46 protein-coding genes and 2 tRNA genes (2 of these 48 cut by a window edge) are annotated in these 57671 nt (G+C 67.4%); 21 read left to right on the plus strand and 27 right to left on the minus strand.

All coding sequences use genetic code 11. The annotated features are described in order from the left end of the window. Nucleotides 1-695, minus strand: partial view of a beta-ketoacyl-ACP synthase II gene (gene fabF / locus KF745_05095; protein MBX3357787.1) — the 5' portion only. It extends 586 nt beyond the left edge of the window; 695 of the gene's 1281 nt are visible here — the first part of the coding sequence; it begins with the start codon at nt 693-695; its stop codon lies off the left edge, out of view. 33 nt (nt 696-728) lie between these two features. Then, on the minus strand, nt 729-1214 hold the full coding sequence (gene acpP, locus KF745_05100; GenBank protein ID MBX3357788.1) for an acyl carrier protein: 486 nt from the start codon (nt 1212-1214) through the stop codon (nt 729-731). Between the two features lie 430 nt (nt 1215-1644). Between acpP and KF745_05105 the strand changes: the two genes are divergently transcribed. From KF745_05105 to KF745_05115, 3 genes are read left to right on the plus strand one after another with little or no spacing between them, the layout of a single operon-like run. Further along, nucleotides 1645-2436 (plus strand): DUF1444 family protein, encoded by a 792-nt coding sequence (locus KF745_05105; GenBank protein ID MBX3357789.1) that lies wholly within the window; start codon nt 1645-1647, stop codon nt 2434-2436. Between the two features lie 28 nt (nt 2437-2464). Continuing rightward, nucleotides 2465-3118 (plus strand): aminodeoxychorismate/anthranilate synthase component II, encoded by a 654-nt coding sequence (locus KF745_05110; GenBank protein ID MBX3357790.1) that lies wholly within the window; start codon nt 2465-2467, stop codon nt 3116-3118. Beyond that, a complete protein-coding gene (locus tag KF745_05115; GenBank protein MBX3357791.1) occupies nt 3115-3555 on the plus strand; it encodes a hypothetical protein in 441 nt (146 codons plus the stop codon). The genes KF745_05110 and KF745_05115 overlap by 4 nt, the downstream gene beginning before the upstream one ends. A 17-nt stretch (nt 3556-3572) precedes the next feature. On the opposite strand, the gene KF745_05120 is transcribed toward KF745_05115, so the two are convergent. From KF745_05120 to KF745_05160, 9 genes are all read right to left on the minus strand, one after another. Continuing rightward, a complete protein-coding gene (locus KF745_05120; protein ID MBX3357792.1) occupies nt 3573-3863 on the minus strand; it encodes a hypothetical protein in 291 nt (96 codons plus the stop codon). Beyond that, on the minus strand, nt 3836-4114 hold the full coding sequence (locus tag KF745_05125; GenBank protein MBX3357793.1) for a hypothetical protein: 279 nt from the start codon (nt 4112-4114) through the stop codon (nt 3836-3838). The genes KF745_05120 and KF745_05125 overlap by 28 nt, the downstream gene beginning before the upstream one ends. 3 nt (nt 4115-4117) lie before the next feature. Further along, nucleotides 4118-4411, minus strand: a complete 294-nt coding sequence (locus KF745_05130; GenBank protein ID MBX3357794.1) for a DUF883 family protein — start codon at nt 4409-4411, stop codon at nt 4118-4120. A gap of 67 nt (nt 4412-4478) precedes the next feature. Further along, nucleotides 4479-5441: an ABC transporter permease gene (locus KF745_05135; protein MBX3357795.1), complete on the minus strand. Its 963-nt coding sequence runs from the start codon at nt 5439-5441 to the stop codon at nt 4479-4481. Next, the gene (locus KF745_05140) at nt 5438-7300 is read right to left on the minus strand and encodes a peptide ABC transporter substrate-binding protein (GenBank protein ID MBX3357796.1); all 1863 of its coding nucleotides are present in this window, start codon (nt 7298-7300) and stop codon (nt 5438-5440) included. The genes KF745_05135 and KF745_05140 overlap by 4 nt, the downstream gene beginning before the upstream one ends. 29 nt (nt 7301-7329) lie before the next feature. After that, nucleotides 7330-8448 carry a hypothetical protein gene (locus tag KF745_05145; GenBank protein MBX3357797.1) on the minus strand — a complete coding sequence of 373 codons (1119 nt, stop codon included), beginning with the start codon at nt 8446-8448 and terminating at the stop codon, nt 7330-7332. Between the two features lie 187 nt (nt 8449-8635). Beyond that, on the minus strand, nt 8636-10630 hold the full coding sequence (locus KF745_05150; protein ID MBX3357798.1) for a hypothetical protein: 1995 nt from the start codon (nt 10628-10630) through the stop codon (nt 8636-8638). 135 nt (nt 10631-10765) lie between these two features. Then, on the minus strand, nt 10766-12130 hold the full coding sequence (locus tag KF745_05155) for a hypothetical protein (protein ID MBX3357799.1): 1365 nt from the start codon (nt 12128-12130) through the stop codon (nt 10766-10768). Nucleotides 12131-12296: 166 nt separating this feature from the next. Further along, a tRNA-Leu gene (locus KF745_05160) sits at nt 12297-12380 on the minus strand. A gap of 135 nt (nt 12381-12515) precedes the next feature. Between KF745_05160 and KF745_05165 the strand changes: the two genes are divergently transcribed. Further along, complete coding sequence (locus KF745_05165) at nt 12516-13016, plus strand: hypothetical protein (protein MBX3357800.1); 501 nt, start codon at nt 12516-12518, stop codon at nt 13014-13016. 17 nt (nt 13017-13033) lie between these two features. Then, nucleotides 13034-14611 carry a glycosyltransferase gene (locus KF745_05170; GenBank protein ID MBX3357801.1) on the plus strand — a complete coding sequence of 526 codons (1578 nt, stop codon included), beginning with the start codon at nt 13034-13036 and terminating at the stop codon, nt 14609-14611. Nucleotides 14612-14617: 6 nt separating this feature from the next. Here the strand turns inward: KF745_05170 and KF745_05175 are convergent, their stop codons facing one another. Both KF745_05175 and KF745_05180 read right to left on the minus strand, forming a co-directional pair. Further along, the gene (locus KF745_05175) at nt 14618-14935 is read right to left on the minus strand and encodes a hypothetical protein (protein ID MBX3357802.1); all 318 of its coding nucleotides are present in this window, start codon (nt 14933-14935) and stop codon (nt 14618-14620) included. Between the two features lie 30 nt (nt 14936-14965). After that, nucleotides 14966-16357 carry an ABC transporter permease subunit gene (locus KF745_05180; protein ID MBX3357803.1) on the minus strand — a complete coding sequence of 464 codons (1392 nt, stop codon included), beginning with the start codon at nt 16355-16357 and terminating at the stop codon, nt 14966-14968. Nucleotides 16358-16731: 374 nt separating this feature from the next. Here KF745_05180 and KF745_05185 point away from each other — a divergent pair, with 374 nt between their 5' ends. The 6 genes from KF745_05185 to KF745_05210 all read left to right on the plus strand — a co-directional run bounded on the left by KF745_05185 (nt 16732) and on the right by KF745_05210 (nt 26656). Further along, nucleotides 16732-18759 (plus strand): hypothetical protein, encoded by a 2028-nt coding sequence (locus KF745_05185; GenBank protein ID MBX3357804.1) that lies wholly within the window; start codon nt 16732-16734, stop codon nt 18757-18759. A 96-nt stretch (nt 18760-18855) separates the two neighbouring features. After that, on the plus strand, nt 18856-19875 hold the full coding sequence (locus tag KF745_05190) for a hypothetical protein (protein MBX3357805.1): 1020 nt from the start codon (nt 18856-18858) through the stop codon (nt 19873-19875). A 3-nt stretch (nt 19876-19878) separates the two neighbouring features. Next, the gene (locus KF745_05195; protein MBX3357806.1) at nt 19879-21282 is read left to right on the plus strand and encodes a hypothetical protein; all 1404 of its coding nucleotides are present in this window, start codon (nt 19879-19881) and stop codon (nt 21280-21282) included. A 21-nt stretch (nt 21283-21303) separates the two neighbouring features. Next, on the plus strand, nt 21304-22554 hold the full coding sequence (locus tag KF745_05200; GenBank protein MBX3357807.1) for an ABC transporter ATP-binding protein: 1251 nt from the start codon (nt 21304-21306) through the stop codon (nt 22552-22554). After that, a complete protein-coding gene (locus KF745_05205; protein MBX3357808.1) occupies nt 22551-24596 on the plus strand; it encodes a hypothetical protein in 2046 nt (681 codons plus the stop codon). Before KF745_05200 ends, KF745_05205 begins: the two co-directional genes overlap by 4 nt. A 17-nt stretch (nt 24597-24613) precedes the next feature. Further along, nucleotides 24614-26656, plus strand: a complete 2043-nt coding sequence (locus tag KF745_05210) for a hypothetical protein (protein MBX3357809.1) — start codon at nt 24614-24616, stop codon at nt 26654-26656. Between the two features lie 10 nt (nt 26657-26666). Here the strand turns inward: KF745_05210 and KF745_05215 are convergent, their stop codons facing one another. Then, on the minus strand, nt 26667-27668 hold the full coding sequence (locus KF745_05215; protein MBX3357810.1) for a phosphoribosylaminoimidazolesuccinocarboxamide synthase: 1002 nt from the start codon (nt 27666-27668) through the stop codon (nt 26667-26669). A 132-nt stretch (nt 27669-27800) separates the two neighbouring features. Between KF745_05215 and KF745_05220 the strand changes: the two genes are divergently transcribed. From KF745_05220 to mfd, 3 genes are all read left to right on the plus strand, one after another. Then, nucleotides 27801-29486 carry an endo-1,4-beta-xylanase gene (locus tag KF745_05220; protein ID MBX3357811.1) on the plus strand — a complete coding sequence of 562 codons (1686 nt, stop codon included), beginning with the start codon at nt 27801-27803 and terminating at the stop codon, nt 29484-29486. A 21-nt stretch (nt 29487-29507) separates the two neighbouring features. Further along, nucleotides 29508-29951, plus strand: a complete 444-nt coding sequence (locus KF745_05225; protein MBX3357812.1) for a ComEA family DNA-binding protein — start codon at nt 29508-29510, stop codon at nt 29949-29951. Nucleotides 29952-30055: 104 nt separating this feature from the next. Beyond that, nucleotides 30056-33496, plus strand: coding sequence for a transcription-repair coupling factor (gene mfd, locus KF745_05230; protein MBX3357813.1), 3441 nt, complete (start codon nt 30056-30058; stop codon nt 33494-33496). Nucleotides 33497-33499: 3 nt separating this feature from the next. On the opposite strand, the gene KF745_05235 is transcribed toward mfd, so the two are convergent. After that, the gene (locus KF745_05235) at nt 33500-34504 is read right to left on the minus strand and encodes an HD domain-containing protein (protein MBX3357814.1); all 1005 of its coding nucleotides are present in this window, start codon (nt 34502-34504) and stop codon (nt 33500-33502) included. Between the two features lie 107 nt (nt 34505-34611). Here KF745_05235 and KF745_05240 point away from each other — a divergent pair, with 107 nt between their 5' ends. The 3 genes from KF745_05240 to KF745_05250 are packed head-to-tail and all read left to right on the plus strand — an operon-like array spanning nt 34612 to nt 38880. After that, entirely contained in the window at nt 34612-35268 is a 657-nt protein-coding gene (locus tag KF745_05240) for an RlmE family RNA methyltransferase (protein MBX3357815.1), read from the plus strand. After that, entirely contained in the window at nt 35265-37397 is a 2133-nt protein-coding gene (locus KF745_05245; GenBank protein ID MBX3357816.1) for a BatA and WFA domain-containing protein, read from the plus strand. The genes KF745_05240 and KF745_05245 overlap by 4 nt, the downstream gene beginning before the upstream one ends. Nucleotides 37398-37446: 49 nt before the next feature. Continuing rightward, a complete protein-coding gene (locus KF745_05250; GenBank protein MBX3357817.1) occupies nt 37447-38880 on the plus strand; it encodes an alkaline phosphatase in 1434 nt (477 codons plus the stop codon). A gap of 27 nt (nt 38881-38907) precedes the next feature. Here KF745_05250 and KF745_05255 read toward each other — a convergent pair whose 3' ends face one another. Next, nucleotides 38908-40953 carry a hypothetical protein gene (locus KF745_05255; protein MBX3357818.1) on the minus strand — a complete coding sequence of 682 codons (2046 nt, stop codon included), beginning with the start codon at nt 40951-40953 and terminating at the stop codon, nt 38908-38910. A 184-nt stretch (nt 40954-41137) separates the two neighbouring features. On the opposite strand from KF745_05255, the gene KF745_05260 reads away from it, so the two are divergent. Further along, nucleotides 41138-41440, plus strand: coding sequence for a hypothetical protein (locus KF745_05260; GenBank protein ID MBX3357819.1), 303 nt, complete (start codon nt 41138-41140; stop codon nt 41438-41440). Between the two features lie 3 nt (nt 41441-41443). Here KF745_05260 and KF745_05265 read toward each other — a convergent pair whose 3' ends face one another. Continuing rightward, nucleotides 41444-42532, minus strand: coding sequence for a MoxR family ATPase (locus tag KF745_05265; GenBank protein MBX3357820.1), 1089 nt, complete (start codon nt 42530-42532; stop codon nt 41444-41446). A gap of 59 nt (nt 42533-42591) precedes the next feature. Continuing rightward, nucleotides 42592-42674, minus strand: a tRNA-Cys gene (locus KF745_05270). Between the two features lie 136 nt (nt 42675-42810). Between KF745_05270 and KF745_05275 the strand changes: the two genes are divergently transcribed. Further along, nucleotides 42811-43833 carry a hypothetical protein gene (locus KF745_05275; protein MBX3357821.1) on the plus strand — a complete coding sequence of 341 codons (1023 nt, stop codon included), beginning with the start codon at nt 42811-42813 and terminating at the stop codon, nt 43831-43833. 1 nt (nt 43834) lies between these two features. Here the strand turns inward: KF745_05275 and KF745_05280 are convergent, their stop codons facing one another. The 9 genes from KF745_05280 to KF745_05320 form a co-directional block, all read right to left on the minus strand. Continuing rightward, nucleotides 43835-45175, minus strand: coding sequence for an NADH-quinone oxidoreductase subunit H (locus KF745_05280; protein ID MBX3357822.1), 1341 nt, complete (start codon nt 45173-45175; stop codon nt 43835-43837). Between the two features lie 77 nt (nt 45176-45252). Further along, on the minus strand, nt 45253-46290 hold the full coding sequence (locus KF745_05285) for an FkbM family methyltransferase (protein ID MBX3357823.1): 1038 nt from the start codon (nt 46288-46290) through the stop codon (nt 45253-45255). 102 nt (nt 46291-46392) lie between these two features. Further along, complete coding sequence (locus tag KF745_05290; protein MBX3357824.1) at nt 46393-47739, minus strand: ABC transporter ATP-binding protein; 1347 nt, start codon at nt 47737-47739, stop codon at nt 46393-46395. Then, nucleotides 47729-48613: an ABC transporter permease gene (locus KF745_05295; protein ID MBX3357825.1), complete on the minus strand. Its 885-nt coding sequence runs from the start codon at nt 48611-48613 to the stop codon at nt 47729-47731. The genes KF745_05290 and KF745_05295 overlap by 11 nt, the downstream gene beginning before the upstream one ends. A 119-nt stretch (nt 48614-48732) precedes the next feature. Then, a complete protein-coding gene (locus tag KF745_05300) occupies nt 48733-51081 on the minus strand; it encodes a DUF2339 domain-containing protein (GenBank protein MBX3357826.1) in 2349 nt (782 codons plus the stop codon). A 99-nt stretch (nt 51082-51180) separates the two neighbouring features. Next, nucleotides 51181-52857, minus strand: a complete 1677-nt coding sequence (locus tag KF745_05305) for a GH3 auxin-responsive promoter family protein (protein MBX3357827.1) — start codon at nt 52855-52857, stop codon at nt 51181-51183. A 31-nt stretch (nt 52858-52888) separates the two neighbouring features. Next, complete coding sequence (locus KF745_05310; GenBank protein MBX3357828.1) at nt 52889-53743, minus strand: alpha/beta hydrolase; 855 nt, start codon at nt 53741-53743, stop codon at nt 52889-52891. A 45-nt stretch (nt 53744-53788) separates the two neighbouring features. Continuing rightward, complete coding sequence (locus tag KF745_05315; protein MBX3357829.1) at nt 53789-54511, minus strand: ABC transporter ATP-binding protein; 723 nt, start codon at nt 54509-54511, stop codon at nt 53789-53791. A 38-nt stretch (nt 54512-54549) separates the two neighbouring features. Beyond that, nucleotides 54550-56130 carry an ABC transporter permease gene (locus KF745_05320; protein MBX3357830.1) on the minus strand — a complete coding sequence of 527 codons (1581 nt, stop codon included), beginning with the start codon at nt 56128-56130 and terminating at the stop codon, nt 54550-54552. Between the two features lie 124 nt (nt 56131-56254). On the opposite strand from KF745_05320, the gene dusB reads away from it, so the two are divergent. After that, nucleotides 56255-57310, plus strand: a complete 1056-nt coding sequence (dusB, locus tag KF745_05325; GenBank protein MBX3357831.1) for a tRNA dihydrouridine synthase DusB — start codon at nt 56255-56257, stop codon at nt 57308-57310. Nucleotides 57311-57480: 170 nt separating this feature from the next. Beyond that, nucleotides 57481-57671, plus strand: partial view of a DUF1573 domain-containing protein gene (locus KF745_05330; protein ID MBX3357832.1) — the beginning only. It continues 1030 nt past the right edge of the window; 191 of the gene's 1221 nt are visible here — the first part of the coding sequence; it begins with the start codon at nt 57481-57483; the stop codon falls past the right edge of the window.

The raw sequence follows: 57671 nt of genomic DNA on the forward strand, positions 1-57671 counted from the left end.
TCGAAGGGGCGGGAGGCCCGTTCCGGCTCATCGTTCCTCGTGCTCAGGGCCTTCATGGTCATGAAGGCGCCGATGCACAGGGGAGAGACCGCGGCTTCGGCGCCCCCCACCACCATCACGTCCGCGCGGCCGCGGCGCATGATCTCGATCGCCTCGCCGATCGCGTGGCCCGAGGAGGCGCACGCCGTGGCATGGGCCGAACCGGGCCCGCGCAGGCCGTACTGAATCGATATCCCGCCGGTGCACGCGTTCACCATCAGGCGGGGCACCGTGAACGGGTTGATGCGGTCCGGCCCCCGGTCTCTCATCACGAGGACGCCGTCTTCAATCGTTTGAATGCCGCCCACGCCCGAACCAACGACCACCCCGCAGCGTTCCGGGTCCTCCCGGCTGAAATCGATCCCCGAGTGCGCCACGGCCTCTCCGGCAGCGCAGAGACCGAGCTGAGCGAATCGGTCGAGGCGGCGCGCCTCTCGGCCCTCGATCCACTTGGTCGGATCGAAGTCCCTGACTTGCCCGGCAATCTTGACCGTCCACTTGTCGTACTTCGTGAACGTCTCAGCGGTGATCGGCGAGATTCCACTGCGCCCCTCCCGCATTCCGGCCCACGTCGACGGCGCATCGCAACCGAGATCGGTCACAGCACCGATCCCGGTAATGACCACTCGCGTTCCGGGTGCGTTGGCGTGCGCCATTGCGGGGTTAGGGGCTCCGGCCGGGCGCGGAGGCTATTCCTTGCCCTGTGCCTGTTTGATGAAGTCGATGGCTTGGCCGACCGTCTTGATCTTCTCGGCCTGCTCGTCGGGGATCGAGGTCTCGAACTCATCCTCGAGTTCCATGACCAGTTCCACGGTATCCAGGCTGTCGGCGTTCAAATCCTCCACGAAGGAGGTATCCCGCGTGATTTTGCCCTTGTCCGCCCCCATCTGGTTGGCGACGATTTCGATCACTTTCGCTTCGATTTCTTGTTCGGTCACGATCCGGTCTCCATGCGCTTCCGGAGCGGCCGTGACGGCCCGGCCCCATCGAAGCAGACGCCAAATATATCCGCCACGCCCCTCTGAGGCCAAGCGCGCCCCGGACGGGTCCCCGACATTGCGGCCCGGCGCTCCCGCAAGTGCCCCTCCCGGGCGTTGGGACCGGGGCCAATGGCCCGGCCGCAAAATTATTGCCCGGGACGATCCCGGGCATTGGCGCCGGCGTAGATGGGGCATGATGCATCGCACCGCCTTGGAGAGAGCGGGCACCAGGTGAGAGAATCAGTCCGGCCGCGAAGAGCAGTGACGATCGCGGCAGTCCGCAAGACCCGGTGCGACGAACGAATCAGTGAACAGGACCGATAATGTCTCGCCCCGTGCAGCGCCCGGTGATGGACGCCGCTCGCGCGGGGAGAGTCACCAAGTCGAGATTCTGAGCGCGGCGTTCGCGTTCAGAGGAACGAGATCGTGAGTGGCGAAGTGGGCTCGCCATTCACGGCTCGTTTCCTTTTTGCGCTCCGGCCCAAGCGCGTCAAATGCGCTGTGCGGCGGGAAGGAACATCGCAGTGGAGGCGTCGTACCGAATGGTCGATGAGGGAGGGTCGAATAGCGGACCGGGCCGTTGTTGTCCTCCCGGCAGTGCTGTACACGTCCAGGATCAAGACTGATGTCCGGGATGCCGCGAGAGCCAGAAGCGTTCGCCGAGCAAGTGGCGTTCATGCTGCGCCGGTTGCAGCCCGAGCACGCCGTCGAGATCGTCGGTCCCCGCGAACTGATCGTGGACGGCCGCCGGCTTGATCTGGACAACCTGTATCGCTTGGTGAACCACGACCCTGATCGTGGCCGCGAGATCGTCGAGCACTACCTCGACCAGCTCTTCTCCGGCGAAGGGGTCGGCCTCACCAGTGTGGCGTTCGACTTTGCGCGGCCACGCATCATGCCCCGGATCCAGCCCGAATCGATCTTTAACCACCTGAATCGCGAGCAGGTTGCGCACGTGCCCTTCGTCAACGGCACGGTCGTCGTGTTCGTGATCGACCTGCCGCACATGACCGTCAGCGTCACGACCGAGCAGCTGATCAAGTGGCGCACGACTCCGGAGGACCTCGAGGAGATCGCCAAGTCCAACCTCGACACCTACTCCCCCGAGCTCGAGCTGCAACTGGTCGAGAGCCGCGAGGGCGGCCGAGCGGCGATCGTCGCCGAACAGGACGGCTACGACGCCGCCCGGCTCCTGATGACCGACCTCTACAAGCGGCTGGCGCCGCGACTGGGCGGCGATTTCCTGGTCGCAACACCGGCCCGCGATATGTTTGTCGCGCTCTCCCCCGGGCCCGGCCCCTTCGTCGAGCGGCTCCGCGGCCGCGTCCGACAGGACTACCGCCGGCTTCCATACCCGATCACCGAGACGTTCTTTTACGTCACTCGGGACGGCGTCGCCGGCACGATCGCGGCGTAGCCCTTCGGGCAATGCCCTACGGTTCGCCGTGATCCTGGTCATCGACAACTACGACAGCTTCACGTTCAACCTCGTCCACGGGCTCGCTGCCGCCTCGCCGGACGAGGATGTCCGAGTCGTGCGCTGCGACCGCATTGATGCCCGCACCGCCGCGAAGATGGAGCCGACCCACATCGTTATTTCTCCGGGCCCGTGCACCCCCGCCGAGGCCGGATTGAGCGTCGATGTCATCCATTCGCTCGCCGGGCGGGTACCGATCCTCGGGGTCTGCCTCGGCCACCAGTGCATCGCCGCGGCGTTTGGCATGGCAGTGGTTCGGGCGGACGAGCCCGTCCATGGACATACCGGCGTCGTGCGGCACGACGGACGCGGCTTGTTTGATGGGATCCACGACCGATGTGTCGCGGCCAGGTACCACTCTCTGATTGTCGATGAGAGCACGGTCGGCCACGGCTGGGAGGTCTCGGCGTGGATGGATGGGCGGGACCCGGGACGGCGGCTGATCATGGGCTTGCGGCGGAGATGGGACCGGCCGGGTCTGGCGCCGCTCGACGGCATTCAGTTTCATCCCGAGAGTTTCCTCACCGAGGATGGCCCGCGGATCCTGCGGAACTTCATGCGGTCAGAGCCAACGTCCGAGGCCGGAGCCCGTGGGATCAGCCCCACTACACTTGGTCCATGATCGAACCCGCTCCAACGACCAAGATTGACCCGACGATCGCCCGTGGTGTCTTTGAGGGCCTGACGCAGGCCACCGGCACCAAGCCGGCGTACGCCATCGTTTCGTTCCCGAACACCGACTACCGCACGTACCTCGTGCCCACCGGCGCCGTCACAGCCCAGCCCGGGAAGCGGGTCTCCGGCACGGTCCAGGCGAGAGCCCGGCGGATTGATTCCGTGCTCACCGGCGGCCGTTATGTGGAGCCCGTCTACGGCCACCCGCGCCGCGTCCAGGGGAGCGTCATCGCGGTGACCCCCGGCGCGGTGGTTGTCAATGCGGGGTTCCCGATTCACTGCACGCCGACCGATCCACGCCAGAAGGCCTCGGACTTTCAGGTCGGCGACTTCGTAAGCTTTGACGTGATGGAGGGGGCGTCGCTCTCCCCGTCACCGCAGTAGATCGCATCGCCCCAACCTCACCGCGGCTCGTTGACCGCATCGCGGATTGACGAGACGACGGAACGGACGATCGGCACCGCCACCGCCAGCACGGCCGGGCTGGTCACCATCCGCCGCACCAGCCCATACGTCCCGCGCCGCCCGGCGATCCTGCCCAGGATGATCCCGCCGATCGCCGCTGCGCCGACCGCCACCATGGCCGAACTGCCCCGAAGCGCCGGGAACGGCGTCCCGCGCTGATCACCCGTCGCCAGAAGCCGTTCCTTGGCCTCGGCAAGAGTTAGTGGAGCCTGGTCCGGAACGCCCACAACACTCCTCCTGAAAGAGCGACACACGCGGCGCCGACGATCACCGAAGCCCACGGTGCGCCGACGGCCGCCTGGAGCCCCATGTAGGCCCCCGCCAGCATCAGCCCTACGCCAGCGAGCACGAGCACGGCGATGCCAAGAAGAAGGACAGACAGAACGCACAACTCGGTGACCGCCCGGCGCAGCGTTCGCCCCTCGGCTTCGGCAAGCTCCGCGACCCTCACCACAAACTGTGACAGCGTCTTGAGCACCGCTTATCGCCGCAACATGAAGCCAATCAGGGCGCCAACGCCCAAGGCGATCCCGACCGCCATGAGCGGACGTTCCTCGATCCGCTTCTCGAGGGTGTGAACGTTCTCCTTGCCAGCCGCGACGGCGGTGTCGACCGCGGAGTGCACGCGGCTCTTCACCACTCCCGAGGCGTCCCGCAGCAGTTCGTTGAAATCGACCCGGAGTTGCACAAGATCGCCCTTGATCGAGTCAAGGTCGTTCCGCAGGTCCGCCTCGTCAGAACGCGACGCTTTGGCTGGGTGGCTCGAAGTCGTCATGGCGTGCTCCTTGCAGGCTGGTTGTGTTTTCGTACCAACCACCCCGGCGCACGCGGTATTCCCCCGATTACACGATGCGAGGATCTACCCAGCGGTACAGCACGTCGACGATCAGGTTGAAGAGAATCAGCATCACCGCGTATACGAGCACGACGCCGATGATGAGAAACAGGTCCTTGTTCAGCACCGCGTTGACAAAGTGCTGCCCCATGCCTGGGACGCTGAACACCTTCTCGACGACAAACGACCCGGTCATGGCGCCCGCCGCGGCGGGACCAAGAAAACTCAGCACGGGCAGGAGCGCGTTCTTGAGGGCGTGGCGCAGGACAACCCGCGACTCCGGAAGTCCCTTCGCGCGAGCCGTGCGGATGAAGTCCGACGACAGAGCCTCGATCATGCCGAGGCGGGTCAATCGGGCGATGTACGCGGCGAACGGCAGGCTGAGAGTCAGCGCCGGCAAGACTGCGGCACGGGGACCCCAGTTCGCCACAGGGAACAGCGGGATCCACACGCAGAACACAAGCAGGAGCACCGTCCCCACGACAAACGTCGGCACGCTGATTCCGATGAGCGAAAGGGCGAGCGTGGCGTGGTCTGCCGCGGAGCCGGGCCTCACCGCGCCGACAACGCCGACCCCGACGCCCAGCACGAGCGCGATCAGAATGGCGCCGGCTCCAAGCGACATCGACACGGGCAGGCTGGACCCGATGATCTCGTTGACCGTCCAATCCGGGTAGTTCAGGCTCGGACCGAGATCAAACACCGGCCCACCGCGTGGGCCTCCCGCGGCCGCCCGCGCGAGGTAGCTCGCACCGGATGCGTTTGCCAGGTACGACCGATAGAAGCCCCAGAAGCTGTCGAGGTTGTATTGCTTCTGCATCATCTCGATGACCTCGGGCGGCGGCCGTCGCCCCTCTGGTCGTTCGAGCGGGTTGCCCGGGACGCTCCACGCCAGTATCAGCGTGATCGTGTACACCGCCGCGAGAATGAGCGGAAGCGCCAGCAGACGCCGAGCGATCAGCCCGATCATGGATTCCCCCGGTCCGGAAGCGACAACGCCCTCTCGCGGCCGATTGAATCGCCGAGTATGTCGATCCGGGACAGGTCCTGATCCTGACGCGGGTGGGACGTAATACCGCTCACCCGGTGCGCATCGAAGAGGTAGACCAGCGAGTAGTGATGGATTGGCAGGATCGGCAGGTCTTCCTCCACCAGGACAGCCTCGGCCTCCGACAGGAGGGTGTACCTCGCCTGCGGATCCGGCTCGCGCTCGGCGCGGGCTAGGAGTTCGTCGAACCGCCCGCTGGAGTATCCCCGGTCGTTGTTTCCATCACCCGTTCGGTTGACATCGAGAAACGTCGTTGGATCAAGGTAATCGCCGTACCACGCGGCGCGAGAGATCATGAAGTTTCCTTTCTTCACGTCCTCCCGGAAGACCGCGACCTCACGCTGCCGCAACACCACGGCGACCCCAAGATCCCTCTGCCAGTCGCGCGCAATCGCCTGGGCCACTACGTCGTGCCCGGCATCACGATTGAAGAGCAGTTCGACGCTCGGAAACCCCTTGCCCTCGGGGTACCCCGCCTCGGCGAGCAGCCGCCTTGCCGCCTGGACGTCGTAGGGAAGCCCGGTCGGCGAGAGGTACCCATGAATCGCTCCTGGCGGGATCAGCGTTGACGCGGCGGGCTCGCCAAGGCGGCGGATTTCGTCGGTAATCCGTCGCTTGTCCACGCTCATCGCGAACGCGCGGCGCACGCGCGGATCCGCGAAGGGGTTCACCCGGCCATCGGGCAGCGTCGGGCGGCAGTTGAAGTTGTAGAAGTACGTTCCGAACGTGGGAAACGCGTGGATGTTCAGCCGCGGATCCGCCGGCAGCAACCGATCGATCTCGATCGGATCAACCCCGCGGGCGACGAGCGGCGCGACGAGCGAGGCGTTTTCTTCCAGAAGATGCTGCCTGGCGGCCAGCATGTCGCCGCGGTATGGCATGGTCACATCGGTGACCCAGTCCACGTCGCCGGCATCGAACGCCAGGATCATGGCGTTCGCATCCTCGATCGTCGGCATCGAGATCGAGCCGACGCTGATCTCGTCGCGGTTCCAGTAGGTCGGGCTGCGCTCGAACCGGATCTCCCGCTTGAACCGCCAGCGTGTCAGGATGAACGGTCCGTTCCCTACGAGTTCTCTCGGTTTGGTCCACCCCGGCGTCGCCACGAGCCTTCCGGTGCGTGGGTCGGGAGCCTCATGGGCCTGAAGCAGCGGCGGGTACACCGGTGAGAAGACGGGGAATCCGCACAACTCGAGAAAGTACGGCACACGCCGGGCCAACCCGACCTGCAACGTGCGCTCATCGATTGCCTTGACCGCGACCGTTTGGTCAAATCGATCGCATGTCTCTCGCCACAGCCTGTCCGCATCGTCGCGGGCAGGATCGAACGCCCGCAGAGCATCCGTGCGCCAAGCCAGAAACGCCCCGGCGCCGGAGATGTTTTCGAACATCTTGACATAGTCGGACCCGGTATCGGGGAGCAGGGCGCGGCGCCAACTGAACACGAAATCACCGGCTCGCACGGGCTCGCCGTTGGACCAGCGGGCCGTGTCGCGAAGATGAAACGTGTACGTCAGGCCGTCCTCGGAGACCTCCCACCGCTCCGCAACCCCGGGGACGACCCGCTGATCCGACGTGAAGACGTCCGGCCGGACCAGCCCTTCATACAGGAGACGGCCTAGCCGCAGATCCTGCATCCAGGACATCCTCTGGGGGTCGAGCGTCGAGACATCCCCCCGGCTCACAAAGACAAAGTCGGCTCGGGGTTGCGGCCGATCGGTCGCCACCACCACCGCGAGAAGCGCGGCAAGCATCGCCAATGGGATGAACAGGCGGGCCATTTCCGTTGGCAGGATACGTCGGGAGCGGTTCAGCAGCCGAATCGGGCCGCTGGCAGACCGAAGGGCGGCTTGGTCAGCACACCATTGGCCCCGATGTACTCATCGACCTGCTTGGCGAAGTTGGCGCTGTCCCCGTCGCGTATCAGGTCGCCCAGCGGCCGATCAAGGCCGGACGAGCCGCCAAGGGCGGAGTTGGCGAAGAAGTAGACATTGACGCCGGCGCGGACCATGGCCTCCAGCGCCGACCGCTCATCCGGCGAGACCTCGCCGGCGGCCAGTCTGCACTTGGCGACCGCCATCAGATCGCCCCCATACCCACCGATCTCGCGGAGCGTGGCGCTGGAGATCGCCGGCTCGTTGGCGTCCATCTTCTCGCCGGTCGTGGCGTTTCGGAGCACCTGCCCTGCCCTGACCGCCGCGGGGGCGATCGACGCCACGCCATCGGACTTTGCCTTCAGGACAAGGGACGACATCACCTTGACCAACTCGGCGACGCTCGTCGCCCGCACGGTCGCCGCGGAGCCCTCGGGCACGAACACGGCGGCCTCGAATGCCCGGACATCACCCTCGAGGACCCGCGGGTCCTTCTCTGTCGCCATCCGGCCCGCGATCTCCCTGAGCGCACGAGCCACGTCAGCGGCCTGGACTGCCGCACCGGTCGGATCACGCAGGCCCTCGAACGTGAGCTTGCAGGCGTACGCCGCGGCGTACCGCACGGCCGGCCGGGGGTCGTCCATGGCGCGGAGCGCCAGCGTGAGGCACGCCTGGGTCCCGACCTCGCCGGCGACCTGGAGCGCGTTGGCGGCGACAAGCTCTCGCTTGTCTGCGACCAGCGGCGCCAGCACCGGTTCAATCATCCGGCCCAGTTCCACGCGGAAGGCCACACTGGCATTCCGCGCCCGGAACAGGTCAACGATTGCGCTCCGGGCCCGCCTGACCTGGGTGTCGTCGCCCGCGAGGCCGTCCTTGATCGTGTTCACGCACGAGCGGATCGATTGACGGTCCGACTCGGTCAGTGAGATTTTCTGAACGATCTCGGACGGGATGCAGGGCTGCGCCAGGGCGACCGGCACGTTTAGTACGACGGCAAGGGCGAATGCCGTGGGCAGGCGGCGAGCAATACGGGTGGAGACTGCGGCGGTCGTCATGCGTTGAGGCTCAACAAGCACAGGGGTCTGCCCCGACGGTGCCGACGCTGTGCTGCCGGCCTGACGATCACGTCGAGCGTCGAGTACGAAGGCCCCACTGCCGTGCGGCAACGGGGATGAAACCTACCAGTGCCGCCGGGAGAGGTCAACTCCCGATCGCTGACGGACACCGGCCGCCCACGGGCGGTCAACCGCCATCAGGACCCCCGGACGGGTTCATCCGTGACATGATCTTGAGCGTCAGGGCGTTCACCAACGCCTCGGGCTTCTGGAACTTGCCGGCGTTCACATCGGCGGCCGCCTCGGTCAGGACCGCACCGATGGGCTCGATCATCGGGGCCATAGGCCCAACGGCTTGGAGCGCCTCGGCCGGCAGTCTCAGCTTCCACGCGCCCGACACCTTGACCACTTCGAGGTCCTGTCCATCCCCCCCGACGCCGACCTTGGCGGCTGTGTCACTGACCACGGTGATCTGCAGGTCATCGACCGTCACGCCTTGCAGGTCCAACCCCCCCATGCCACCCCCGGCAGCGCCAAACTGCCCCATCATCCCCACAACTATCGGGTTCTGGGATTCGCTGAGGATCGTCTTCAGATCCTTACCGAACCTCTGGCGGCAGGCGGCATCGAGCTGCACGTACCCGGTGGCGACCCCTTGCAAGGCGCCAACCACCGCCCGCTCACCCGCGGATTCGGCCGCGATGAAGTCGGTCAACCGGTCCCAATGTCCGGCCTTGGACGCTTCGAAAATCTCACCGAATACAGCGCGGATATCCCCCTCCAGGCTCCCGGCCGATCGCGCGGCGGGCGCGGCGACACCGACGGACTTGAGCGTCAGCCAGTCGGGCGGGGCAATGCTACCGGGCTGGGCCAGTGCTTCTAGCGAGGCCGAAATGCGGGCAAGGCGAGCCTGATCGAGCTTGCCACCGGCGGACTCGAACGCCTGCTTGGCATCCTGGTACGCCTTGGCCGCGGCCTCGCGTGCCTCTGCCGCCTGCTTGGCAGTCTCGGTCGCCTTCTTGGTGTACTCCGGGGCCTCCTGGAACGGCGGCTGTGTGTTCGCAACGGTTGCGAGCAGCGCGGCGAACTCCTCCAGGCCGCGGGCGCGAGCGGCCAAGACGTCTCCCTGGGCCTGCAACATCGATGCGGCTGCCAAACGGGACGCCGTTTTGGCCTCTGGATCAATATCCGGGCTCTGGCCCGCCTGCTTCGCCGCGGCGGCCGCCTTGCCGTACGCCTGCGAAGCGGCGCTCGATGCCGGTTCGACGGGCTCGAGTGTCTTCGCAATGGCGGCCAGTTCCGCGTTGACAGACTGGGCTGCCTTGATCGCGTCGGCCCGGGCCGCGGCGGCGCGTTCGTCGCTGTTCTTCTTGGCCTGGACGATCGCGTTCCGGGCCTCGTTGAGCAGGCGGCTCTGCGTGGCCAGCCGGTCAAGCGACGCCTGGAACTCCGTGACCTGCGGCGCGAGCAGCCCCTGGTCTGTGCGATAGATCGCCGCCTGCTTCTCAAAGCCGTCGGCGGTACGCTTGTGGCGGTTGGCCTGCTCGATCAGCGTCGCCCGCTGCGAGGCGCCGGCGAGCTCCGCCTGCCGGCGCAGCCCGGCTTCGAGTTCTCGCTCGGCTCGGGCCTTCTCCAACTCCTCACGGATGCGGCTCTCCAGCGAAGCGAGTTGGTCCTCGAGGACCTTTCGCTCCGCCTGGACCTGCGCGGACTCCTTCGATTTCTCGCTGATCTGTGCTTCGTAGGACTGGATGTCCTTGGTGGGGTCGTACAACTCCAGCGACGAAGCAAGGCCCTGGAGATCGAGCCACGCCTGACGGCCCGCGCGAACGACGGCCATCTGGCTCATCGCCCGGCGCATGGCTTCGGCGGCCTCCTCGGCCTTGACGACTCCGACGCCGGCATGGGCCCGCGCCGTGATCAGGTTGGCAGCCGAGGCTTGGCCTGCGGAGCCATCGGCAACTGCCGGCTTGAGGTCGGACACCGCCTGGGTGTAGACCCTGCTGGTGTATGTTCCGCCAACCGGGACACTGCCACCGACCGCCGCGGCCTTGATATCCGTCGTCGCGGTCCGGATTGCCGTCGCCGGCTCATCGGACCGGCCGCATGAACTCAACGCAACCGCCGCGCCGGCGGCAATCGTAAGGGCGATGTTTTTCGCGGCGGAACGCAGTGCTTGCATCAATCGATTCCTGTGCGGGACCGCGATCGCTTGTCAAGGGCGCCGCGGGAGTGCCAGTGTAGCAACTTTTCCGGTGCCCCCCTCTTGCCGGATCAGCCGCCCGGCGCGGGTGCGGGCGTACGGACCGATCCGCCGTCACCGGGGCGGCGGTTGCGGGACTGGCGGGGCAGGTTCTGGGGTCGCCACCGGAGGCACCGGATTCGGAACGCTCGCGGTGGGCACCGGGCCGGCCCCCGGGGGGTAAACCACCGGGTAGTCCGGCCTAGGCCGGAACATCGATCCGATCCACTGCGCCGCCTGCCTAAACCGAGCCTCATCGGTCGTCCGGAAGACCGGGCGATACGCGTCCCTTCCGGAGGCGCCCTGGGGCACCTGGACATGCGGGTAGATCGAGTTCTCCCTCGCTACCGCCAGTTGCAGCAGCGGGGAACGCTCGGGATTGTCGTAGTCGATCAGCGGCGTGCCATCGGAAAGCCGGAATCGGTCGAGAATGAGAAAGTTGGTGTACACCGCCGCGTCCGAGTTGGGGCGGGCGGGATAGAGGGCAAGTCGGCCCGCTTCCGACCCGCCATGGCACGCCGTCGTCGCGCACGAGGAAACGATCCACGATCGGTGGATCTGGTCGCGGAACTGCCGCATCGACTCCGGCTGATCCAGCACCTGGACTTCCGAATACAGGTCGCGAGCCTGCAGACGGAACATCAACTCGAGGACATCCCTCGAGGCCATGCGGAAGATGGCGTCGCGCCCCTCCTGGGTCACGGGAACCAGCGGGTTCCTCGCGTTCTGCTGCAACAGCTTGGCGATCGTCTCGCGTTTGATGACCAGTCGGGGTGGGTTCTGGAGGTCAACCTCGTACACCTTGATGAGGTTGATCTGCTGCTCGGTCAGAAGGGGGAAATCGCGGAGCCGCCTGGATTCCGGGCTGCGTGAGGCTGGCGAACCAGGCGCCCCCACCGGGGCACCGGGCGTACGCGATTTGAGCTTGAGTTCCAGTTGCTTCTGCAGAAGCTGACGCAGCTCCTGCCCCTCTGCGTGGTTGGGGTTGATCGTGAGAGCCCGCTCCACCTCAGTGACGGCCAGTTCGTACTTCTCCCGCGACCTGAGCCACTCCGCAAGCCGGACGATCTGATTCGGATCCTCCCCAACCGCCTGCCGCATCTCCAAGTACTGGTCCATGACCGGGGGCACCAGCCTGTACCGCTCAATGGCCGACGCCTCGATCGTCATGTTGACGCCGCCGACCCGGAGCACGACCTTCTGTGAATCCGACTCAACGAGCAGCCCAGTAATGACCTGGCCGTCCCGCAGCGTGACGGTCGCCTCCGGTGTCTCGTCGGCGCTGACCTTCGGAGACGCTGCAACTGGAGGAAGCGATCCCGGAACGTCGGGCGCCGGCGCCTGCTCTGGCGGGTCACCTCCTAAGACCGGGGCGGTCCCCGCAACGGAGACCACCGCCCAGAGGGCAGCTGCGAAAACAATGCCACGGCGCGGATGCATGCGGGGGTATTGTGCGCGGAAGACCTTGTGGTGTCTAGGGCTAGGCACAAGCAGGTCGCCGAGGTGTGGCGCTCCCTGGCGAGTCACGAAGCCCTGGTATTCCGCCGCCGCTCCCCACGACTCCGCTCGCCGGAGTTGCCGGCTGCACGTCGGAATCGTCGCGAAATGCCCAGGAGAGGATTCGAACCTCCATACCCTTGCGGGCGCTACCACCTCAAGGTAGTGCGTCTGCCAGTTTCGCCACCTGGGCCGGTGTGCGTGGGCGATCGACAGGCCGCTCGCCCAGCGGACGAGGAGAATATGGAGCATCGGGCCCGGTGTCGAGCGAGGCACCGGGGGCTAACCTTGAACCCTTGCCGGGGGCGGGGGCATCGGACGGGAATCCATGGTGGCACCGAACGCATCGCATCCCGGGGTTGACCCTGCGTACCTCTCCCAACTTGTCCGGGCGGTGGCCGAGCGAGCACGCGACGCGGGTGTCTTTGGAGGCGTGGAGGCCGCGCCGGACCGGCTGACCTGCCATGCCGCCGGGTCCGCGGCGCCGGCCGAGTACCGCCTCGACGCAGCCGAGAACTCGCTGTGGGTGTCGCTGGTTACCGCCGACCGCTGGCTCAGTCAGTCGATCGAGGCCGATCTGGTGCACACCGGCGACGACCTTGCCGACCTGCTGAAAGAAGAACTGGACGACCTGGACTACTCCGGACCCGCTCCGGCGTTCCAGCACTACCGGAGCGAGGATAAGTTGTTCACGTTCCGGTCGAGGCTCCCGGTGGAGGGCTCCGGCCCAGTCTCGCCGCGGGACATTGAGACCGCGGCGACGCTCCTGCTGGGGTACGAGGCGTGCTTCCGCCGACTGGGCGACATGGACTCGACCGAGGAGGAGTAACACTCCCGCGTGTCGGCGTGGTCTTGCCGCCGACGGGCGTGTCTATCCTGAGTGACGACGACCCCATCGGCTACATTGGCCGCGGCGTCGCCCGCGAGTGGGAGTTTCGGATGCGCATCCTCATGCTCGGGTGGGAGTTTCCACCCTTCATCGCCGGCGGTCTTGGGACCGCGTGCTACGGCCTTACCCGGGCGCTGGATCGCCTGGGGCACGAGGTGCTGTTCGTGCTGCCACGGGCGGTTGACCGCTCCAAGTCGTCGCACATCCGGCTGATCTCCCCGTCAGGGCCGGTGCGGATCGCGACCGGCAGCAGCGCTCGGCCGCATGGCCCGGGCGAGAGTTCCGGTTCCGACACCGCCAGCATCGACCCCGACGACGCGGGCTCACAGATCGCGCCGTTCGACGAACCGCCCAGTTGGCACAGCATCAACGGCTTTGAGCACGCCCTGTTCAACGCGGTGCCCGCTTCTCGCTCGAGCCCCTATCCGGCCTTTGGTTCGACGGCGCCAGGCTCAAAGGCCGTCCGAATCGGACCGAGCGGCGAGGTCGAGCATGCAAGCGAATCGGGGGTGGAGGCCGCGCCGCTGCCCGAGGCGCCCCACTCGGTCGTCCTCGGCCCGCTCGGCGGTGGTTCGAGCGCCGCGGGGCCCGGCTACGGGAGCGATGTCGTCGGCGACAGCGAGCGGTACGCCCGTCTGGTCTACGCGATGTGCCGAAACGAGCGGTTCGATGTGATCCACGCCCACGACTGGATGACGTTCCCGGCTGGTCTTGCCCTTGCCCAACGGGTCGGGAAGCCCCTGGTCGTGCACGTGCACTCGACGGAGTTTGACCGGTCGGGCGAGCACATCAATCAGCGTGTGTACGACATCGAGCGCCGCGGGATGCACGGCGCGCTGCGAGTCATCGCGGTCTCGGAGATGACCAAATCGATCTGCGCCCATCGCTACGGTGTGGACGGGCGCAAGATCGATGTCGTCTACAACGGGATCGACTCCGAAACCGCCCAGCCTCACTCGGCCGACCGGCTGACCTCGAAGGACAAGATCGTTCTGTTTCTGGGCCGCATCACCATGCAGAAAGGCCCCGAGTACTTCATCCGAGCCGCGAAGCGGGTGCTGGAGAAGGTGCCTGAGGCCAAGTTCGTCGTCGCCGGATCGGGGGACATGGCCGTGCGGATGATCGAAGAGGCTGCCCACCTGGGGATCGGACACCGCGTGCTCTTCACCGGGTTCCTGCGCGGCCCGCAGGTGGACCGCATTTTCCGGATGGCCGATTGTTATGTGATGCCCAGCGTTTCGGAGCCATTCGGCATCGCGCCGCTCGAGGCGATGCGCAACGACGTACCGGCGATCATCTCCAAGCAGTCGGGCGTGTCGGAGGTGCTGACGCACGTCCTGAAGGTCGACTTCTGGGACATCGACGAGATGGCAAACAAGATCGTGGCCGTGCTGCGTCACCCACCGCTCAGCCAAACCCTACGCGAGCACGGATCCTTTGAACTCCGAAAACTGACCTGGGATGGGGCCGCGACCAAGTGCGTGCAGTCCTACGGCGCCGCGATAGGTGGCTCCGCGGTCGGCGCCGCACAATAAGAAGGATCAACCGGAACTGCCCACCTCGGCGCCCCGCTCGATCATCCGCTGCTGCTGCTGCTGGATCTTCTGCTTCTCTCGCTCGATTTCTTCTCTCACCTCGGGCGTTGCGACCACACCCCCTACGGTATCCCGCGGACCATCGTCCCCGCCCCCGATCAACCCGAAGGAATAGGCAAGCCAAACACCGACGATGATCAGCACCGCGATCGCGATACCACCCTTCATTTTATCAGCATTGGAGAGGCTCTTGCCACCGGACACTTTGGCCTTCTGCGCCGGTTCCGGCATGTCGTCCATCAGCGACTTCCGCTTCGCGTCCATGTGGAAACTCCTTGGATCTTCCGATGAAGTCTATCCAACTTCCCGGCGCTGGAAGAAAATCACCGCCACCGACAGGAAGACACCGATCTGCGCGGCCGCATACAGCGCCACCAGCCCGATGTGACTCCAGGGAATCGGTTGATTCTGGGTCACCGCATCGAGCAGCCAGAAGAACTGAACGTTGGGCACCAAGCCCCAAACCACCAGCGCGGGGACGTTGACCTGGGTCTCCCGCAGGAACACGTAGTCGAGCCGCGCCGGCGGACGCGGGGTAATAAACAGGCCGCTGGCGCCCCCCTCGCCCTGGAACAGTGGGCCCGCACCGCCGGCCCGCATCACCGTCACCTGCTTGCCCTTGACCTCTGTAACAATCAGCGACGGGGGCACTGTCGGGCTCAGCAACTCGCTCCGCTCGGCGACATCACCCTTGAACGGCGGAAACGACCGAGTGAGCATGGGGATGCCGTTGGGTGAGGGCGAGTAGAAGAAACAGTCACCCGGTTTGATCGTCTGCTTCGGCTCGTTCTGCAGAGCGACCATGTACGACATGCCAGGCTCAGTGAGCCCCTCGTCGCGGGCCTTGGTTGGAAAGACCTGATCGATGCGCCCGACCCACTCGTTCCGGTATGCCAGCCGACCGAACAGGTGGTTCGACAGCAGTCCGAGCATGAAGACCCCGGCGCACACCACGATGGTCATCACCTGGCCCAACCTGGACGACGCGGCCGTCGCGATCGCCGCGAGGACCAGTTGAGCCAGCACAACGGCGATGCTCGCCATCGTGATCTGGAGCTTGAAGCTCGTTGCGATCGGCTGGATCTGCCACTTCGGGCTTACCACCAGCACGCACACCCACGCGACAAGCATCAACGGGCACAGGAGCAGCGTGGCGGTCTGCGTGAACACCCAGCCATAAAAGAAGTTGCACCAGATGCCGACAGCGAACGCGATGAACACGGCCAGGAATGTGAACAGCAGCACCGGACCATCGAGCTCATCGGATGCGGTGCTCAGGACCCCGTGCCGGATCGCCATCTGGAGAAACATCAGCATCGTGACCACCGCGATCAGCATCGCGGCCGCGACCCCGAGGTACTTCCCCAACACAACAACCGGCCGCTTGACCGGCTTGCTCACCACCGTCAGCACCGTCCGATTCTCGATCTCGCGGGAGATCACGGCGGTCGCGATGAACGCGGCGAGGAGCATGCCGCAGACGAACACCGTCGCCAACCCGATGTCCAGCAAGAGCTTATTGTCGCTCGAGACCTCCCCCGATTCGGTGTACCCCATGCTGAACCCGGTACCCCAGGTGCTCAGCAGGATCAGCACGCCGCACAGCATCACCAGCACAAAGTAGATGGGCTGGCGCACGCTCTCCTTGAACGTGTTCTTCGCGATCGTGAGGAGTTGGCCGAACATGATTGGGCGGGCCTGCGTCGAGGTGGAGAGATCGCTTGGCGAATCCTGACCGAGAGACGAACATAGGGGCAGCCAGCACGTACATCAACGTGCCCGCCCCCCATGAGGTTCGTGCGCGCCGCCCATACCGGCCCATTCGGAGCCGCACCGACCCCTTCGCAGTACTTGCCTCGATGACGCCACCGATCAGCAGAAACCGGAGTTTCGGCACATGCCGGTCAGTGGGCCGGTGGACACCGGCACTTCGTTCGTGGACAATACCGCCCCCTCTCCCCGGGCAATGACCGACGCCTCCCAGCGCCGGGTTCCGCCTCGGTGCGAGTTCCACCGACCTGCACACCACTCCCCCACTCGCGGGGATATTGGGAATGTTGATGACAGCCGATCCCCAGAGCTTCAAGCGCGCCGCTCACTTCAGCCTCCTGGGTATGGGCTTGCAGATCGTATTGGGGATCGCGACGCTCATTTATGCGGCTCTGGCGGCCGACGTCGCGGCGATGACCGCCGCGATCTACATTCTCATCAGCAGCGCCGTCTGGCTGATCCTGGCGGTGGTGTATGACCAGCACCGGCGAGAGCGGCTGGAGGCGATCGAGGCCGAGTCGCTCGCTGCGGAGGCGGCCCGCCGGTCCACCGTGTTCGAGGAGACCGGCGACGACTTGCGCATTGCCTCGAAGCGGCTCTCGTGGATGCACCGCGTGCTGGTCCCGGCCTCGAGCCTGATCCTCGCCGCGGTGCTGATCGGGGTCGGGCTCTGGCGGTTCGTCGCCGCCCGTGGACATGTCAATCCGGATAATTTCATAAAGCCCGCCCCGTCGCTTGCCTACTGGGCCATCGCGATCGGGCTGGTCGTTGGGGTGACCGGGTTCCTGTACGCCCGCTTCATGTCCGGGATGGCGAAGCAACCGGTCTGGGCCAACCTGAGGGCCGGAGCAACACAGGCGGTCGGATCCGCGCTGATGGGCCTGGCGATCGCCATCGGCCAGTTCGTGCTCTTCGCCGGAAGCGACGGCGTCCTGCGGTACCTGCTGGTGGTCTTCCCGCTCATGATGGTGGTGCTGGGGGCGGAGATCGTCCTGAACTTCGTGCTCGGCGCCTACCGCCCGCGGCGACCCGGCGAGCTCCCTCGACCCGCGTTCGATTCCCGGATCCTCGGGTTCATCGCCGCCCCCGACAAGATCGCCGAATCCATCGGCGAAGCGCTCAACTACCAGTTCGGGTTCGATGTCACCGGATCGTGGTTCTACCAGCTTCTCAGCCGGTCGATCGCGTGGCTCGTCGTGGTCGGCGTCGGCCTGGTGTGGATCATGACGACGCTCGCGGTGGTCAACCCCAGCGAGCGGGCCCTGATGCTGACCAACGGCAAGCTGGTGCGAGAGGTCGGTCCGGGGCCCTACGCCAAGCTCCCCTGGCCCTTCGCCAGCGTGGAGCGATTCGACGCAACCGAAGCAAGGCGCATCGACCTGGCCAGTCCGCAGGCGCCCGCCGACCGCCCCATCCTCTGGACCAACGAGCACGTGCCCGGCGAGCAGGATTTCTACCTGCTCGTCCAGCCACCCGGCTCCGGAGAACGGGAACGCAACTACGCGCTGGTCGCGATGGAGGTACCGGTCCTGTACTCCGTCGACAACCTGGAGAAGTTCGAGAACCTCGGTCCGACGCTCGAAGACCGCGAGAACCTCCTCAAGGCGATCGGTCAGCAGGTCCTGCTCAAGTACGTCGCCACCAAGAGGATGGACGAGCTCCTCGGTCCCGGCCTCATGGCGGCCTCGTCCGAGATCGGGCGGCTGATCGATAAGGCCTACACCAAGGACCGCGACTGCGGGATCACCGTGCTGTTCTGCGGGATTGTCGGGATCCACCCGCCGCGAGATACCGCCACAGCCTTCGAACAAGTTGTGGCCGCCGAGCAGCAGCGACTCGCTAACGTGATTTATGCGGAGGGCGACATCGTCAAGATCCTCAGCGCCGCGGCCGGGAGCGTGGCGGCGGCCAAGAGCGCGATCGATGAGATCGCGGCTTTCGACGCGATGGGCGGCGAGATGTCCGCCGCGGACGCCTCGCCCGAGCGCAAGGCCAAGATCCTCGCCATCGAGCGGCTGCTCACCGAGGGGAACGGCCAGGCGGCGGTGCTCATCTACGAGGCGAAGGCCGAGCGATGGACCCGGCACATGGCCGAGCGGGGCATGGCCGAGGCGTACTCCGGTGAACTCGCGGCGTTCACCGCCAACCCCTCGCTGTTCAAGGCAAGCCGTTACTTTGACTCGCTCAAGCAGATGATGGCCAACTCCCGCGTGTACATCGTCGCGGACGACTCACCCGTGGAGATCCGGTCGGACCTGACAGACCTTGACTCCTCCGGCAATCCGCTCGCGGCGCCCGAGGCGAACAAGACGGAATAGAGCCCCCGGCCCTCCCGCGAGACCGCGTCTCGCGGGGCAACAGGCCATCACAGATCCAAGGGCCCCGGAGCCCTCGCAGGACCAGGAGTGCCAGACGTGGCGAGTCGTTTTACCGGAAGCATTCAGCGCTGGATCATCATCGCGATCGTCGTCCTCGTCGTCGGCGCGTACATGACCACCTATCGCGTGCGGTTCACCGAAACAGCGGTCGTCACTACCTTCGGCAAGGCCGATGAATCGTCGGTGATCAAGGAAGCGGGGATGCGCTTCAAGATCCCCTACGTTCAAACTGTCACGCTGTACGACACCAGGGCCAAGTTTCTCGCCTCGGCGCCCGAGACCCGGAACACCCAGGACGCGAAGAACATCGTCGTCACGGCGTTCCTCACCTGGCAGGTTTCCGATGCGCTGAAGTTCTACCAGAAGTACTCCGGCCGCGGCGACCGCTCCGAGGACCACATCCGTGCCGCGGAGCGTGACCTGCAGGCCCGCCTTCGCTCGGCGCTCGGCGTCATCAGCAAGTTCCGGCTCGACGAGGTGCTCGCCGGCGCGGGCCGCGAGTCGAAGATGGCCGCGCTCGAACTCGCCCTGCTCGACGCGATGAAGTCGACCGACGAGGCCTCCGCCTCGTTCGCCGAGTTCGGGATCACGCCCAAGGCGGTCGGGATCAGCAGCATCCGGTTCGATTCCGAAACGACGAAAAAGGTCTTCGACGCGATGAACGCCAACCGGGCCAAGATCGCGAACGAACTCATCGCCGAGGGCACGACGACCGCCGACACCATCCGAAAGAAGGCCACCGCCGACTCGAAGCGGATCCTCGACTTTGCCGGCCGGCTCGCCCAAAACATCCGCGCCCAGGGGCAGGCCGAAGCGGCTCAGTACTACAAGCAGATGAGCGCCAACCCTGAACTGGCTATCTTCCTCAAGAACATCGACCTGCTCAAGGAAGCCTTCGGTCGGCAGACGACGCTCATCCTTCCGACGAGCATGCCCGGGATGGGCCTGTTCCGGCCCGATGCGCTGAACGACCAGCCCGCCGGCGTCCCCACTGACAAGCCGACGCCCCAGGATCGACCCGCGGCTTCCGGTTCCCCCGCCGGAGGGCAGAGGTAGCCCATGACAGACCTTCCCCCAACTGACCCTGCCACCGGGCCGAGGCCGACCGATCGCTCCACGTCGGTCACGCTGCGCCACGATGACGGACAGGCCGACGACGCGGCCTCTCTCATGGACCCGGCTACCAAGTCCCTTGAGGACGCGCTCCGGATCACGTTTCGCCTGCTCCAGGTGTCGATGGCCGCGCTGCTGGTCGTTTTCCTGTTCAGCGGCATGCAGCGGGTGAACCAGAACGAGCGGGGGATCCGGGTAACGCTCGGCCGGATCACGGCCGACAATCTCCCGCCCGGACCCCAGTTCTCCTGGCCCTATCCCTTCGGCGAACTCATCAAGATCCAGACGGTGCCGCCGACGCTCGTACTGGACCGTGAGTTCTGGCCGAACCTCAACGACGCCGAGCGGAACCTCGGTGTCGAGGCCCTCGCGGGCACGGGACGTGACTCGCTCGACCCGGTGCTGGATGGCTCGCTGCTGACCCGCGACGGTTCGATCATGCACCTCAAGGCCGAGGTCAAGTACCTCCGGACCGATCCGGTCAAGTTCTACCAGGCGATCGATCCCACGGCCGAGGTCAGCATCGTCCGAGCCGCGGTGAGCAAAGGCCTGGTTGAGGCGGCGTCGATTGCGACCCCGGACCAGGTTCTGGCCATGTCGGACAGCCTCAAGGTCGTCGCCTACCGGGTCGCTCAGCGAATGCTCGACAGCATCGACTGCGGCCTGACGATCCAGGAGATCACCCTGACTTCGAGCATGCCGCCCAGGCGCGTCGCCGTCGGCTACCGGGCCCCAGCCTCCGCCGAGGCCGACAAGGCCAAGTTCGAACAAGAGGCCGTCGCCGAGCAACAGCGCATCCTCAACAACGTCGCCGGTCCCGCGGCCAGGACCATCCTCAATCAGATCGATCGCTACGAGAGTCTTCTCGCCCTGGACAAGACCGACGAGGCGAAGGAGACCCTCGACGTGATCGATCGCCTTCTGACCAGCCGCCCGGTGACGATCGATGGGCTGGAGGTAAGCCCGCGACTCGAGGGCGACGTCCCCGCCATGCTCCGCGATGCCGAGCTGGCCCGCCGCCGCACCGTCGACCGGGCCGTCAACGACCGCAACCGCTTCCTGGCTCTTGCCGAGGGCTACGCAGCGTTTCCGGGCGTGGTCATGAACAGTCAGTGGACCGACGCGTTCAAGACGTTTGTTACCCGGGAATCGGTCCAAGTGCAGTTGGTGCCCGCGGCGCTGGCCCGGCTCGTGATTACGATTAACCGCGATCAGAGCCTTGCCAAGGAGCAGACGCAGAAGGCCCGCCAGAAGGAAGCCGAGAGGCTCCAGGAGGAGTTGCGGGTCAAGCGTGAACGCGAGCGACTTGAAAAACGCGTCCGACCCGACGAAACACAGAGTTCGCAGTAGTCGTAGACACGACAGGGATCCATGGCCGACTCGCCCTCCAAACACGTCATTGTCGTCCAGAAGCTCGTCAAGGTCTTCCGCGACTTCTGGTTGCGCCCGCGGGCCAGGGCCGTGGACGACGTGACATTTGAGGTCCATCCCGGCGAAGTCTTCGGGCTGCTCGGGCCCAACGGGTCGGGGAAGTCGACGACGATCAAGGTCATCCTCGGCCTGCTCCACAAGACCAGCGGCCGTGTTGCGGTCTTCGGCAAGCCGCCCGACGATGTCGCGGTCAAGCGCCGGATCGGGTACCTCCCAGAAGAGTCGTACCTCTATCCGTTCCTCAACGCCCGCGAAACCCTCGAGTACTACGCCAAGCTCTTCGAGCTCGACCGCTCGATCCGTAACCGACGCGTCGACGAGCTGCTCGACATGGTCGGTCTCGCTGCGGTTCAGTTCCGCCCGGTCAGCGAGTACTCAAAGGGCATGCAGCGCCGGATCGGCATCGCCCAGGCCCTGATCAACGACCCGCAACTGCTCATCCTCGACGAGCCCACGACCGGCCTCGACCCGATCGGCAACCGCCAGATCAAGGACCTGATCATCGAACTCGGGCGCCGCGGCAAGACCGTCCTGCTCTCCAGCCACCTCCTCGCCGACGTCGAGGACTGCGTCAACCGCATGGTGATCCTGTACGGCGGCAAGATCCGCGAGGAGGGTACCTGCGAATCACTCCTTACCGCTGACGACAAGACTGTCCTCGAGTTCGATTCGCTCAACGAATCCCTGATCAGCGAGATCGATTCGCTCGTCCGCCAGCGTACAGCGGGACAGCGCTCGATCGAGCGGGTCTCCAAACCCCGCCAGCGCCTCGAGGACCTGTTCATGGACATCGTACAGCGGGCGCTCGCCGAGCGGGTCGCGACGGCCGGCGCTCAACACGGCGGACAAACCGCCTCGTTCCTCCGTACCGAAGAACCCGCCCAGGCGTCCGGCGAAGCCCTGATCGACCAACTTGTCAACGTAGCCCCCGAGCCCGCCCTACAGGCCGGCCGACCCTCCGCGGAGAAGTCCGGGTCCAAGCAGGATGGGCCCGACGATGCCGTGCTGGCCTCCTTGATCGGCACGCCCCCTCCCGCTGCCAAGCCGCCAACACCGCCGCGGCCGGCCGGCTCCACACCCGCCCCATCGCCGTCTCCCGATGTTGACCTGGGAGTCATCGGCGACCTCATGGGAGGCGACACCGGCGGTACGAAACATGGCGATCCAAAGCCGCCGGAGCGCCGGCCGTGATCATCCGCGACTGGCTGGGCCGACTCGACCGCATCCAGCGATCGCTGCTCTTTCAGATCATCGCGAGCGTCGTGCTCGTGCTCGCAGCGGCAGGCGTTCAGGTGGGCTACGTCGTTTCGATTCATGCCTCCGAGCGTGGATCCGAGGCGGCCACCACCCCAGCCCCCGCACCGGATTCGCCCGATGCCAAGGCCGCAAAGACTGCCCAGACCAACCAGGAAATGTTCGAGAAGGCGTTCGGCGAGATCCTCTCTCGTCGGGCCGACGCCACGGCGGTCGCTGTCGGCATAGGCATCGTGCTCGCCATGTGCCTCGCGATCGTTTGGCTCGGCCTTGGTCTGACCTACCTCGCTCTGGGCCTGTTCACCGCCGCGATCGTGTGGCCGATGCAGCGATTCGGCGGTCACGTGGATCTGTTGAGGGATGCCTCAGGCAAACCGGGAGTCTCCTTTGATGTGGCCCAGTGGGGCCAGTTCATCGCCGGTCTGGTGGCCCTGTTCGCGGCGTTCACCGTGCTCATGCGAGTCCTCAAGCTCGCCCTCGGCGGGAATGGCCCCGTTTTCTCGATCGCCCGCAACGTCGTCGACGAAGCGGTCCGGCTGAAGATCTCGCTCGTCTTCATCGTCATGCTGATCTTCATGCTGGCGTCCCTGCCGGGGCTGTTGGACCCGGCCCGGCCGCTGCGGTACCGCGTGCAGTCGTTCCTGCAGTACGGCACGAGCGGGTCGTTCTGGATCATCGCCGTGCTCGTCCTCTTCCTGGCCGTGGCCAGCGTCGCCTTTGAGCAACGCGACCGCGTGATCTGGCAGACGATGACCAAGCCGGTCGCGTCATGGCAGTACATCCTGGGCAAGTGGCTCGGCGTCACTGGCGTGGCGGCCGCGCTGCTGGCCATCAGCGCCTCGGGCGTCTTCCTCTTCACCGAGCACCTCCGCAACCAGCCGGCCGAGGGCGAGATCCGCCCGTTTGTCACCCGCAACGGGGCGGAACTCACGGACGATCGCGTGATCCTCGAGTCCCAGGTGCTCGCCGCACGCGTCGCGGTGCGCCCCGGCATCGACGCGATGCCGCCCGAGGCGCTGGAGCAGGCCGTCGAGCACCGCCTCGAGCAGGAGCGCCGCCTCAACAACGAACTCCCCGATGACGCGGCCACGCGCGCCCGCCTGCGGGCCAGCATCCTCCAGGAGTACCGATCGTCGTTCTACAGCCTGAAGCGCGGCCAGGTCCAGCGGTACTACTTCCGGGGCCTGGGCGACGCACGCGAGAGCGGCACGCCCCTCACCCTCCGCTACAAGATCAACGCCGGCGGCGATGATCCGCGGTTCGAGTACCGCGTCCTGTTCTTCGGAGCCTCTCCCCAATTCTTCTTCGAAAACGACTCGCAGCTCATGCCCGTCGTCGAGGGCGAGGACGCCGATACCCGCTTCGCAGGGCTCGAGCGGAGAGTGCCTCCAGGCCAGCAGATGAGGCTCTCGATCTCGCCCACAGCGGTCTCCAAGGACGGCACGCTTGAACTCGAGATCGGCAACGGCGGGCTCATCAACAGCCAGGACGAGGCCCAGACCATCGTCTTCCCCCCCGATGGGCTCGAACTCTCGTTCAACGCCGGCTCCTACCGGATGAACTTCTTCAGGGTTGGCATCATCCTCTGGCTCAAGCTCTCGTTCCTCGCGATGATCGGGATCACCTGCGCCACATTCCTGTCCTTCCCCGTCGCCAGCCTTGTCGCCTTTGGAGTGTTCCTGATCGCGGAGTCTTCCGGGTACCTCGCGGAGTCGCTGGAGTACTACGCCAGCCGGACCGACAAGGGCGAGGTCATCCTCTACAAGGTGATCATCAGGGCAATCGCCGTGCCAATCAGCGAGACGTTCCGCTACTACGCCAACCTCCGCCCCACCGCGAACCTCGTCGATGGCCGGCTCGTAGCCTGGACGGGGGTATTACAGTCGACGGTCATCCTCGGAGCCGTGACCGGCATCCTCTTTGTCCTGGCGTCGGCGATCTTCCGTCGCCGCGAACTGGCGACGTATTCTGGCCAGTAGGCCCGCGGACTCACCGAATGCAGCGTGACAGACGAGTCCAGCTCGCGGCCACCATCCTCCTGGTGCTCTGCCTGGGGGTCTCGGCTGTTCTCAGTTCAGCCCTCGCCGCCTCCGCGGGGCGCAACCGGCTCGTCTACGCCGACCAGGGCCAGAAAGGCGACCCGCCGGAGGTCGCCGCGGGCATCGCCATGGGAGCCTTCCGCGGTCTGTTCGTCAACATGCTCTGGATCCGGGCGAACCAGTTGAAGGAGGAAGGGAAGTATTACGAGGCAGTCGACCTCGCCAAGACGATCACCCGCCTCCAGCCCCGCTTCCCACGGGTATGGGTCTTCCATGCCTGGAACCTGGCGTACAACATCTCGGTCGCGACCCAGACGCCGCAAGAGCGATGGCAGTGGGTCCAGGCCGGAATCCGTCTCCTGCGCGACGAAGGGATCCCGGCCAATCCGACCGATACGCTCCTGCACAAGGAACTCGCATGGATCCTGCTCCACAAGGTGCAGGGCCAAATGGATGATGCAAACTGGACCTACAAGCGCGAGTTCGCCCGCGAGTGGACCTACGTCCTCGGCACCCCCCCGGCACGAACCAAGGACCGCGACACCACCGCGAAGATGAAGCAGGCGTACATCGAGTGGCTGGAGAAGATCGCCAACGCGAGCGACACCATCTCCGAACTCGATGCCTCGACGCCGGGTGCCTCCGAGGTGATCGAGAAACTCCGCACCCAGGCCGGCATCGACCTGACCGGCCGGCTGTGGGATGAAGCGGGCAACGGCCCGGGCGAGCGTCTGCTGCAGATCGTCGAGGAACTCCGCTCGTTCGGGCGCCTGCAATCCGCGCTCGGGCTAACCGCCGGGCCCCGCTCCAACCTCTCAGCCAGCCAGCGGGCGGCGATGGACATTCTGATGGAGGGCTCCACGTCCGAAGGGCCGACGCCGGCGGTTCAAGCTGTCGTCCGCTTCGTCCGCAAGCGGATCCTGATCGATAAGTACCACATGGAACCGGACCGGATGATCCGGTACACCAAGGATGCCGGCCCCCTGGACTGGCGCCACCCCGCCTCTCACGCGTACTACTGGTCCACCCGCGGCGTCGACGAGGCGCTCTACCGTATCAACGCCAAGAACCGTGGTGACTTTGACATCCTGAACACCGACCGTGTGGCCATCCAGGCCCTTCAGGAGCTGTACCGGAGCGGTGAAATCTCCTTCGATATCTTCAACCCAGGCTTCTACCTCCAACTCCCCAACCCGGACTTCATCGACGCCTACGACCAGATCCTTGCTCGTCTCGTCGACCGCAGCCAGTTTGTCACCGACAAGGGCGAGGTCGTCACGCCCGACAAGGGCCGTCCCTGGTCGCAGTTCTCGGCCGGGTACGAGAACTTCCTCCGCGACGTCATCCGCTACCTCTACCGCCGCGGCGACCGCGAAAAAGCCGAGGAGTACCGGCAGAAGCTCATCCACTTCGACCGGAGAAACCTTTCCAACGACCTGCAGTATGTCTACCTGGACACCCTGCCCCTCGATGAGTTCGTCGTCAGCGAGATCGCCAGGGACGATCGCTTCACCAGCCCCGAGGTCGCCCGGTCCGAAGTCACCGGTGCACTCCAGGCTGCCTTCTGGGCCGGTCTGCTGGCCGACAACTTCAAGCTCTTCGAGAGCCAGATGAAGTACGCCCGCGACTTCCACGCCAGGTTCACGAAGGACAAGGTCTTCGACACCAATGTCACCCGCGGCGACCAGACCCGCATGGAGGTCATGGACCGCGACTTCGATACCTACGCCGCGCGGATCCTGGCGAACGCCATCATCTTCACCGGCCTGCCCGATGGCTCGATCATGTACAACCGGGCGCCGGATGACCTGAAGATCAAGGCCTACCAGCTCCTTGCCGGGTCGCCGCTGGCCGCCGATCTCGACGCGGTCGAGGCCTCGGGCGGGAGCGGGTTCAGCATCTGGTTCCCGCCGCCCCCGGGCCTTGAGGAGTACCGCAAGAACCTTCTCGAGCAGGCGCGGCTCAAGGCCGAGAATCAGGGGACGATCGAGAAGAAGTAGGCCGGTCGCGTCAACCGCAGAGCGCATCACGCGCCCGCGTGTACCGCTCCACCGTGCCACGGACCACTTCGTCCGGCAGCGCCGGCCCCGGGGGTGTCTTGTCCCACGCCCCGGACGCCGTCAGGCCCTCGAGGTACTCTCGCACAAACTGCTTGTCGTAACTCGCCTGGGCCCGCCCCGGCTCGTACGAGTCCGCGGGCCAGAACCGCGAACTGTCGGGCGTGAGCGCCTCGTCGATGAGGATCGGCTGCACCCAGGCGCGCCCCGACCTGGCCACGTCCTCCTCGGGAATCCCAAACTCGAACTTCGTGTCCGCGATGATGATCCCCCGACTTAGGGCGTGCGCCGCCGCCGCGTCATAGATCTTGAGCGATGTCTCCCGCAGCACCGACATCGTCTCCAGCCCTGCGATCTCCGCGGCTGCCTCGAACGAGATGTTCTCATCGTGCCCGTGCGACGCCTTGGTCGCCGGCGTGAAGATCGGCCGCGGCAGGCGGTCGCACTGTTTCAGACCCTTCGGAAGGTCGACGCCGCACACCGAGCCCGTCTGCTGATACTCCTTCCAGCCCGAGCCCTCCAGGTAGCCCCGGACCACGCACTCAATTGGAACCACCCGGCAGCGGCGACCAATGGTGAGCCTCCCCTCGAGGTATCGCCTCGCCGCGTCCCCCGCCGCCCCCGGCGCGAACGCCTCCGCATCGATATCGGACACCTGTGTCGAGATCAGGTGGGTCTCCGCCAGCCTGTGCTCAGTGATGAAGCCGAACCACCACGCGGCGATCTGGGTCAGCAGCCGCCCCTTACCCGTAATCGGAGTTGGCAGAACCACGTCGAACGCTGAAATCCGATCTGACGCCACAAAGAGCAGTCGTCCTTCCCCCCCAGCGCCCGGCCCGTCCGCGACAGGCAGTTCATAGACATCCCGCACCTTCCCGCTGCGGTGCACCGGCAGCCGGAGGCCCTGGATCAGGCCGTCAGCGACTGCTCCGTTCTGACCAGTGTGTCCGACCATGCGGCCATCGTATCGCAGAAACCGGTCGACATTGAGTCCCGGGTGCCGGCTCCGCTTTCCGTCAGGCCCTCCCCCTCGCTATCCTGCCCTGCCCAGCCACGCACGCGCCTTTCACGGAGGATGGAACCCGGGATGCTCTCGTTCGCCGTCTTCGACGTTCACGGACCCGCGAGCCAGTGGCCCCTCCGCCACGCCTATCTCACAGGCCCGGATGATGCCCCGATCCACGCGGACATCCGCTGCGAGGGCGGGCTGATCCGCTGCGAGAAGCGATCCTCAGACGCCGCCGGCATCTGTATGCAGTTCCCCGTGGACGCCTCGGCATTCAGCCCCGACTCGCGTCCGGCGGGCCGGTTGACCCTGCAGACCTGCCTCCTCCCCGTCCGCAGCCAGCCCTACCTGCTCAGCCTCGAACTGGCCCGGCACCGGCTGATGCTGGTCATTAACAAGATGGAGGACTGGGCCCTGTTCGAACTGCCCGCGGACGACCCCGTCATGGCGGCGTTCGAGGAGGCCAGGCACGCCTTCACCGCGGCGATCGTGGCCCAGGGTGTCGGCGCCACCGGCACCGGCGCCGACCGCCGCTACACCGTAAACGCCGACCAACTGGCCCGAAAAGCTCTGGCGCTGGCGGTCGATGCCAGCGAACTGCTGGCCCTGAAGCAGGCCCAGATCCAGTACGCCAAGAGAGTCTCCGGGGAGCTGGCCGCGGCCGCGGCGGTCGTCCCGCCGGCCAATGCCCTCACCGAGCACGAGGCTCGCGAGAGCCGCAACGCGCTCCTCGGAAATGTCGGCGTGATCCTCTCGACCCCGCCGCTGATCGGCGGGACCATTTCTCCCGAGAGCTTCACACCGGCCCTGCAGAAGCTCGTGTCGGACTCGTGCGATTTTGTTCGGATGCCGATGCGCTGGGTCGAGATGGAACCGACCGAGGGCAAATACGCGTTCCAGTCGACCGACCGCTGGATCGAGTGGGCGGTGCGCACGGCGAAACTCCCGGTCGTCGCCGGCCCGGTCGTGGACTTCCGCCCCCTCTGCGTCCCGGAGTGGCTCTACATCTGGGAGCACGACTACGAGACGCTCCGGGAACTCGTGTACGAGCACGTCAAGAACATCGTTACACGCTACCGCCGCACCGTCACGGCGTGGACCGTCGTCTCCGGCCTGCACACGAATACCAACTTCGCGTTCACGCTCGAACAGATCATGGACCTCACCCGCATCTGCGTGTCGCTGGTGCGCAAGCTCCAGCCCGGAGCCGCGGTGCAGGTCGAGATCGACCAGCCGTGGGGCGATGCATGTGCCCAGAGCGCCAGGTCGATCCCCCCGATGCTCTACGCCGAGATGATGGCCCAGGCCGGAATCAACGCCGACGTCATCGCCCTCCGCGTGATGATGGGCCGCCCCGATCCCGGCCGGGCGACGCGGGACATGATGGCGTTCTCCGCGATGCTCGACCGCTACGCCACGCTGGAGAAGCCGATCTCGGTCTCCGCACTGAGCGCCCCGAGCGCCCCGCCCGCCACGATCAACGAGGACACCAACCAGCTCGACCCGGGGTACTGGCGCTCGCCCTGGAGCCCAGAGTCCCAGGCCCGCTGGATGACCGCCGCCCTTGCCGTCGCCACCAGCAAGCCGTTCGTGCACAGCGTCTGCTGGAACGAGATCATCGACTCACCCAAGTCGCCGTCGCCCGAAGGTCTCGTCACCGTCGAAGTGCAGCCGAAGCCCTCCTTCCGCCGCCTTGTCGAGATCCGTGAGGCCATCCACGGCAAGCGATCCCCCCTCTCCCTGGCCCCGCTGGCGACGCCGGCCTAGGGCCGTTCGGACTCCTCTTCTATGACTCCTGAACCCACGGTTCGCCCGCCACGACCCGGTGATTGGACGGCAGGAGCCGCGAAGTGGGCCGCCGTCCTCGTGCTGGGGTCTGCCTCGGTCCTGGGGCTGGCATGGACCGCTCTCGCCCGGGCGCCGCGCCCGATTCCCGTCGCGCCGGGTCCAATCCAATCCGGCTCTTCGCGGCCAACCTCAGAACCCGCGCCGCGAGCCGAGGCGGCCCCCCATCGCCCATCCCCGTCCTCGATTGCCCGGTCGATCAACATCAACACCGCCACGCTCGCCGAACTCGAACTCCTGCCCGGCATCGGGCCCTCGCTCGCCCAGCGCATCATCGACGACCGTACCGCCAAGGGCCCCTTCAAGACCATTGATGAACTGGACCGCGTGAAGGGAATTGGCCCAACAGCGATCCGGAAGTTGCGCTCGATGGCCACCGTCGAGTAATCGACGCCCTCGCCATCCGGCCGCCGTATCATGCCCGCACCTCAGCGCTGCAGAGCCCCGCGGACCGTTCCGCGGCGGCACGCCCCTGCGCGCCGAATAGCCTCATGAACCTGATCACCCGCCTCGCCACCGACCAAGCCGTACTCAGCATCGTGCGAGAAGCGCAGGCAGGACGCCGGGTCGTGGCCCGCGGCTCGGTCGGCTCAAGCATCTCGCTCGTCTCCGCCGCGATTGCCCAGTCAACAGGCCGACCCGTGGTCCTGGTCGTGGCGCACCTCGACGATGCGGACGAGATCACCGACGAACTCGCCTCCGCGGGCGTCGCGGCGATCCGGCTGCCGGCGCTCGAAGCCCTGCCCGGTGAGGGCAGTGTCTCCCTCGACCTCTTCTCGCAGCGGCTGAGCATTGTCAGGCGCATCATCGCCCTGCCGGAGCGGCCGGGATCGATCTCCGTGCTCGTCTGCCCGATCCAGGCCCTCATGCAGCCGGTCCCAGACCCGGCACGCATCGGACTGGTCTCCCTCACACTCGCCCGCGGCGACACCCGCGGCCCCGCCGAAATCGTCCGGTGGCTTTCCGCGGCCGGCTACTCGCGCGCCGACGCCGTTGAGGAGCCCGGCGACTTCGCCGTGCGGGGCGGCATCATCGACATTTTTCCTCCCGGCGCCGGGCCCGATTCGGGCGCCCCTGTCCGGCTCGATTTCTTCGGAAACGAACTCGAACGTCTCTCTGAGATCGATCTCGACACCCTGGCGTCGGACCGGGCGATCGACAAGATTGAACTGGTGAGCGCCTCGCAGGATCTCCTCGCCGCCGAGCCCGGGGCACGCCCTGTAAACCTCCTCGAGCTGGTCCCGGCTGGACGGGACGGCGCGATCGCGGTGCTCCACGAGACGCTCGAAGTCGTCGAGCAGGCTCGCGGGTACTTCGAGCGGATCACCGACGATCGAAAGTCCGGCGGCATCTTCGGTCCCCCAGCGGTGCTCAAACTTCTCCAGGAGCGGTTCGGCTCGTTCATCGAGATCAACCAGTTCTCCGCGGCCCCCGCCAAGGCCGAGGCGCTCATCGACCTCCCCGTCTCGGCCGTGCCCCACATGGCCGATGACGCCTCCGAAGCCGTGAAGGAGCTCGCCTCGCTCGCCGCGAGTCACGAGACGCTCGTCCTGTGCCAGAACGACGGTGAACTGCAGCGTTTCCGCGAGCTGTGCGCCGAGTTCGCCCCGGACGCCCGCATCGCGTCGGAAGTTCAATACCTGCACCGCGGCTTCATCTGGTCACCGCCGCCCGCCGCCGGCCGCGGGGCCGCCCTTCCCCTTCTCCTGCTCCCCTACCACGAGCTGCTGCACCGCTTCCAGACGCGGCGTCGGATGCGGTCTGGCGCCGACGGCCGCCTCCGCGCCGGGCGCGCGATGGACACGTTCCTGGACTTCGAACCCGGGGACTATGTCGTCCACCGAGACCACGGCATCGCACGCTTCATCGGCCTGTCCATGATGACGCCGGGTTCGAACCGCCTCGCGGTCACCTCACGCCTGCTCCACGGTGGGCCGTCCGCCAAGCCCAAGCGCCAGCGCCGGGACGACCCGCTCGAGGAGTTCCTCACCCTCGAGTTCGCCAACGCGGCCCGCCTGCACGTCCCGGCCACCAAGATCGACCAGGTGCAGAAGTACATCGGCGGGTTCAAGGGCTCCCCGCCGCTCTCGATCCTCGGCGGCGAGCGGTGGAAGAAACAGAAGGAAGCCGTCACCGAGTCCGTCCGCGGGCTGGCCTCAGAACTGCTCCGCGTCCGGGCGGCCCGCGAGCACCTCCCGGGCATCAGGTACCCGGCCGACACCGCCTGGCAGAAAGAGTTCGAGGCGGAGTTTCCCTACCAAGAAACCGACGACCAACTCGCCGCGCTCGCCGAGATCAAGAAGAACATGCAGGACCAGCGCCCGATGGACCGCCTGCTGTGCGGCGATGTCGGCTACGGCAAGACCGAGCTGGCGATCCGCGCCGCGTTCAAGGCCGTCGAGTTCGGCAAGCAGGTGGCGGTGCTGGTCCCCACCACCGTCCTCGCCGAGCAGCACGAGCGCACCTTCAAGAGCCGTTTTGCCGACTACCCCTTCAAGGTCGAGTCTCTTTCCCGGTTCAAGACCACCAAGGAAGTCAACGACACGCTCGCCGCGCTCCGGAAAGGACACATCGACGTCGTCATCGGCACCCACCGCCTCCTGTCCAAGGACGTGCACTTCGCAGACCTGGGGCTGGTCATCGTCGACGAGGAGCAGCGCTTCGGCGTGGAGCACAAGGAGCGACTCCTCTCGCTCCGCATGACCGTCGACGTGCTCACCCTCTCCGCCACCCCCATCCCCCGCACGCTGCACATGTCGATGCTGGGACTCCGGGACATCTCATCGCTGGCCACCGCTCCGATGGACCGGCGTGCCGTGGTGACAGAGGTCGCTCCCTTCAACGAGCGCCGGATCCAGCAGGCCATCTCGCGGGAACTGGCCCGCGACGGGCAGGTCTTCTTCGTCCACAACCGCATCCACAACATCTCCTCGATCGCCGACGACGTCCAGAAACTCGCCCCGGACGCCCGCATCGTCGTCGGCCACGGCCAGATGCCGCCCCATGAACTCGAACAGGTCATGCTCGCCTTCATGCGCCGGCAGGCCGACATCCTCGTCTCGACCACGATCATCGAGTCGGGGATCGATATCCCCACCGCCAACACCATGATCATCAACGACGCCGACCGCTTCGGCCTCGCCGATCTCCACCAGCTCCGCGGCCGGGTCGGCCGCTACAAGCACCGGGCCTACTGCTACCTCCTGCTCCCCCACGACCGGCCCATCGCAGAAAAGGCGGTCAAACGACTCAAGGCCGTCGAGGAGTTCTCCATGCTCGGCGCCGGCTTCAAGATCGCCATGCGCGACCTGGAGATCCGCGGCGCCGGAAACATCCTCGGACCCGAGCAGAGCGGCCACATCGCCGCCGTCGGCTACGAGATGTACTGCCAGCTCCTCGACCTCGCCGTCAAGCACCTCCGCGGCGAGGCCGTCGCCGTCCCGAGCGAGACGAGCATCGAGCTGCACGTCACCGGGCTGATCCCCAAGTCCTACATCCCCTCCGACCAGCGGCGCATGGAGGCATACCGCCGCCTCGCCACGGCCGCAACGCCCGAGCAGCTCGCGAGGTTCCGAACGGATCTGACCCAGGCCTACGGCGAGCCGACCCCCAACACCCAGCGGCTGATCGATCTGGTCGAGCTCCGCATCGCCGCGGCGAATCTGTCAGTGAAGTCCATTGCCATACGGGAGAAGGACGTCGTGCTCCGCACAACCGACCCCGGCCCGCTCATGGCCAGGCTCAAGCCCGGCCAGGGCTCGGTCAGGCTGCTCCCACCCAAGGCGGGCGAGGATGCCTGCGAGGTCTACTTCCGCCCCCCGGACAACTACATGGAGCCGGAGACGCTCCTGCGGGTGCTGCGGAAGCACCTGTGCGATACCCCGGTCCAGACGACTCCTGCAAGCTCCACTCCCCCTACCCGTCGCACGTAATGCTCAGGCGCCCAGCGGGTCCGGGCGGAACAGCTTGGTGTCCAGTGCCCACTGACGCTCGGTGAAGTTCCCGCCCAGTTCGCCGGCGTACGCGGCGTCCATGTCGGGCCGCGCCGCCGCGAGCGCGATGGTGGTCTTCGCATCGACGTTGTCCAGCATCGAAACCATGATCGCCTCGGGCGTCGACGGGATCTTCGCCGCGCCGAACTCGGGCACCCCGTGGTGCGAGAGGATGATGTGCTGCAGCACCATCACCAGTGACGGCGGCAGCCGGATCCCCTGCGTCCGCATGACCTGCTGCGCCTTGTCGTGCAGCATGATCGCCCCTTCGACGATGTGGCCGATCAGTTCCCCGCGGTCCGAGTAGCCGAACGTGCGGTCGTACACCAGTTCGCGAGTCTTCCCCAGGTCGTGCAGGAACAGCCCGAGCATCACCACATCGCGGTTGATCTTCGGGTACAGCGGGCACACCACGTCCGCCAGCCTGACCAGGTTCAGCGTGTGCTCCAGCAGCCCGCCGAGGTAGGCGTGGTGCATCGACTTCGCGGCGGGCGCCCGCTTGAACGCGTCCATCAGGTGCTCGTCGTCCAAGTACGCCTTCGCAAGCGCGACGGCGGCGGGATGGGCCAGCGTGCCCAGCAGGGCCTTCAGCTCGCCGAACATCTCTTCCACCGGCCTTGCGGCGCACGGCATCAACTCTCGCAACTGCTCCGGCGTCGGGTCGATCGGGTCGATCGCCTGGATGATCAGCTGCAGCTCCCCCTGGTACGGCTGCGTCTCGGCCTCGAGATACACGAACCCATCAGTCGGCAGCCGCTTGAACTGCGCCGGCTCGATCGACCACATCCGCCCGGGGAGCTGACCGGTCCGGTCCCCGATCAGGCACTTGAGGAACGGCTTGTCCTGCTTGGTCCGCCCCAGCTGCGCGTTGGCGATCGAAAACGCCCCCTCGATGCGCTCGGCCGGGGCGAGTTCCTTGATGAATCGGCGGGAAACGCTGCTCGGCATCGTCGTGATACTCCAGTCCCCGCTCGCCATCCGACCCGCGGCGAAGGGCCAGATCGTAGACGAACCGGTGTTCGAAAGCCCGCTCCATCGCCGTACCATCCCGCTCGATGGCCCAGCGCCGCCAACTCCACGACCGCTACTTCAAGCAGGCCAAGGCCGAAGGGTACCGCGCGCGCTCCGCCTTCAAGCTCAAGCAGATCGACGAGCGACGCCATCTCATCCGGCGGGGCGATCGGGTCCTGGATCTGGGTTGTGCGCCGGGCGCCTGGCTGCAGGTCGCTTCCGAACTGGTGGGCCCGGATGGCCTGGTCGTCGGCCTCGACCTCCAGGAGATCGACGAGGCGCTGCCCCCGAACGTCCGCGCCGCCCGCGGCGATGTCTTCAAGATCCCCTACGAGCAGTACCTCGCCATGGCCGGCGGCGAACCGTTCGACGTCGTCCTCAGCGACATGGCCCCGAACACCGAGGGTGGCGGCGGCGGGAGCAGCGACCATTTCCGATCGATCAACCTCTGCCGACGCGTGCTCGAACTGGTTCCCGCAGTGCTCAAGGACCGCGGCCACCTTGCCATGAAGGTCTTCGAGGGGGAGGCTTACCCGGAACTGCTCCGGGACACCACCCGGCTCTTCCGCGACACGAAGGGGTTCAAGCCCGACGCCAGCCGCGACGTCTCCCGTGAGATGTACATCGTCGCCAAGAGCTTCCGGGGAGGTCCCTCGGATCTCGGCGCCGCCCCCGGCGCGGACAAGGGAGCCACGGGGTGACGTTTCTCGCGCCGATGACTGGCATCATCGCCGGAGCGATCGCACTGCCGGTGCTCATCACGTTCTACCTGCTCAAGCTGCACCGCCGCGCCGTACGTATCAGTTCGACGCTGTTGTGGGATCGCGTCACCCACGACCTGCAGGTGAATGCCCCGCTCCGCTGGCTCCGACCCTCATGGCTCCTGCTGCTCCAGATCCTGGCGCTACTGGCGTTCGTCGGTGCCCTCGCGAGACCGGCCATGACCGGCGCCACCCGTGCGTCGCGGGTTGTCATCGTCATGGACCACAGCGCCTCGATGTCCGCCACCGATGGCCGCAACCCCTCGACCGGCGAGGCCGACGGCTCGACTCGCCTGAGTGAGGCCAGGGCCCGGGCCCTTGACCTAGTCTCTCGTCTTGGTCGCTCCGGCGGGTCAGAGGCCAGCGAAGCGATGGTCGTGGAGTTCGCCGCACAGGCTCGATCCGTGACGGGCTTCACTTCGGGGCTCTCCACGATCAGGGAGGGCATTTCACGGGTCCAACCGACCGATCAGCCCGCCGCCGCCGAAGCTCTGCAGAGGCTCGTCCACGCCATGGCGCGCGAGCCGGACGAAGAAGAGACCGCCGACCGCACAAGCGTCTATATCTTCAGCGACGGCGGATTCCTGACCGAGCCGGGCGCCGCCGCACCGGGCGGCCCGGGAATGGATGTTCGCCTGGTCCGCTCGGGTCCCCCTCCACCACCTCCTCTCCCACCGCCAGCCGCGACCCCCGCGCCGACTGCATCGAATCCGGCCCCGTGGGGCTTCGACAACCTGGGCATCGTCGCCCTCAGCACACGACGGGACGCGGACAACCCATCGCTGATCCGCATCTTTGCCCGCCTCCAGAACGCCTCGGACCGCCCCATCGATACCACGCTCCAGGCCCGCCTTGACGGCGAAATCGTCGGCACGCGGGAGCTCACGGTCCCTCCGGCCACCCGCCACTCGGCGTCATCGTTCGAGGGGGGCGAATCGGGCGTCTCCTTCGATGTCACGCACGCCGGCGGCGGAACGCTTGTCGTGACGCAGCTCCGAAAGGACCTGCTTGCCGCCGACGACACGGCTGGTGTCGTCCTCTCGCGGGCCCTTCGCCCCGCCGTGTTGCTGGTGGCCCCCCGGTCCCGCGGCAGCAACGGCCGCACCGGCCCGGACCCGTTCCTCGTCAGTGTCCTGCAGGAGATGGATCTCCGGCGGCTGCTGGTCGTTGACGAGGCCGCCTACGCCGCCAACCCGATTCGCGGCCGCGCGGATGAGGAGGCATTCGACCTCGTCGTGTTCGACCGTGTCCGCCCCGCGGCCCTTCCGCCGATCCCCTCACTCAGTTTCGGCGCAACCGTCCCCATCCCGGGCGTCGGCGTCGCGGCGCCGGATGACGAGGACCAGGGGGCAAGCCGCTCGACGAGAGTCCTCTCCTGGCGACGCACGCACCCGGTGCTGCGCTACGTCGGACTCGACCCCATCGTCATCGCACCGCCGATGGTCCTGACTCTCCCCGGCGAAGCGGGCGATCCCGCGGCCCCGCAGGTGACCACTGAGTCACTCGCTCAGGGCGCGTTCGGCCCGTTGATCGCGCTGGTCGAGCAACCCGGGGTGCGGCGGATCATCGTCGGGTTCGACCTCGCCCGCTCCAACTGGGGCCCGGATGTTTCGTTCCCCGTTTTCATGGCCAATGCCGTTGAGTTCCTCACGCTCCGCGGCGAGGCCGCCGCGGGCCGTTCGTACACCACCGCCGAGCCTGTCAGCGTCACCCCTGAATCGGGCGCGACCGAACTTGCCGTCGCGGGACCGCTCACCGAGAGGGTCCCGGTGAGCGCCGCGGCGCCGGGAGAGATCTCGCTGGGCGTGCTTCCTCGGGTCGGCATCTACCAGATCGCGGGAGCCGCCCCGGCGGATTCGACGATCGCCGTAAACCTGATGGATCCGGTCAGCAGCCTCCTCCGGACCGAGGACATCTCGGCCGATGGAATCGTCGGGGCCAGTTCCTCAGGCCCCAGTGGGGAGACGCCGGACGAGGGCCCGCGAGAAATCTGGCCGTGGTTCGTCCTCGCTGGGCTCGTCCTCTCGGCAGCCGAATGGTTTCTTTACGCATGGCGCATGCACACCTGACGCAACTGGCTACTACCCTCCGCAATCACCCCCTCCGAGCCCCCCGCAGATGAACCAGTCCCCGTCACGTCCGTTGCGGACAATCTCCCGCCGCGGCTTCCTCAAAGCTGGCTCGGCGATCGCCTCGGCCGGCCTGCTCGCCAACGGACGACTCGCTAGTGCCTCCGCCGGCGCCTTCGCCCCCATCTCCCGCGTCGAAGCACGCAACATCATCTTCATGGTCTCCGACGGCATGAGCCTCGGCACGCTGTCGATCGCCGACATCTACTCGCGCCGCATTCTCGGCCGGCCCTCCAACTGGTGCACGCTGATGGCGACCCCCCACGCCCGGCGCGCCCTTCAGGACACCCAGAGCGCCAACTCGATCGTGACCGATTCCGCCGCGGCCGCCTCGGCGTGGGGGATCGGCGTCAAGGTCAACAACAACGCGGTCAACGTCACGCCCACCGGCGAGACACCCGAGCCCGTGCTGGTCACCGCCAAGAAGGCCGGCCGGTCCACCGGGCTTGTGACCACGTGCCGCGTGACCCACGCCACCCCCGCGGGATTCATCGCCAACTGCCCTGACCGTGATCTCGAAGTCGACATCGCGGCGCAGATCCTCGACCGCAAGCCGGACGTGGTCCTGGGTGGCGGCGCCTCCCGGTTCGCGGGCATCATCGCCTCTTCGCCCGGAGTCCGGTGCATCCGCACCCGAGAGGAGTTGCTCGCGATCGACACCGCCAAGCCCCTTGCACAGCCGCTGTTGGGCGTGTTCGCACCCGAACACATGAGCATGCAACTGGACCGCAAGGCCGACGGGGCAACGACCGAGCCCACGCTCGCCGAGATGTCCCGCTCGGCGATCTCGCTCCTCTCCGCACACCAGGCAGGTTTCATCCTCCAGATCGAGGGCGGCCGCGTCGATCACGCGGCGCACGCCAACGACGCCGGCTCGCTCCTCGCCGAGCAACTCGCTTTCGACGAGGCCATCGGCGTGGCCATGAAGTTCGCGCTCTCACGCGACGACACGCTCCTGGTCGTGACGACGGACCACGGAAACGCCAACCCCGGCCTGACCTTCTACGGCAAGGCAGGCGACCGCGGATTCGCCGAACTGCAGAAGGCTGCACGCTCCTTCGAGTGGATCGACCGCGAGGCAACCCGGCGCGGCGTCTCGGGCGACGCCCGCGCCGAGGTCACCGCTGAACTCGTCCGCGAGGCCGCCGGCTTCCCCCTCGATTCATGGGAAGTCGACACGCTCAAGCGGTTCTTCCGCCGCCAGCGAGTCGAGCCGTTCTCCACCGCCAACGAGTTCTACCCGGTCCTGGGCTCGCTCCTGGCGAACCACACCGGCGTGGCATTCGCGAGCCCCAACCACACCGCGGACTTGACGGAGGTCACCGCGTTCGGTCCGGGCAGCGCTGCCATCGCCCCGTGTATCACCAACACCGATCTCTACGCCGTGATGACCGCGGCGGCGGGGATCGGCGCCCACACCTGATCCTGCTGACGACCACGCGCCCAGCGGTTAGTTCTGAGGCTCCGGCCACGCCGACATGTCGACCACTGCCCGGCCCGGCTCTCGCTGCCATGGCATCATCGCCCGAGGCCACGCCGTCCGCACGCCGCGTGCATCGGTGCGGGTGATCCCAAGATGCACAAACGTCCCCCGCTCGATACACCCCGGCGGGACCGGGATCCAGCACGACCATCGATCCGCCCCCACCCGCACCGGCACCCGCCCGATCGCCCGCGGCTCCCCGCCCGCCGCGCTCGCCCGCGTAAGGTCAAAGAACGACCCATCCGGAGCCACGCTGTACACCCCGATCGATCGCTCGTACGCACCGAGGTACACCGTCACCCGCTCAATCGGATCCGCGGCCGCCGTCGCAGATCCGCCAGACCCGCTCGAAACCTGGCCACCGCCGGACTCGCTCCGCGACACATGGCCGAGCGTGCTCTCCGGCTCGGGTGCGGCCGGCGCATTGGTCACCGGCGTCGATGGCTCCGGCAGCCCCGGGGACCGCGGCCGCCTGCACTCCACATACACAACCCACCGCGCCGCCCGAAGTTCATCGGGCATGACAGACCGCCCGAACGCGCCCGAAAGGATCGACGGGGCCTGCTGGTCCTTGGAGAGCAGGACGCCGGTCGCCCAATCCGGGCTCATCCGCGCGTCCGGCACGCGGTCCGCACCCTCGTCCGCCGGCTGCGCGCCGATCGACATCCACCCCGACATCGTCCAATCCGGACGCAGCGGTCCGATCGACAGCCCCGGCGGTGAAACCCGCAACGCCCTCGCGGCGACCACACGGGTAATCGGAATGTCGCCAACTCGAAGTTCCACCGTCGTCGTCCGGGACTCGGCGACCGCCGACCGATCGAGCGGTGCAAGCCCGGCGATCGGTGGCCCGGTGTGGACGAGCGGAGTTTGCAGCAGGAGCCTGGTAACGCCGACCGGGGGAACAGTGACCAGATCGGGCGCTCCAGCCCCCGTCTGCCGCGGAATGCCGACAACCATCGGCGCCATGGTGAGGTTGGCGATTCCGATTGAAGGGCGCAGCGGCCGCGTCACCCCGTCCCCCGCTCCGCAATCGTCGATCACCCACACCAGAGCCGGCGGCTGCAGGTCGAGCCACCCCCGTGCCCTCGCGGCCACCTCAGTTGGCGGGAGCGTTGAATCGGTCAGGTCACGCAGCAGCGGCGCCAGCCCGGCCCCCTCCACCTGCCAAGCCGGTGCTGCGATCCCCGGCCCCCCGACCGCGCCGATCCCCGCGGCCCCAGCCGCGGGGGCCGAGCCCGTCATCGGTTCGTCAAACGACAGCACCGTCCCGAGACGCCACCGAAGCCGCAACGCAAGGTCCGGATCAATCGCCTGAAGTCTCGAGAGACCGGCCGACCACAATCCCTCGGACTGCATCGCGAGGGCCTCGATGACCCGGTCCGGGAACAGCGCCAAAGTCGCCGGGCCACGCATGCCGAGATTCGCCTCGACCAACCGGGCCCGCCAGCGTGAGGCAGGAGAACGCGACGCCTTGCCAAGAGCCCGCCGCAGCCACTCGGACTCCCGCAGCAATTCAGTCCGAATCCCGGGTTCCGACCCGCGTTGATGCCCAAACCCGGGCACCGGGCCGAGCGATGCCCACTGGATCGGAAACGCCCGATCATCCAGCCGCATCATGCTGGACCCTGCCATCGCCGGCATCTTCGCGACGATCGCCCAAGTCCCGACCGAAGCCGGCCGCGCCGACGCCGATGCGGGAGTCGCGGTCCACACGCCGGCCGGCCCGAGCCATGCAAGTTCAAACGGGATGGCCCCCCCCCGCTCCGGTGGTGCCTGCGCCGCCCCGATCCAGAACACCTCTCCCTCCACCGACACCGGCACCGTACCGCCCGACGACGCCAGCCCCAGGCTCACCCGCCCGTTGGCCGGCATCGGCCCCTCGACCGCCACCGGTACCACCAGCACCCGCTCGGGCACCGCCAGCACGGGCGTCTCCATCGGTGTCAGCCCTGCGGCGGCGCGGTCCGACGCCGACCCCCCGCAGGCGCTCGCCCCCAAGAGCACCGCCACGCCCACCGCACTCAGGCTTTTTCGCCAAACTTGTCGGCACGCACCAAAGAGCGCCGCCGTCCTGCTCGATACAACCTGCACGACCGGACCGCTGATCTGTCCAGCGACGTGTGCCCAACCGGGTGTTGGTTCGCACAGTTGGACAGCCGCGGCACCCGGGTCGCTTCCACGCTGGGAGTTCCACATGGTCGAGGTCCTCTCGGACGGCCGAGTCACGTTCCGCATGTTCCGCCCCGGCGCCGAGAGCATCGAGGTTCGGACCGATTTTACCGGATGGCGTGCCGGGTCCATACGCATGGAACAGGGCAAGGACGGCTGGTGGCACGCCGAATCCGAGGCGCCCCCCGGGGATCACCTCTTCTCGTATCTCATCGACGGCTCCACCTGGCTCCCCGACTACGCGGCCCATGGCATCAAGGCCAACGGCTTCGGCGGATGGGTCAGCGTCCTGCACGTCCCCGGCCATTCGCTCGCCCGCGCGGCCTGACCGTCACGCCCCCGCCCCCTGCTCGCTCCGCACCGGCAGGGTGCCGACGACGTTCTCGATCACCGAATCGGTCGTCAGCCCCTCGGCTTCACCCTCGAAGTTCAGGATCAGTCGGTGCCGAAGCGCCGGGATCGCCACGCTGCGGAGGTCGTCCACCGACACCGCCGCACGCCCGTCCAGCAGTGCCCGGCACTTGCCCGCCAGCACCAGCGCCTGCGCCCCGCGCGGCGACGCCCCGAGCCTGACGTACTGGTTCACCATCGGCGTCGAGAACTCGCCCGACGCCGCTCCCGTCCCGGACCGTCCCTTGGGATGGGTCGCCAGCGTCAGCCGCACCGCGTAGTCCTGGATGTGCGGCGCGATGGCGACCCGGCGCACGAGTTCCTGGTAGGCCACGATCGCCGGCGCGTTCATCACCGGCGCGACCTCCGGTGTCGACGCCGAAGTCGTGCGGCGGAGAATCTCGGCCAGATCCTCACGGGCCGGCGGCCCCAGCAGCAGTTTGAAGAAGAACCGGTCCAGCTGCGCCTCGGGCAGCGGGTAGGTCCCCTCCTGCTCGATGGGGTTCTGCGTCGCCATCACAAAGAACGGCTCCGGAAGGCGATGGGTCGTCCCCCCGACCGTCACGGACCGCTCCTGCATCGCCTCCAGCATCGCGGACTGGGTCTTCGGCGTCGCGCGGTTGATCTCGTCCGCCAGCACGATCTGCGCGAACACCGGCCCCTGCTGGAAACTGAACTGTCGTCGCCGCCCCCCGGCCCCGTCGTCCTGCTCGGTCACGATCGTCGTTCCCGAGATATCCGCCGGCATCAGGTCCGGCGTGAACTGCACCCGCGAGAACGACAGCGACAGCGCCCGCCCCAGCGACCGGATCAGCAGCGTCTTGCCCAGGCCCGGCACGCCCTCGAGCAGCACGTGCCCGCCCGTGAACAGGCACGTCAGCACCCCGTCCACGACCTCCCGCTGCCCCACGATGACCCGCCCGATCTCCTCACGGACCCGCGCGTAGTCCGCGCCGAACCGCGCCACCGCCTCGCGCACCGCCTCCGGCGACTTCAGGCTTGCGACATCGATCGGCTGGCTGTCGGGCATGGTCCTCGCAACGGGGGCTCGTTCACCCGCTCATCGGCGCCCGCAGCGCCGGTCCGAACAGGCCGCGGTCGGATTCGAACCGACGAGGGCTTACGCCAGCGGATTTGCAATCCGCCCCATTCGTCCACTTTGGTACGCGGCCACGTTGTGTCCCCTTTCGGGGATGGACGCTAAGAGTAGACACCTCCCGGGTCAAGAACGCCCTCCCACGCATGGCGGGCAACTCGATACGATACCGGCGGGTCGATGGACCGCCCCGCCCGGCACCAAGGAACGCCATGCCACTCCCCCCACGATCGCGCCTCGCCCGCACGCTCCTGCTCGCCTCCGCGGCCGCGGTCGTTCACGGGCTCTTCACACCGGCCCTCACTCGCGGCGAGCCGCCGCACGAGGCACCTCCCCCCGCGCCACCCTCGAAACCGGCATCCACACCTGCCTCCCCACCCCGCGGCGGTGTGAGCGATGCCGAGGTCGACCAAGTCATCGCCGACCTCGAGCGGGCCGTCGGCCCCTCGCCGCTGATCAAGCCAGTGCTCCGGGATGGCGCCCCGGTCTTCCCGTCCGCAACGCCCAAGGGGGCATCGAGGCTCCTTCCCGAGGGCACGTTTCTCCCCTCCCGTCGCGGACGGGTGGTGCGCGCCGCCGACCGCGCGGTCTTCGTGTTTGATCCCACGACCGACGGGGCCGAGTCGCCCATGATCCTGCTCCCCGGCGCGTACCTCGCCGCCATGGAGCGGTCCGCCGAGCAGCGCGGCGCTGACACGAAGTTCGTCATTACCGGACAGGTCTTCGCCTTCAAGGGTCGCAACTACCTGCTCCCCACGTCTCGCCCCGTCGCCGAAGTCGGCTCTCCCGACGCCGCCACCGCCAGCCAGAACTCCACGGCCCCGGCCATGGCCGACCCCGAACTGGAGCGGATCGTTGCCGACCTCGAGAAGGAGCGCGGCGGCGGCCGAACCGCGGAGCCGCTGCAACTCCCTTCGATGCCCCGCGACTCCGCCCGCAAACGCCTCTCCTCCGAGGGCACGCTCCTGACCATGCGCCGCGGCCGCGTCGTGCGGTCCGGAGCCGGCGATTGGGCCTTCGTCGTCGACGCCGACACCGATTCCCCGGCCGAGGCGCCGCTCGTCCTCCAGCCCTGCCTCATCCTCGAAGACATCGAGCGGATCGCCCGCACCCAGGGCGAGTCCGCCACCATCACCCTCAGCGGGCAGGTCTTCGTCTACCGCGAGCGCAACTACATCATGCCCACGATGTTCTGGGTGAACCGCCCCAGCGAGGGCGTCATCCCGACCCAATAACTCAGTGCGTCTGGACCAGGCCCGCCGGCGCCGTCATCGGCCGATCGTCGAGCGCCACCGGGTGCCGGGGCGCCGACTCTGATTCCTCGCCCTCGAGCGGGAAGAAGCGCGAGCCCGCGAGCCGCACGCGCCGGTTGCTGGTCACGCGAGGGATCATCGGCTGCACCACGAGGAGCGCCGCCGCGAGCGCCGCGTTCATCGCCAGCATCCAGACCATCGATCGCAGCTCGAGGAAGATCATCACCGCGGTCGCCACCACCAGCACCAGCGACAGCGGGATCACCGCCTGCCACGCCACCGACATCACCTGGTCATACCGCAGCCGCGGGATCGTCCAGCGAACCACCATCGCGAAGCAGACCACCGTCATGGTCTTGCCCATGAACACAGCAAACTTCGCCAGCACTACCCAGAACGTCGCCGCCTGCTCCGGGAACACGTTCACGAACGGCAACAACTCCCACCCGCCCAGGAACAGCAGCACGAAGAACGCGCTCGACGTGATCAGGTTGGCGTACTCCGCGAGGAAGTACAGCGCGAACCGCATCGACGAATACTCGGTGTGGTACCCGCCCACGAGCTCGTTCTCGCACTCCGCGTTGTCGAACGGCACCCGGTTCGCCTCGGCCAGCGCCGCGATGAACAGGATCACCCCCGCCAGCGGCTGCGAGAAGATCAGCCACCCGTGCTGCAGCTGGTGCTGCACGATGGCCAGCGGCATCAGCGAGCCGACGAGCAGCAGCACGCACAGCACCATCAGCCCGATCGGGATCTCGTAGCACAGCATCTGGGCGGCGCACCGCATCCCGCCCAGGAACGAAAACTTGTTGTTCGACGCCCAGCTCCCCAGCACAATCCCGTACAGACCCAGCGAGGCGCACGCCAGCAGGTAGACCACCCCGACATTGATCGCCGCCCCCGCCACCACCACCGGCCCCCCCTGGATCGTCCACTGCACCAGCGGAATCGTGAACGTCGGGCAGATCCACACCCCGCCCCACGGGATGATCGCAAACCCCAGCAGCGCCACGGCGATGATCGAGGCCGGCGCCACCGTGAACAGCGTCCGGTCCGCGCCGTGCGGGGCGTAGTCCTCCTTCAGGTAGAACTTCAGCCCGTCCGCGAGCGCCTGGCCGAGCCCCGCCATCTTCCAGTTCGGCAGAAACGACAGCCCCAGCGTCAGCCCCACGCGGTTCGGTCCGCAGCGGTCCTGGATGTACGCCGAGAGCTTCCGCTCCAGGTAGATGCACCCCGCCACGAGCACGAGGATGAGGTTGGCGACAATCGCCAGCAGGATGGCGCTGACGATGAACTGCGCGGTGAGAAAAGCGGGAGGGTTCATGAGCCGATCAGTGTACGCGCCCGCGCTCCGCGGTGCCGCAGTGGACGGGCGGGCGAGCAGCGGGTTCCGGACGCCCGCTACGCAGTCGCCGCGCGGTGCTGGCGGGCAAACTCGATGTGCTTCCAGTACATCCCCCGCTGCTGCATCAGCGGCCTGAGCCGCTCCCAGTGGAAGGACCCCTCCGCGATCCACATGACATCCCGCTCCCACGCGATCTCGTTGACTTCAAGCGGGTGCAGCCAGAACCGGTGCCTCGACCGGAACCCGCCTCGATCGACCGCAAACCCGCGGTAGCCCATCGCGCCCAGCATCGAGTGCATCTCTACACCCGAACCGCCGCAGTGCTCCAGCATCTCCGCGTTGACCTCGGTAATGATCGCCGGCTTCCGGTCGTGCAGCGTCCGTTCCATCCCCCGCAGCGCCTTGATCTCGTACCCCTCGACGTCGAGTTTGACGACCAGCGGCCGTGTATCCGACCGGTCCAGCACGTCGTCAGCCCGAACGATCTTGACGGTTCCCAGGTCGGTAAAGACCCCGCCGTACCGGTCGGGCACGGGGCTGAACGTGCTCGCTCCGTCGTTCCCCGCGCCGGGCAGCCGCATCGTCAGCACGGTCTCAACATCGCCCAGCCCCAGCTCGTGCAGCGTGACCTGCTGCAACCGATTCTCTCGCAGGTGGAACCGCAGCCGCGGCAGCACCTTCGAACTGCACTCGAACGCGTGCACCCGGCCCGACGGCCCCACCACCTCCGCGATATGCATCGAGACGAGCCCGATGTTGGCGCCCCCGTCGACGAACACCTCGCCGGGCCGGATCGCCCGCTCGATCGCCGTCATGATGTCCAGCTCGTGGTACGAGCCGAAGAAGTAGGCTGTCCGTTGGTAGAAGTCCGCGAGGTCCAACTCCATCACATGCCCGTAGAACCGCCCGCGAGTATGCACCGTCGGCGCCCCGGCCCATTTCTCATGGTCCGTCACCCCGATCCGCCGCAGCAGGTGCCCGTACCGCGGCAGCTCCCAGTGGGTGTACCGCCGAACAAGGGGCCACGCCGCCCGCTGCCAGAACCGCAGGTCCGCTCCCTTGTGCCACGCGGGATTGCCCCGATAGATTGCCACCTCACCCTCCGGCGCCGCCGCGCGCGACGCGGACCCCGCATCAACCTCAACGGCAATCGCTTTCTGACGTTCTTGCACCGCCATAGACCTCACCCTCGCCGACTATCGGCCCGTATCCACCGGACGCGCTGCGCCGGGCATGACCACTTCCGCGGCTGGCGTCTCGACCTTTACCTCGACCGGCTGGTAGAACTTGTGCACCACCCACTTGGCCGGGTCCGCCAGTGTCTGGAATGCGATCGCGCCGTCGATGTGGTCAAGCGTCAGCCCGAACTGCGACCCGGTCTCCGGGATCCGAGTCAGGGTCAGGAACACGCCGTAGTTCCCCGACCGCAGCATGTTCCTGAACTTGAACGTTACCGTGAATCGCTCCCCGCTCCGCATCGGCGGCAGCCAGACCCCCTCCGCCGTCGTCCCCGACCCCGTCAGGTCCACGCCCGCACTATCTCGCACCCCGAAACTCACATCCAGCCGGTCGATGTCCGCCAGCGCCCGCACCGCGGTCTCGACCACGATGGTCTCGCCGAAGACATACGTCGACACCGGGTCGCCGTCCTCGCTCAGCACCCGCACCCGTTCGATCTGCGCGTGTCCGCTGCCATACCGCAGCGATCCCTTCGGCCCGGTCTCGAACGGCACCGCATCCGGGAGCGACGTCATCTGGCGTGACGCCTCCTCGTTGGTCAGCGTGCGTGTCTGCGCAATGTACCGGTCCACCACCTCGCCCGCGTGGCCGAACTGCACCATCCGCCCCGCCTCGAGGAACACCGCCCTCTGGCACAGGCTCTTCACCGAATCGGCGCCGTGGCTGACAAACAGCAGCGTCACGCCGCTGTCCAGCAGCTTCCGCATCCGCGCGATGCACTTCTGCTGGAAGCCCAGGTCCCCCACCGCCAGCACCTCGTCGACGATGAGGATGTCCGGGTCCACGGACACCGCCACCGAGAACGCCAGCCGCGCGTGCATACCGCTGGAGTAGTGCTTCACCGGCTGGTCGATGAACTCGCCGATATCCGCAAAGTCGGCGATCGAATCGAACCTGCGGTGGATCTCCCGGCGCGGGATCCCCAGGATCGCCCCTTGCAGGTAGACGTTCTCCCGACCCGTGAACTCCGGATTGAACCCGCTGCCCAGTTCCAGCAACGCCGCCACGCGCCCTCGCACCGCGACCTCACCCTCCGTCGGCGTCAGCGTCCCCGCGATGATCTGCAGCAGCGTGCTCTTCCCCGAGCCGTTGCGGCCGACGATCCCCACGGCCTCCCCCGGCCGCACGTCGAAGCTCACATCGCGCAGCGCCCAGAACGGCCGATGGAACGTCTTCACCCGGCCGAACAGCGCGTGCTTGAGGCGGTCCCGCGGCTTGTCGTAGATCAGGTACCGCTTCCCCGACCGGCGCACCGAGATGGCCGGCTCCCGCGCCGCCTCGCCGTTCAGCGTGCTAGATGACATCGCTGAACCCCCTCTTGCACCTCATGAACGCCGCGTACCCCACCTGCATCGTCACCAGCCCGATCGCCGTCACCACCCCCAGCGCGAGCCAGTCCGGCTGCTCACCCCGGAGCAGCGTCGACCGCGATGCTTCGACGATCGTCGTCAGCGGGTTCGCCAGGATCACGGCGTGGAAGATCTCCAGCCCCGGCCTCTCCAGTGATGAAGCCGGGTAGAAGATCGGCGTCGCAAAGAACAGCAGCTGCATCACCACCGGTACAACCTGCTTGGTGTCCCGGATGAACACCCCCAGCGCCGCGACGCCCCACGTCACCCCCAGCGTCAGCATGCACAACGGCACCAACACCACCGGAAACAGCAGGATCATCGGCGACAGCACCCCGGCCGCCAGTCCCGCGCCAACAAGCAGGATCACCAGCCCGATCGCCCCAAAGAAGAGCGACGCCAGCAGCCCCGACGGCGCCAGCACTTCCAGCGGAAACACGACCTTCCGCACCAGGTTCGGCCGGTCCAGCACCATCGCCGGCGCCCGCGTCACCGTCTCGGCAAAGACCCCGTACACCACCCACCCGCAGAAGAAGTACAGCACGAAGTCCCACGTCGTGCTCGCCGCGCCGAGCTTCTCCCACTTGCTGGGAAAGATCTGCGTGAACACGATCGTGTACACCCCCAGCGTCAGCAGCGGGTTGATGATCGTCCACGCGATGCCGAGGTTCGTCCCCTTGTGGCGCACCTCGATGTCCCGGCGCGTGAACTGACCGAGCAGCTCCCGGTACCGCCACAGGTCCGCCAGCAGCCCCGGAAGGCTCAGCAGTTCCATCAGCGGTGTCTGACGCGACGACCGCACCGAGACCACGCTCGACTCGCTCGACAATCTGGTGCTCCGTTCGTCCGCTCCGGGCGGACGGGCCGATCCGAACATCTGCCGTGTGCGGTGGCCCGCAACACGCCCCAGACCGTACTTCGGCGTGCCCCCGACTGTATCCACACGCTTTACAACCCGCCATGTTCCGGGGGACGCCCACCGTCGTCCCCAGCCCGAGCCGGGCCCGACACCCTGGCCGACACGCGCGAATACCCCACCGCCACCAGCAGCATCAACAAACCCAGACCCACGAAGCTCGCCACCCGCCACGTCTGCGGCGCCTCCGCCAGGTCGTAGACCACCGCCTTGCACGCTGCCAGCCCCAGCAGCCCAAGCCCCGCGTACCGCAGCCCGGGCACCCTGCGTGTGAATCCGATCACGATCGCGCCGACCGCAAAGAGCCCCCACCACACCGATACCGCCGCGAGCCTCGCCGTCGAGTCGCTCGCCAGAATCCCCGCGGCCCGTGCCACCTCGAAACTCGTAGCAACCAGCAGGAACCCGCCCGCGATCGACCACAGCCCAGCCTTCAGCCCGGGCACGCTCGGCCCCGGGCGCCCCTCCTGCTCGCGCCCCTCCCATCCCAACCCGGTGAGCACGGCGCAGATCGTCAGCGCGATCAGCAGGCCGCCGTGCAGCCCGATCGTCGCCCCCGACTCGAAGTACCCCTCCGGCACATATTCGACGGCCCACGGTGCCATCGCCGCCACCACCGCCGTCGACCCGATCACGTCCAGCGCGAGCCTCCGCTCCAGCCGGTGCAGGCACGCAACCACAACCCCCACCGCCAACCACACCACGCTCACCGGCGCCGCCTCGTGCGCGTTAAGCACGGACGCCATCACCAGCACCATTCCAACTGCCGCCGCGGCCACCGCTACCCGCCGCCACCCCGACCACGACACCAGGAGAAGCCTCGCGCACGCGAACCAACTGATCCCGGCTATCGCCATCAACGCCGTCCACCAAGTCAGGTGCAGCCCCGCAAAGTCGATCGCCGGCGCATCCAGCCAGCGCCGCAGGAGCACAAGGCGCCCCGCGGCGATCGACAGCACAACCACCCCGTACCCATCAAGCCCGCGCGACCCGATCCATCTCCCCGCCGCGACCGCCGCCAGCCCCATCGCCAGCCACGTTACAACCTCCACCCACGGCTGCTCGACCGCCAGCGCGATCGCCGCGATCAGCAGCGCGCCCGCCTGCATCATGAGCACCGCGCCCAACCGCTGGCCGTCTGTCTCCGGCACATCACAGAACACGCGAAGGCGCCCGGCCAGCACGATCGCCAGCGTTCCCGCTGCGACAACCCCCGCGGCCGGAACCACCCATTCCGGAACCACCCACCGCTCCGCAAGGAATACGCCGAGAACGGAGCACCACGCCGTGGTGCTCAGGCTTGTGATCAGCGGTCTCGCCGCGCGGTAGTGCCGCACGTCCACGGACCCGAACAGTGTGCCGCTGTCCCCGCCCGACATGCCGCCGCGCGCCGCGCTCGCGCTCAGCTCCCCGTGCACTGCGCCCCAGACCACCGCAAGGAACCCCAAGCCGAGCATCGGCCACTGCCGCGCATCGCCAAACACCCATGGCGTCCCCAGCAGGGCAGTACCCCACCACGCCGCCCGTCGCAGGTGATGAAACGGATCCGGCCGCCACCCGGAGAGCCCCAGCCCGAGCCCGAGGAGCGCCACAAGATACGCCGGCATCACCGCCGGATGCCCCTCCGCGTGGCGCAGAATGATCGGCACGAGGTACGCACCCACCATCGACAGCAGCGCCACCGACACCAGCCCCGCACGACCGGCCACCGCAATCCCAAGGCCCGCCACACCTGCAAGCAGCACAAAGGACACACCCGCGGGAATCAGGCCGTACACCCCGTACGCCCCATACGCCACCGCGTACAACGTGCCGATGCCCGCGGCGGATACCCCCGCCGATGCCAGCGCCCCGAACCGCCGCCTCGTCCACTCCCCCAGCCCCAGCAGTACCAGCCCAAACCCGGTGCCGACCCAGCACTTCGCCCCAGGCGGGATCTGGTTCATCCACCCACGGTCGTACGCCAACTTCAGAAACAACCCAACACCTATCACCACGATCACCGCCCCCACCGCCGCAAAGAACTTCGCTCCGACCACCTGCTCGACTGACCACGTCGGAGTCTCACGCTCAGCCCGCGTCGGGGGCGCCAGAGGAGGCGAGTGGGAATCCCCGGCTCCCGCCTCAACCCCTCGCTTTGGCTTGAGTCGGGCCAGCGCCTCGACCGTCCGGTTGGCCCCTGCCTCACCCCACGCCGCCACAACGGGCCTCGTCGGCGGTGGAGCCGTAACGGGCGGCTCGCTCGCCGCGTCCGGTGCCCGCTCCGGCGACATCACCGGCGAAACCGGCTCGGGTGCCATGCCCACGTGCTGCTCTAGCCGATCGATCCGGCGCCGGAGTTCGTCGATCTGCGTGGCCAGCACCGGGTCGCTCTCGGTCATTGGCATAGCTCCAGATAGTGACCGCTAACATTAGATAGTGTACACTAACGCATGCGATAGTCAATCGCGACCTCCACCCATCAATATGCGAACATAATCCTATTTTGGGATTCCCGCCGCAAGCACCCCCTCGATGATCTCACGGTGGTTCGCGCACCTCGGGCACTTGTGCTGTCCCCCCAGCTTGCCGCGAGACTCAAGCCACCTATGAAACGTTCCCGTCCCGACTGGCGACACCGTCGGCGGCGCCATCCCCAGGTTGTCCGTCCGCTTGGTCGTGTAGTCGACGTTCTGCCGCTTGAGCGCGGCGTCGAACGCCTCCGCAAAGCCCTCGATCACCGCCCCCGTCGGCCTCCCATCGATCTCGACCGCCAACTGCAGCCCCGCGCGCCGGCCCTCGCCGGGGTACACCGGCGCCGCCGTGAACTCCCCCACCATCACCCGCGCCTCGCGAGCCGCCGCGGCGACCGCGTTCTCGATGTGCTCGACGATGAGATTCTCGCCGAACGCATTGATGAAGTGCCGGTGCCGGCCCACGATGCGCAGCCGGCTCGGCCCCCGCTGCCCCTCCCCTCTCCGGGCGCCCGCGGCCCATCGCGGCGCATCACAGATCGTGTCGAACTCGACCACGTCCCCGATCACGTACCTCCACAGCCCCGCGCACGTGCTCATCACGACGACGTACCGCACACCCGGCTCCACCTGCTCGCACGTGAACGCCCGCGCCGTCGGAGAGTCAATCTCTTCCAGGGGCACGAACTCGTAGAAGATCCCGATGTCCGACAGCAGCCGCAGCCCCGGCTCCCCCCGCGTGTCCTGGATCGCGATGAACCCCTCGCTCGCCGGGTACAGCTCCAGCCTCGTCGGGATGTCATCCCCGTCTGCTGAACCCGAGTACAACTGCCGCACCCGCGGCTCGAAGGGCGTGTACTTCACCCCGCCGTGCACGAACAGCTCGAGGCTCGGCCACACGTCCCGCACCGTCTCCGCCGGCCGCCCCCGGCGCCGGGCCGCTTCCAGCACCCGCTCGAAGAGCACCAGCGTCCACGAGGGCATCCCGTTGATCATCCGGATGTCCTCGTCCACGCACCGCTCCGCCATCGCTTCGATCTTGCTCGGCCAGTGCGACATCAGCGCGATCTCGGGCCCCGGCAGGTAGATCTCCGTCAGCGGCCACCGGATCATCGGCGTCACCAGCCCCGAGAGGTCCCCCGTCCTCACGCCGTGCTCGTTGCACGCGATGTCCGTCGAGCCGCCTAGGAACAGCGACTTGCCCCCCAGCACCCGCGCCAGCGGCACGCCGAACCGGCTGGCGTTCGCGAACAGATCCAGCGCCGCCCGGTAGTTGCTCCGCAGCATCGCCCGCGTGACCGGGATGTACTTGTCCCCCGCCGTCGTGCCCGACGTCTGCGCAAAGTCCCGCACCAGCCCCGGCCAGAGCACATCCGGCTCCCCGTTCTCCCTCATCCGCGAGATCGGCGTCCGGAACGCGTAGTAGTCCGCCAGCGGCACGCTTGCGCGAAACCCGGCGACCAGTTCCGCATCGCTCAGCCTCCCGAGCTCCGCGAACCCGTGGGACCTCCCGAACTGCGTCCCCTTCGCCCGCGACAGCAGCCACCGCAACTGCCGCACCTGCACCTCGGCCATGCAACGCGCCCACCACTCGCGGTCGTCAAGCCGCCGGATCCGGCGCGCCAGCCGCGCCGACAGCGCCACACCGATCAGCGATGTCCACCTCCGCCCGCCGCCGCGCGGCCCGGAACCAGACGTCGCCACCACAGATCGTTCGGCGGTTCCCGCCATCATCTCACCCTCGCGCCGCCCGCGGCTCCAACTCCGCCGCAAACTCCAGCAGCGCCGCGGCGAACCCCTCCGCTCCCTCCATCATCGGCGCGTGGCCGCACCGGTCCAGCCACACCAGCCGCGACCCCTCGATCAGCCTGTGAAACTCCTCCGCGGCCTCGGGCGGCGTCACGATGTCCTGCCGTCCCCACACCAGCAGCGTCGGCGTCCTGATCTCCCCGATCCGGTCGCCGAGGTGGTCCCGTCGCGCCGACCGGCTGAGCTTCACCATCGCCCTCGCCCCGTGCCGGTCCGACAACTCCCGATGCGCCCGGTCCACATCCTCCTGGCGCATGTTCGCCGGGTCGTAGAAGAGTTCGCCGATCTTCCGCTCCAGCCATCCGCGGCTGGGCTTGATCTGCACATCGCTCACCATGGATTTCTCGACCAGCCCGCTCGACCCCGCGAGCACCAGCCCCTTGCACAACGCCGGGTCGTTGAGGGCGATCCGCAGCGCCACGTGCCCTCCGAAGGAGTTGCCCACCAGTACCACGGGCTCCCCGAGTTCCCGCACAAACTCCGCCGTCAGGCGCGCCACCGCCTGGATCGAGCAGTCATCGCCCCGCAGTTGCAGCAGCGGCAACTCGAACAGGATGCACCGCACCCGGTGCTTCACCCGGTCGACCACCGATTCCCAGTGCTCGTTCAGCCCCACCAACCCGTGCAGGAACACCACAGGCAGCCCCGACCCCGTCGAGCTCACCGTCCCCGCGACCCGCCCATCCGCCGATCGCCACACAGCGCAACCATCTGTTCCAGCCTCGGCGAAGCGCCAGGTTGGAGCCTCATTGGTCGTGGCTGACTGATGCGTCCCTCGCACACGAACATCATACCTTGGGGCGCTTCTATGTGCACATCCGGCCGCTCATCCGGTCGGCTGCCGCCTCCCCGCCTCGACGCGTCCATCGTGCAGGTGGACCACCCGGTCGGCCCGCTCGGCCAGTTCCGCATCGTGGGTCACCAGCACCATCGTCCGCCCGGTCCTGGCCCGATGGGCGTCCATCGAATCCAGGATCGATCTCCCCGTCGCCCGGTCCAGGTTCCCTGTCGGCTCGTCCGCCAGCAGCAGCGGCGGATCATTGATCAGCGCCCGCGCGATCGCGACCCGCTGCCGCTCGCCCCCCGACAGTTCGGCCGGCCGGTGCCGTAGCCGATGCCCAAGGCCGAACGAGTCCAGCAGCGCCGACGCCTCACCCACCAGCTCGCTCCGCCGGGACCGAAACCCCAGCCTCCCCCACCGCACCATCGCGCTGACGAGAACATTCTCCACAACGTTCAGTTCAGGTAAAAGGTGGTAGAACTGGAACACGAATCCGACCGTCTCCGACCGGAACCGATCCAGCCTGGCCCCGGAGAGCTCGTTCAGCGACTGCCCGCCGTACACCACATCCCCGCCCTTGCCCCGCTGCCGATCGGGACGATCCAGCCCGCCCAGCAGGTGCAGCAGCGTGCTCTTGCCCGAGCCCGAGGCCCCGAGCACCGCCACGCACTCCCCCTTCTGGACGCTCAGTGACGCCCCGCGCAGCACGGGCACATCCACCCGGCCCATCCGGTACGTCTTGTGCACGTCTTTGGCCGCCAGCAGCACCATCCGTCTCCTTGACCGGCCCACCCGGCCGTCCCGCCCTACTCAAACCGCAGCGCCGCCACTGGATCCAGCCTCGCCGCCCGGAACGCCGGGATCAACGCCCCCAGCAGGCTGAACACCACACCACCGGCGACCACCGCGGCCACCTTCCACGGCACCACCTCGTTCGGGATCGTCACGAAGTAGTAGATCTTCGGGTCCCACACCTGCACGCCGGTCACGCGCCCCATCCACTCGTGGATCGGGTTGATGTTCCACACGATCGTGCACGCCGTCAGCGCCCCCAGCAGCGACCCCGTCACCCCGATCAGCATCCCGTACCGCAGCCACAGCCACGCGATCCCGACCTGGCTTGCCCCGATCGCGCGCAGCACCCCGATGTCCTTGGTCTTCTCGCTGATCATCGCCCAGAAGATCGCCAGGATCATGAACGACACGGCCACCGACAGCACCATCAGGATCAGCAGCACGGTCACCGTCTCCTTCTCGACCGCGCTCACGAACGACCCCTGCCGCTCCCGCCAGGTCTGGATGATCACCCCGCCCACCATCCCCGACACCGGCGGGACCTCCCCCCGGTGCTCCTTCTCAAACTCCGCATACACCTCCCGGCACTTCGCCGCGACATCGTCCGGCGATGCATCCCTCGCCCCGCGCACCAGCACCGTCGTCACCCGCGCCGGCTCCACCCCCATCGTCTGCGGCTCGGGCGTCCGCTCCTTCCCCGTCACCGGATCAACCTCGATCGCGTACCGGTCCACCTTCCCGGGCCTGAGGCGCAGCGCCTCGTCCATCTTCAGCATCCGCTGCAGCAGTCCCAGCTCCACCAGCACCGTCTTGCTGTCGATCTCGTAGATGCCGCTCTTGAACTCGTTCGCCACGGGGATCGTCCGCGACACCACGTCGATCGTCCGCCCCTTGCGGTCCATCGGGAACACGTTGATCGTCACCTGGCCCCGCGGCATGAACTCCGGACGCCACTCGATCGCCCCGTCCTCGTTCCGCACGCCGTACGGCCGCGGCGTGTACCACCCTCCCACGTGCCGCTCGTTGAACCCCGTGACCTCGATCCCCAGCACCGCCGCGGGAACCAGCGCCCCGCTCGCCGGGTCGCTCTCCTGGAGCCTCAGCCCGTCCTGCAGCAACTGCGCCCAGTTCGGCGCCGGCGCCTCCGCCGTCGCGCGCTGAAGCCGCCAGTCCCGCCCCGCGCTGTCCTTCGACGTCGGCTGATCAATCGGCTTCCACCACAGTGTCGATGCGTAGTCCACAACCTTGGCGTAGCTCGGCCCGTCGACCCCCTTGATGTACACCGGCTCGGTCCGCCCGTCGGGCAGGTTGATCATCCCCCCCGCCTCGATCAGCGGCGCCGCCGCCTCGATCCCCCCCGCCTTCTCCAGCCGCTTGATGAGGTCGTCGTAGTGCGCAAACCCTGTCGTCGGCCAGGTGATCGACACATCCCCCATCAGGGTCCGCCCCGACGAGAGCAGCATGTCGAGGAAGCCCCCCATGATCGACCACACCAGCAGCACCATCATCGTGCACAGCAGCACCACCACCGCCGAAAGCAGCGGCATCACCTTGCTGGTCATGTAACGGCGGGTGAGGAGTGATTGGTACACGTGGGCCTAGTCTATGGACCGCAACCCCGCACGGATCAGACGCTCGCCACTAGTGTTCGGATTCGCCCGGCGTCCCTTTCAGGCACGCCTCGCGTCCCGCGTGCCCGCACTACCATCCTCCACCATGCTCCGCATCGGGCCGGTCCAGCTCCAGACCAACCTCCTCCTCGCCCCGATCGCGGGCTACTGCGACCTCGCCTACCGCCTGATCTGCCGCTCCTTTGGCGGCGTCGGCCTCGCCTGCACCGATCTCCTCTCCCCCCAGGGCCTGCTCCGCGGCACCGCCACCAGCCTCGACCTGGCACGCACCAATGACCTCGACAAGCCCGTCGGTATGCAGCTCTACGGCTGCGACCCCGCCATCATGGCCCAGGGCGCCCGCTGGGCTGCTGACCACGGCGCCACCGTCATCGACATCAACATGGGCTGCCCGGTCGACAAGGTCACCAAAAAGGACGGCGGCTCCAAGCTCCTCTGCGATCCCGATCGCGCCCAGCGTCTCGTCGAGGCCATCGCCGCCGAAGTCGCCCGCGACAACATCCCCGTCACCGCCAAACTCCGCCTCGGCTGGTTCAACGACCACCCCGTCGCCGAGTGGCTCGCCCCCCGGCTCGTCCAGTCCGGCGCCGCCGCGATCACGATCCACGGCCGCACCACGGAACAGAAGTTCGCCGGCGAGGTCTCCCACGCCGGCATCGCCCGCGTTGTCCAGGCGGTCAAAGCCGTCAGCCCCAACACCCCGGTCATCGGAAACGGCGACGTCCGCGAGGCCCAAGACGTCCAGGTCATGCTCGACCGCACCGGCTGCGACGGCGTCATGATCGGCCGCGGCGCCCTCTCCACCCCCTGGCTCTTCCGCGATGCCTGGTCGCTCCTCTCCGGCCGCGGCCTCCCGCCCACCCCGTCCGAATCCGAGAAGATCGAGACGATCCGCCGCTACTTCGTCATGATGCTCGAGTTCCGGCACGAGCACTACGCCATGACGCAGGTCCGCCGCCGGATCTCCTGGTTCGCCAAACGTCTGGGTCCGTGCAAGCCGCTCCGTGAAGCCATCCGCCTCGCCCGAGGCCCCGACGACATCCACGCCGCCCTCGACCTGTTCGCCGCGGGGGGCCTCAGAAGGTTCTCGGGCGATCTGGCGGGCGCCGAGGAGGAAACTCTCGACCCAGCCCCCGCGTAAGTTCGTGGAGCGGACCGTTCGGTCCGAACCACATTTTCTGCAACCGATCGTGCCCGATTTGCGCGGAACCAGCGTCTAGAGTGAGGGCCCCGAACCAATCACCCCGATCGCCGGCCCCCAGGCCCGCGGCGATCACGAAGCCAAGCACCGAACTTCCAGGAGCGAGGACGATGTCCAAGACCACCCGCCGCACCCTGCCCGCCACCGCCTTCACCATCGCCGCGATCTCCGGCCTCGCCGCGGCGACCGCCCAGCTCCAGCCCCAGCAGCCGCAGCACCCCCTCGCCCCGGTCCCGGCCAACCAGGTCCAGGCCGGCCAGCCCGATGCCGCCGCCTCGTTCCCGCTCACCTTCGACGAACT

Source organism: Phycisphaeraceae bacterium, from assembly GCA_019636655.1.
In the GTDB taxonomy this organism is placed as follows: domain Bacteria; phylum Planctomycetota; class Phycisphaerae; order Phycisphaerales; family UBA1924; genus JAHBXB01.

Bases quoted from the DNA above. Each gene is read 5' to 3' on its own strand.
- acpP (MBX3357788.1), bottom strand. From the start codon at position 1,214: ATGCCCCATCTACGCCGGCGCCAATGCCCGGGATCGTCCCGGGCAATA.
- KF745_05105 (MBX3357789.1), top strand. From the start codon at position 1,645: ATGTCCGGGATGCCGCGAGAGCCAGAAGCGTTCGCCGAGCAAGTGGCG.
- KF745_05115 (MBX3357791.1), top strand. From the start codon at position 3,115: ATGATCGAACCCGCTCCAACGACCAAGATTGACCCGACGATCGCCCGT.
- KF745_05130 (MBX3357794.1), bottom strand. From the start codon at position 4,411: ATGACGACTTCGAGCCACCCAGCCAAAGCGTCGCGTTCTGACGAGGCG.
- KF745_05135 (MBX3357795.1), bottom strand. From the start codon at position 5,441: ATGATCGGGCTGATCGCTCGGCGTCTGCTGGCGCTTCCGCTCATTCTC.
- KF745_05140 (MBX3357796.1), bottom strand. From the start codon at position 7,300: ATGGCCCGCCTGTTCATCCCATTGGCGATGCTTGCCGCGCTTCTCGCG.
- KF745_05145 (MBX3357797.1), bottom strand. From the start codon at position 8,448: ATGACGACCGCCGCAGTCTCCACCCGTATTGCTCGCCGCCTGCCCACG.
- KF745_05150 (MBX3357798.1), bottom strand. From the start codon at position 10,630: ATGCAAGCACTGCGTTCCGCCGCGAAAAACATCGCCCTTACGATTGCC.
- KF745_05155 (MBX3357799.1), bottom strand. From the start codon at position 12,130: ATGCATCCGCGCCGTGGCATTGTTTTCGCAGCTGCCCTCTGGGCGGTG.
- KF745_05165 (MBX3357800.1), top strand. From the start codon at position 12,516: ATGGTGGCACCGAACGCATCGCATCCCGGGGTTGACCCTGCGTACCTC.
- KF745_05175 (MBX3357802.1), bottom strand. From the start codon at position 14,935: ATGGACGCGAAGCGGAAGTCGCTGATGGACGACATGCCGGAACCGGCG.
- KF745_05180 (MBX3357803.1), bottom strand. From the start codon at position 16,357: ATGTTCGGCCAACTCCTCACGATCGCGAAGAACACGTTCAAGGAGAGC.
- KF745_05185 (MBX3357804.1), top strand. From the start codon at position 16,732: ATGACAGCCGATCCCCAGAGCTTCAAGCGCGCCGCTCACTTCAGCCTC.
- KF745_05195 (MBX3357806.1), top strand. From the start codon at position 19,879: ATGACAGACCTTCCCCCAACTGACCCTGCCACCGGGCCGAGGCCGACC.
- KF745_05200 (MBX3357807.1), top strand. From the start codon at position 21,304: ATGGCCGACTCGCCCTCCAAACACGTCATTGTCGTCCAGAAGCTCGTC.
- KF745_05210 (MBX3357809.1), top strand. From the start codon at position 24,614: ATGCAGCGTGACAGACGAGTCCAGCTCGCGGCCACCATCCTCCTGGTG.
- KF745_05215 (MBX3357810.1), bottom strand. From the start codon at position 27,668: ATGGTCGGACACACTGGTCAGAACGGAGCAGTCGCTGACGGCCTGATC.
- KF745_05220 (MBX3357811.1), top strand. From the start codon at position 27,801: ATGCTCTCGTTCGCCGTCTTCGACGTTCACGGACCCGCGAGCCAGTGG.
- KF745_05225 (MBX3357812.1), top strand. From the start codon at position 29,508: ATGACTCCTGAACCCACGGTTCGCCCGCCACGACCCGGTGATTGGACG.
- mfd (MBX3357813.1), top strand. From the start codon at position 30,056: ATGAACCTGATCACCCGCCTCGCCACCGACCAAGCCGTACTCAGCATC.
- KF745_05235 (MBX3357814.1), bottom strand. From the start codon at position 34,504: ATGCCGAGCAGCGTTTCCCGCCGATTCATCAAGGAACTCGCCCCGGCC.
- KF745_05240 (MBX3357815.1), top strand. From the start codon at position 34,612: ATGGCCCAGCGCCGCCAACTCCACGACCGCTACTTCAAGCAGGCCAAG.
- KF745_05250 (MBX3357817.1), top strand. From the start codon at position 37,447: ATGAACCAGTCCCCGTCACGTCCGTTGCGGACAATCTCCCGCCGCGGC.
- KF745_05260 (MBX3357819.1), top strand. From the start codon at position 41,138: ATGGTCGAGGTCCTCTCGGACGGCCGAGTCACGTTCCGCATGTTCCGC.
- KF745_05265 (MBX3357820.1), bottom strand. From the start codon at position 42,532: ATGCCCGACAGCCAGCCGATCGATGTCGCAAGCCTGAAGTCGCCGGAG.
- KF745_05275 (MBX3357821.1), top strand. From the start codon at position 42,811: ATGCCACTCCCCCCACGATCGCGCCTCGCCCGCACGCTCCTGCTCGCC.
- KF745_05280 (MBX3357822.1), bottom strand. From the start codon at position 45,175: ATGAACCCTCCCGCTTTTCTCACCGCGCAGTTCATCGTCAGCGCCATC.
- KF745_05290 (MBX3357824.1), bottom strand. From the start codon at position 47,739: ATGTCATCTAGCACGCTGAACGGCGAGGCGGCGCGGGAGCCGGCCATC.
- KF745_05300 (MBX3357826.1), bottom strand. From the start codon at position 51,081: ATGACCGAGAGCGACCCGGTGCTGGCCACGCAGATCGACGAACTCCGG.
- dusB (MBX3357831.1), top strand. From the start codon at position 56,255: ATGCTCCGCATCGGGCCGGTCCAGCTCCAGACCAACCTCCTCCTCGCC.